Here is a 56,486-nt window from a genome sequence, read left to right on the forward strand (position 1 = left end):
AATTTATTTCGATGCCATTTGTATTTTGATGCTATTTAATATCGGGGAGGGATTAGTGTGAGTATATACGGCACCGCTTGGCAGTCTAATCTATCAGATCCTAATGAGTTGCACCCTTGGCAATCAATTTCTTTAAGCAAAAGTGGTAGCGATATTACTGTTTTGCATATAAAAATGGAATAAAGCATGCCTTAAGAGGGAAGGAGTATATCATAGTTGAAAATGATATTTATGGTGGTGAAAGTCCTCCGATTCCATATCATAATCTAAAAAAACGATTAACCTTTGTTAAATTACATGTTGAAAAAATGGAAAGCTATTTCAACAACAAAAGTAAATTAACGCAATTACTCTTTGTTAAACTAGTGTTCGTATATTTGAGTGTGAGTCATCGATAATGAGAGAAATATAACGCGATAAAATCCCGCTTCGTTTGCATATCAAGCTTATTCAGCCACTCTGTAATATGAGAAAATGAATGTCATATACACTTAAACATCTGCCAGAACGCTATCCCAGACCTAATTCTCTGAATTTCTCTCGTTGGCTTATTGCTCTGGTTGCCATGCTTTCGGTCAGTGTTATCTTAATGCGTATATTTGGGCGTTATGTTGAAAATCTGTACTTTTGGAAATTGGCTTTAGGTTTACCTGTTGCTTTATGGAGTGTCTTGTTTTTTTCTCGTCTGCTTCTTTGGGCTTTACAGGATAGTAAAGCAAACGCTTTTGACAAACAGCGAGAGCAGTGGATCCTCCGGGAAACCCGTAAGGCACGGCGTGTACTACAGGTGCTGAATGTAACATTTATTACCGGCCACTCATCAGTTAATCAGAAAGATGCGGCTATTGCTATGCAAAACAACGATAGTATTATTGTTTCACAGGTCGACCGAGATGGTAATGAAAGCACAAGAATGAGCCAGGTTGCTTCCAGCCCACATGACTTGCCAGAATTCGTGATAACTAATATTTTTTCGCAGTTGATTGCTGGCATTCCTTTTGCACAAATTCCTGAGAAAGTCCCACTGGTTGTTGTTTTTGATATAACAACATCTCTGCCCCTTGAGAATATTCGCCATTACTGGGACGAGGCTTGGCAAAAGAATAATATTCCCCATCCTGTTGAATATGGTGAAGGGAGTGGACTCAGCGTAATTGACCGCTGGTTGAATATACGTATTAAAGATAATGCAATGCTATTGATTGTGGGGCTCCAGTTTAATCCTTCCGATTCTGACAATACAGCTGAGGCCGGTGTAGCACTGCTTCTGGGCAACCGCCTCACACAGAACTCACTCGAACCCGTCGCATTGTTGCACCGGCCAGACGCTGCCCCTCCAGGTGAACTGAGCGAGGGGATGAAGATGGCCGCCTGGAACGTCCCGCTCAAAGGAAACATCGTGAAAAATTTATGGCTTGCCGGGCTGACGGGTGAGCAGCGCGCAGAAGTTATAGGGTGTCAGAATGCGCATCCTGCACAGGCTGTAGAGAACGAATCAGTCATTTCACTCGATATGTCTATGGGACATGCCGGTGCCGCAGCCCCCTGGCTGGCCATCGCGGCCGCCACTGAAATAGCCCGACAGACACAGTCTCCACAGATGATTATCTGCGGTGATACGACACAGAATGTGCTGTGGAGCACGCTTATTACTCCGATTGCTTCCCGACAGGAGATGGATCCGTGAAGCTACCTTTTTCTTTTGCACCAAAGACTACGGAAGGCCGATATCTTTCTGTCGCATTTATTCTCTTTTTAGTTTTTGCCGTAATGATGTTTATAGTCTGGAAGCATCCAGATATGGCAGGGCTTGAAGACGGCAGCCAGCAGCAGATTTACTGGCTTATTGGCGGGGGCTGCACTACCGGATGCATATCTGCCATGCTGGTTTTACTCCTGTTGCAGGCTCTCAGTGGTGGCAAAAAGGAATTTGATGCTCTCATCAACAAAACTAAGGGTGATGACGAGAAGAAACGGGAGAGTGAAAAAGCTCCTGTATCTCCGGCAGTGCTGATGTCTGCCAGGATACGTGCTCATCTTCGTACGCGTATCGGTCTTTACTGGCGTGGCAAAGCCCACCTGTTGTTGATAACCGGCGACGAAGCCGCGATAGAGCAACTGGTTCCCGGCCTGCAGCAAAACCAGTGGCTTGAAGGCAACCGTACCGTTCTGATTTATGGCGGGAGCCTGACGACTGAACCGGACAAGGAAAAATACACCGCGTTGCGTAAGCTGCGTCGTGGACGCCCGCTGGACGCGATTGTCCGCATCATGCCGCCGTCGCTTAACCTGACCCCACAAATCAGTGACAACGATTTACGCGGGCTGGAAAAAATCAGCGAACTTCTCTGTTATTCCGCACCGGTCTGGCTGTGGCAACTCTGCGACAGCAAATGGTCACAGGCCACACGTCCTGAGCAGCCAGTGGGGGCAAGCTTTCCACTGCGCGCAAAAGAAGACGATGTTATCCGCCAGCTTGAGCTGATGCTGCCGGCCCTGCGGGCGCAGGGGATGAGTCAGGTCGCGGAAAACAACCGCCACGACTTCCTGCTGCGTCTGGGCCAGCACCTCAAAGACGGGGGTATCGCCCGCCGGGCTCTGCAACTGGTGCCATGGCTCTCTGTCTCTCAGCAGCGCGTTCCACTGAGGGGCCTGATGTTCAGCCTGCCGGGGAAGCAACCCGCGGAGACGTCAGAGGAAACTGCCGGAACGGAGAAATATATCCCGGAATCACAACGCCATGCCCTGACCCTGCCGGTGACATGGCAGGGTATCGTTGACGACTGCACCCGTGTGCGTGGCGGCCGTGTCGGTATGGCGTGGGAAAGAACGCTCGCCTGGACGCTAATGGCGATGATTGGCGTCTGGGGGGCGGGAACGCTGCTGTCGTTTGCGGTTAACCGGTCACAGATAGTCTCAGTTGCGCAACAAGCCCGTGCCCTGGTGGAACACCCTTCCGTATCGGACTACCAGCTGACGGCACTCCATGACCTGCGAAACGACGCCGGTCGCCTGCTGCATAATGTTGAGGAGGGCACGCCATGGTATCAGCGCTTCGGGCTTGACCATAACCAGCAACTGCTCAGTGCGATGCTGCCCTGGTATGGTGTGGCGAACAACCGCCTGATACGCGACCCGGCGAACGCCGCCCTGGCGCAAAAGCTTACAGCGCTGGTCAGTTCAGCGCCAAACAGCGACCAGCGGGCGCAACTGGCGAAACCGGGCTATGACCAGCTGAAAGCCTGGCTGATGATGGTTCGTCCGGATAAAGCCGACGGTGCATTTTACGCGCAAGCGATGAAAACCGTGCAGCCGACGCGTATGGGCATCTCAACCGGGCTATGGCAGAGTCTGTCGCCGGATTTATGGGCTTTCTACATTAACGAATTGCCAAAGCAGCCACAGTGGAAAATCACCCCGGACGCGCAGTTGGTCAGCCAGAGCCGTCAGGTGCTGTTGCAGCAAATTGGCCACCGCAATGCAGAAAGTACCCTGTATGAGAACATGCTCAAATCCGTACGCCGTAATTTCGCCGATGTGTCTTTGGAGGACATGACCAGCGGTACCGATGCCCGTCGGCTGTTCACCACCGAAGAAGTGGTGCCGGGTATGTTTACCCGACAGGCCTGGGAAGGCGGTATCCAGCAGGCCATTGAGAAGGCGGCAACCTCGCGCAAGGATGAAATTGACTGGGTATTGAGCGATTCCCGCAAAGCCGTATCGGCGGATCTCTCCCCGGAAGCGCTCAAAGCGCGCCTGACAGAGCGTTACTTTACTGACTTTGCCGGCAGCTGGCTGAACTTCCTCAACAGCCTGCGATTAAATCCAACAAACAATATTGCCGATGTCACCGACCAACTGACGCTGATGAGCGATGTCCGCCAGTCGCCGCTGATTGCCCTGATGAATACACTCGCCTGGCAGGGGCAGACCGGCCAGAAAAGCGAAGGCCTCTCAGACTCAATCATTAAATCGGCTAAAGACCTCGTAGGCGGGAAAGACAAACCTGCGATTGACCAGTCAGCGTCAGGCCCACAGGGACCTCTGGATGAAACCTTCGGCCCGCTGCTTCAGCTTCTGGGTAAAAACAACGGCAGTAACGTCATGTCGGCTGACAACTCTCTGAGCCTGCAGACCTATCTGACCCGTATCACCCGCGTGCGCCTGCGCCTGCAGCAGGTGGCCAGCGCCTCAGACCCACAGGAGATGATGCAGACCCTGGCGCAAACCGTATTCCAGGGCAAAAGTGTGGATCTGACCGACACCCAGCAGTACGGCAGCCTCATTTCGGCAAGCCTTGGCGAAGAGTGGAGCGGTTTTGGCAGCACGATGTTTGTGCAGCCTTTGACCCAGGCCTGGGAGACCGTGCTTCAGCCGTCGGCAGCAAGTCTGAATGACAAATGGAGTCGCTCAGTTGTGGCTAACTGGCATACGGCATTTGACGGGCGCTTCCCGTTCGCCGCGAGCAAGAGTGATGCCTCTTTGCCCATGCTGGCCGAATTTATACGTAAGGACAGCGGGCGTATTGAACGCTTCCTGACGACTGAACTCAGCGGTGTGCTGCATAAAGAGGGCAGTCAGTGGGTACCGGATAAGATTAACAGCCAGGGGTTGAGCTTTAACCCAACGTTCCTGCGGGCGATTAATCAACTGAGCGAGCTGTCAGACATTCTGTTTACCGATGGCAGTCAGGGCATTAGCTTCGAGCTGCAGGCGCGCCCGGCACCGCAGGTAGTGGAAACTCAGTTGACCATTGATGGTCAAAAGCTGCACTACTTTAACCAGATGGCCGACTGGCAGTCCTTCCGCTGGCCGGGAGACACATACAAACCAGGAACAATGCTGACCTGGACCTCGGTCAACGCCGGAGCGCGTCTGTTTGGGGATTACAGCGGGACCTGGGGCTTTATTCGCTGGCTGGATCAGGGCAAGCGGCAGCAGCTTGACCGCAGCCAGTGGATGGTAAGTTTCACCGCCCCGGATGGTCGTACTCTGCAATGGGTACTGCGTTCACAGCTGGGCAGCGGGCCGCTGGCATTACTGGCACTGCACGGCTTCACGCTGCCGGATCAGATCTTCAGCGTTGACAGCGCGGCCACGGCTCAGGCGCTGATGGCCAACACGGAAAATAGTGACATGGATGGAATCGAATAATGAGCACTCTTCAGAATCTGGTTGCCGCCTGTCAGGCGGACGAAATTGAACTACGACAGCAGGCGCAGGTACGAACAGAAAGCTGGCGGCCCTGGCTTGCCCCTGTCAGCGACACCAATCCTACAGGGGAAGATCCGGGTTATGACGATGATTTCCAGCGTATCAGAGAGGAGGTGAATAAACTCTCCGGCATCGATACCGGGCTGATTTGTACGCTTGCCGAAAAATTGCTGACCACTACCGCCAAAGATATCCGGATTGCCACCTATTACTGCTGGGCGCGTTTGCACCAGGACGGGGAAACCGGCTTTGCCGAAGGGCTTGAACTGCTGGCAGGATTGCTGCAGCGCTACGGAGTGCAGCTTCATCCGCAGCGGGAGCGAAGCCGTAAACCGGCGCTGGAGTGGCTCGCAGGCTCTCGTCTGCTCGACAGCCTCTCCCTCTGGCCGGAAGTAGTGCGCAGCGATGCTCAGCGCACTGCCGGTGCGCTGTTGCTCATCCGCGACAGTCTGGAGACAGAGCCGGAAACGTCACGGCCAGAACTGAATGCGCTGTTCAGCGCGCTGGAATCCCGCCTGATGAAGGCCGGTGGCGTGGATGCTGTGGTACCGCAGAACGCCGGTCACAGGGCGCAGCCACAGGACTCACACACAGTCGGGACAGACGCGCCGGTGCTGAGCCGCATTTCGTCCGGTCAGGATTTACTGGCCCAGGCCCGGACCCTGACGGGTTATCTGCGTGAGCAGCCCGATGGATGGCTTGCCGCACACCGGCTGATGAAAAGCCTACGTCATGACACGCTGAGCGCTATCCCGGCTCCTGATGCAGAAGGGAAAACGCGCATCGAACCACCGCGGGCTGACCAGCGGGCCATGCTCAAACGTCTGTACCTGCAGCAGAGCTGGCTGGAGATACTGGAGCACGCGGACAGCACTTTCTCCCGTGGCGCCAACCACCTCTGGCTGGATTTGCAGTGGTATATCCACCAGGCCCTGATTAAATTGGGGCAGGATGTACTGGCTGATATCATCGCCGCTGACCTGAAAGGATTGCTACGCCGCCTCACTGGGCTTGAAACGCTGGCCTTTAATGACGGTACGCCGTTTGCTGATGAGGTCACGCTGAACTGGATAAATCAGAGCGTGCTGGACGATATGTCCGGCTGGCGTGATGAGCGAGTCAGTACTGCCGGTGAGACGGACAACGATATTCTGACCCTCGAGCAGGAAGCGCTTGAGAAGGCGGACACGGATGGCCTGGATGCCACACTTCACTGGCTGCAGACTCTCCCAGGCAACGACTCCACGAAAGACAAATGGCTGCTGCGCTTGCTAATGGCCCGCGTGGCGGAGCAGAAGGGCAAAAATGAACTGGCCCTGCATCTGCTGGGGGAACTCGATGGCGCTGCACAGTCCATCACCCTCACGCAGTGGACCCCAGCGCTGCTATTTGAAGTCAAATCGCGCCGTCTCAGACTGCTGCGCATGAAAGCCACCCGCAGCGAAACCGATAAATCTCGGCTTCAGCCCGAGATGGATCAGCTTCTGGCCGGTCTGATTGCGCTTGACCCGGCAGGCAGTGCGGTGCTTTGCGGGTAACCAGGACTGAATTCAGCGAAAAGGAAAACATATGCCAGTAAAAGGCTTTTATCTGGTGCAGGGTGACAAAACAACCTGCGGCGGGAGAATTATCACGGGCGCAGAAGATCACACTCTGTTTGGTAAACCTGTTGCCCGGGAACAGGACGGCGTGACCTGCGGTAAATTTGTAGGAATTTACAAGGTAGCCGGTGGCATTGATAACGATATCATTCACGGCAGACGAATGGCCGGGACTCTCGACAGCTACAGTTCATGCCCCTGTAAGGCAAAGTTTATTCCGTCGATGATGGATGATACGTACGAGAAGAGTTCGGCTGGTGCAATTTCAACTGCAGGAGGCGCTGGAAAGACATCGTTTCTGGCTGGCTCACGGGCTGATACGATGTTTGCTCCTGGCAATGATAGTAGCCAGTCTGGTCAAAATGACCTTGCGGGAGTGTGTATTGCAGAACCGAATGAACTGAGTGATGGCGTTTTCCTCTGGACAGAAACCCAAGGTGCAGGACATGTTTTCGTTTCAATACACATTAATAATATGATCCATGTGTTCACCTATGGAAGATATGATCAGGAAGGATTTAGTCCTGTAGGTGAAGGCGTGTTGATTAAATATTCCGGCGAAAGAGCGGTAGGGTTTTACATAAAAGAACTTTATCGGATGAGGGCGTCAGTTTTTAAAATACTGGACGTCGATGAATCCAACACGCTATCAATATTTAATGCTTTATGGGCATCCAGCAGCGTTCACCCTGATGGAAAAAATACTAGTGCGGAAATAAAAGAAGATGGACGCGTTATTGATAGATATAACCTGGCAGTGAACAACTGTACTACAACGTCAGTAACGGGACTTAAAAAAGCAGGTACAGGAATATTTGACGTGAGACTGCTATACTCTTTGGGTTACAGTGAAGACTTTGCGATTCCATCGTCTTTGAATGCTTATTTGGAGGATTTAGCTGTAAATCCAGCTGATATGCGAATAATTAGAATGACTGAAGAATTTAAGGGCAACTATCATAACGCTTCAGATTATAAGGAAATTGAAGGTGCAGGCAGCGGTAATGAAACTGCCGGGGCAATAGGCAAAGGAAGTGGGCTCACAGGAAAAGGCTCGAGCGGTTATGCCCCCACAACATTCAGCCAATCCCAGGGAATTGAGAATGATTAAGCGTCTACTGCTAGCTTTTGTGCCTGTAGTTTTGTTTTTACTGGTCAGTACAACAATTCTTTCCCTTTCACTCATGGATATCAAATACACTTTTGAAACCGTGTTAATTGGAACAGGTTTGGATTATTTGGTTGACGAAACCTACTCCATGGTTTGGCTGTTTTATGGTTCTTCGAATATTGCTTTTGTTGTTATTTATATTATCTCTCTTATGGTGTTTAAGCGAGTAAGCAAGAAATATTAGTCGATACCATATCAATAAGTTGCAGGCTGTCATGGCTTCCCTTTATTCCTAACACTGTTAAACATTCAATCATATTGGTTATCTATGGACGACTTAACCCTGCGTTACTACGACGCTGAAATGCGCTACTTGCTGGAAGCCGGCGAAGAATTTGCCCGCGCTCACCCCGAGCAGGCAGCAATGCTCAACCTCGATAAAGCTGGCGCGCGCGACCCGTACGTGGAACGCCTTTTTGAGGGCTTTGCCTTCCTGATGGGGCGATTGCGTGAAAAGCTTGATGACGACCTGCCTGAACTGACAGAAGGGCTGGTCAGCCTGCTCTGGCCGCATTACCTGCGCACCATACCGTCGATGTCGGTGGTGGAGTTCACCCCTGAGTGGCGTGAGATGAAAGAGCAGATGCGCATCGTCAAAGGCTTTGAGGTGAACTCAAGGCCGATCGGTGAGAAGGGCACGCGCTGTCGGTATACCACAACCAAAGAGATTACTCTCCAGCCGTTGTCGCTTGAGCACGTCCGCCTGTCGACTGACCCTGACGGGCGTTCGGTTATTAGCCTGCGGTTTAACTGCAGCCATCTCGCCGACTGGAGCCGTATCGATCTCAGCCAGCTCCCGTTCTACTTCAACGCAGACGCACCACTAGCCTGCGCCATGCATGAAGCCTTTACCATGAACACGGCGCGCCTGTGGCTGCGGATGCCGGGTGATATAGACAGAAGACCGCTTGACGGCTATTTCGCCGTGCTGGGATTTGACGATGATGACGACCTTTGGCCGAAGGGGAGCAGTAGTTTTAGCGGCTATCAGCTGCTGCTGGAGTACTTCACCTTCCGTGAGAAATTCATGTTTACCGGCCTGCGTGGGCTGGAGACCTTAGTCTTTCCGGCTGAACTCCCCTGGTTTGAAATCGACGTGGTGCTGGCAGAACGCTGGGAGCATGATTTCAGCTTTACCGAAAAGCATCTGCGCCTGAACTGTGTGCCGGTGATCAACCTGTTCCCGCTGGAATCTGACCCGCTGACGCTCAACTCCCTGCAGACCGAATACATGCTGCGACCGATGCGGGTGCAGGACGGCCATACTGAGATTTACTCTGTGGACTCGGTGATGTCATCCAGCCAGCATACCTACGTGCCATTCTCGAGCTTCCGTCACAAAGGCGGCATGATGCGTCATGAAGCCCCGGAATATTATTATCACACTCGTGTGCGGCGCGGCCCGTCAGGCCTGTACAACACCTGGCTTATTCTGGGCGGCGAAGCGTTTGATAACCACACGGTACCAGAAGATGAAAGCCTGTCCCTGACGCTCACGGGCACAAACGGCCAGCTCCCGCGGCGAGCGCTCCAGAGCACCGTGCTCGATACAGTGATGAAAACGACTTCAGCCAGTATTGCCGTGCATAACCTGTGTGCGCCGACGCTGCCCTGTTATCCCCCGGCGCAGGATCGCTTTCACTGGCGTGTGCTGAGTCATCTTGGCAGCGGCTTCCTGTCGATGATGGACAATGCCGACGTGCTGCGCGGCACGCTGGCGCTGTACGAGTGGACTGACAGCGAGATGAACCGCCGTCGTCTGGAGGCGATTATCGACGTGAAGCACAGTGAAACGGAACGCTTTGAGCAGGGGTACCTGGTGCGCGGGGTGCAGATTGAGGTGACGCTGGACAGCTACGGCTTTGCCGGGCGTGGCGACATCTGTCTCTTCGGTGAGATGCTAAGCCGCTTCTTCGCGCTCTACACCGATATCTATCTGTTTAACCGCCTGATTATCATTCTGCAACCGACTGGAGAACGTCTGGAATGGCAAGAGAAGCACAACCGCCGTATTCCCGGCTGAGCCCACGGCTGGAGGCGGATCTTCACCGCATTAACTTTTACCGTTTCTGTCAACTGCTGGAGAAGCGCAATCCAGGTAAGCCGTTGATGGGCTCGACCAGCCATCCCGCCGATGACCCGGTACGTTTTGCACCGCACTCGGGGATGGGATTCCCATCCAGTGAGCTAAAGGCTGTCGAGTATGCCGAGGATGATGACAGCAGACCACCGCTCATCCGCACAACCTTTATGGGGATGTACGGTGTCGACTCACCTCTGCCGACGGCCTATCTCGATGATATCACTCAGCGTCGTGAAGGGTATGAAGCGCTGCAGGGTTTTCTGGATATCTTCAGCCATCGCATCCTGACGCAGTTTTACCGCATCTGGCGCAAATACTCCTATCCCGCAACGTTTGAGCCGGGGGGAACGGACAGCATTTCACAGTCGCTGCTGGGGCTGGTAGGACTGGGCATACCGGGAACCGCAAACCACATTGCCACCCCGGTGTCCCGCTTTCTGGCGCTACTCGGGGTTCTGCAGCAGCCGGGCAAAACCCAGGAGGGAATGCAGGCCCTGGTGACACTGCTGGCCCCGGATACTCTCGTGAAGGTCAGTCCATACTGCCTTCGACCGGTGGAGGTCAGTCAGCAACTGGGCTTCTACGGTGATGACGATTTTCAACTGGACGGCAATACCCCGCTGGGTGACGAAGCAATGGATGCCAGCAGCCAGTTGCTGGTTGCGCTCGCGACGGAAAACGAACAGGAGGCGCAGGGCTGGAAGCCGGACGGCCAGCTGTATCAGGATTTCCTGGTCATGCTCCGGGTGTACCTGGGCTGGCGGTTCAAGGCCAGAATTACATTGACCACTTCAGTCCGGCTGCTGGCCGTTCCACCGCTGGGCGAAAGCCCTTTCTGGCTGGGAATGAACGGTGTGCTGGGAGTAGAGGGTGATACTCTTTCGGATGAAATACCCGAGACCTTTACGACAGAACTGGGTGATTACCGCGGGCTGGAGCCTGCGAAACCGCAACAAGGAAATCGACGTGTTACCTACAAGTTTAATTAAGACCATGCGCTGGCTTATACCTTTTATAGCGATTAGCCTGACAGGCTGCGGCGTGGCGCAGAGCGTCACCGATGGGACCAAATCGGCGTTTAATTCTGTGTTCTATAAAAAGATTAAAATACTGCATCTGGATTTCACTGCACGTGAGGCGCTGAACATTGATGCCCGAGAAAGTAATCCGCTTTCTGAACCAGTCGTGGTGCGGGTTTACCAGCTTAAAGATCGAAAAATCTTTGATAAGACGGTTTATATGCAACTGCTTCAGGATGATAGCAGCGTTCTGAAAGACGATTTGCTAGCGAGCCGTGATGTCGTGGTAAAACCAGGCGGTGATGCAAGCCTTGATATGCCGATGGAAGAAGCTGCGCAGTTTGTGGCTGTGGTGGGGCTGTTCCGCCATCCGGATGAGGTCAACAGCACCTGGAAGCAGGTTATTAAACGCAGCGACCTGGATCCGGATAAACCGCGTACTCTGGAAGCTGGCGAGAATCATCTGACGCTGCAACCGCTTAAGGACAACTGATGCCCCACGGACATAACACACCTTCGCTCTATGAAATGCTAACCGGAAATTTTTCCGGTGGCCTCAACCTCAACCAGGTGAGTGAAGAAAATCAGGTCATCCTCTCAGTGTTGGATAATATGCAGCGCGTTCTCAACTGTCGCGCCGGCACGCTCGCGCATCTCCCTGACTTCGGCTTGCCCGATATGACGAAAATCCTTCAGGGTATGCCAGGGACGGCCCATGAACTTATGAGCACGCTGTCGACTGTCTTGCTCAAATATGAACCTCGACTGAAGAAGATAGATGTTGTTCTGCTGGACCAAAAAGTTCCAGGCGAACTGCGCTATGCCATTGACGCTGAACTCAAGGGGATTGGCCTGGTGCGCTATGGCACTGAGTTTATGCCCGAAGGACGGGTTCTGTTGAGGCACCTCAGGCAACAGCAGTACCTCGATACCACAGCCCGTATTTAAGGCCAGGAAACACTATGTCAGTAAAATCACAATTCATAAAAAAACTGCAGGCCAGTCAACCTTCACCCGTTCCTCCAGTCAGTAAAACTCAGGCAGATATTGCAGCGTTTCGCCTGCGAATGGAGCAACTTCAGCAGCAGATGGATGAGTGGCTCACAGGTACCGGACTGAATGTGAGCACTGTCTCTGCTTCCGTTTCGGACCTGCTGGTGGAGGGAGGGGCTTTTGAGATTTCCGGTATTGTTCTTCGTTATGACAGTCGGGCGGTAAAGTTTATGCCGATCTTTCTGTATGGACAGGGCGTCGCCGGTTGTGTCGAGGTGACTTTCTGTTCCGGAGAAAATGTTATTTCTCAAGGGCGGCTCTTTATGCGGGTAGGAGGGGGAAGTGACTGGATCTTCGCTCCCCCAGATACACCATCCCGGTCAGGACAATTATTTGATGAAGGTATTTTTTTCGGTCTGATTTTAGCGCTGTTGCCATAGCGATAACATTATTTCATCAACTGACGAAATCAACTGACACGAATATGCAGGCCCTCCAGAATGACTATAGATATAACGTTAAAAACCGGCGGCGACCCGCGCACGCTTCCGGATTATGCCGCCCTTCGCGATGAACTGAGTAAATTAAGCCATCCCGCTCGACCGGACGTGAACTGGGTATACGTTGAAAAACGCTGCCTTTCATTATTCGAGCAAAACGGTGTTGAGTTGCAGACTGCAGCCTGGTACACCCTCGCCCGTACGCAGCAGTCTGGAGTCGCTGGCCTGAATGAGGGGCTGGCGATCCTGGAGGCTCTGATTAGCCACCAGTGGGAGGTTTTCTGGCCGCATTCGCAACACGTGCGAATGGAAATCCTTAGCAGCCTGAGCCAGCGCCTGCAGCAACTCATGCGTATGCTCACTTTGGATGACAGCAATCTGAGTGAGCTATATAACGCTGAAGCGTTGCTTTCCAGGCTGGGGGCGGTGCTCCAGACCCTTGAGCTTAAACACCTTAGCCAGTTCGAGACATTACGAACGGTGATACATTCTAATGCGGCAAGACTGGAAAAAAATCATGGAATAACAGATTCGCATGAGATGAAGCCCGACAGGGAAGCGCCTTTGGAAAAGGATGAACCGATCCAGGCGGTGAAAAGGGTATATGTTGTCCAGCAGAAAAATGAGCCGAACGGTGAGGAACCTGTGATGCCCTCCCGGATTGCCGGGCAGTGGAAGCCCTTTGTCGCCGGGATGTGTTCTATGCTGGTGGTCTGCGTCGCCATAGCGTGGGGTGGGGGCTTTCTCTCCAGACCCGATCCCTTAACGACTCAGGCCATTGCCTCGCTGGCACCATTACCTGAAGCGCTCACACCTGTTCAGCAAAACGCGTTAACGCAGCGAGGAACGTTACCGTCTACGTTTATCTCAGATACGCAGCAGCAGCTTGCACGGCTGGATAAACTGTCTCCTGACTGGAATATTTCCTACAGCCTACAGCTGTTAAAGCAGCTCCAGACATTACGGCCCGAAGAGGCTAAAGCGCTGATAGTACAGTGGCAAAAAAAGTTTAACGCGACGGCGTTGCCTGTAGACGCAATGAACAGCTGGTATCAGGGGATGATGACGCTTCAGCAACTGAGTGATCGGCTGAGTAGTCTGGATGAGCAAAAAGGAAAATATATAACCGTGAGTGAGCTTAAATCCGTGGTTTTTTCGACTATGCAGTCATTTAACCATGCGATACCCGCTGAAGAGCAGCTCAGGCGCCTGTCGCAGTATCCTGCAGGAAGTGCGCTCCCTGAAGCAGAAAAGACCCAACTTGAGCTTCACCTGAAGCAACTGGCAACGCGTTATGCTCAAATAAAGCAGGATGCTTCTGCTCAATGAGTTTTTGCAGCGAACAGACTAATTTGGGTTAAAAACAGAGGAAGATAAAAGTGTCCCCTGCAGGAATCGAACCTGCAACTAGCCCTTAGGAGGGGCTCGTTATATCCATTTAACTAAGGGGACGAGGCGGCACGAGTATAGCGTTATTTACACTTTGCGTTAAGCGCGTTGCCGCCTGACTGCTCAAAGAGTCACCATTCAGGTTGATTTTTTTGCTGCTTTATCCTTTTCTGCCTGCGCCTTAAGCTCGGCTTTGCGTTTATTCGACATGTCGTTACGGATTTGGGCATGGCTTAACAGCGCAAAGATAAACGTTCCACCGCAGATATTCCCCGCCAGCGTCGGAATGGCGAACGGCCAGAAAAAATCGCTCCAGTGAAGCGTGCCATTAAAGACCAGGTAGAGTATCTCAACGGTACCGACCACGATATGCGTGGTATCCGCCAGCGCAATCAGCCAGGTCATCAGTATGATCACCACGATTTTAGCGCTACCGGCAGAAGGGAACATCCACACCATTGTGGCGATAATCCACCCAGAGATGATGGCATTTGAAAACATTTCGACCGGCGTGTTTTTCATCACATCCATACCGATCTTCACAAACGCGTCCCGGGTGGGTTCATCAAATATCGGCATATATTCAAATGCCCAGGCCGCGATGCCCGTGCCGATGATATTTCCCAGCAGAACCACGCTCCAGAGCCTCATCAATAAACCAAAATTGCCGAGGGTGGGGTTTTGCATTACCGGCAGTACGGCGGTCACCGTGTTCTCCGTAAATAGCTGCTGGCGGGCCATGATGACGATAATAAAGCCGAAGGTGTAGCCGAGGTTCTCCAGTAAAAATCCGCCGGGCACGCCCTCCAGCTGCACATGAAATATCCCTTTAGCAAGCAGCGAGGCGCCCATTGACAATCCAGCCGCGATAGCTGACCAGAAGAGGGCCATGGCATCGCGCTCCATCTCCTTTTCCCCGTCCTGGCGTATATGTTCGTGAATTGCCATCGCGCGGGAGGGGAGGCGATCCTCATCAATCTCTATCTCCTCACCGCGCGCTTTCTCCTCGCTTTCAATTTCATGTTCCTCATTACTTTCGCCAATTTTGTCTTCACCCACTTCTTTCATATCTGCTCCCGGAGGTTGATCTTTCTTTTAAGCGTAGCGGCTTTTATCGGGATGCCTGTGGGGATGCTCTTAAATTGGCGGGAATGACAACAAAGGTGATACATCTTGTTCAAAGACATTATAAAATTGCCAGCGAAACGAATTCCAAAAGTCAGGCTATGCTGAGATCAGAGTCACGGTGATTACTGCCCGTAACTGTACTCATAGACATCGGTAAACGTGCTGTTACAATCACTTGCACGTTTTCAGACGGAGCGCCAGATGCTCCGTTACGGATGGCAATCAACGATAGCCATACTGAACAGGGAGATATTTATGAAACTTCGGCTGTCGGCGCTTGCGCTGGGCGCGACGATGCTTGTGGGCTGCGCCAGCTCCGGGGAGCAAACGGGACGCTCCGATCCTCTCGAAGGATTTAACCGCTCTATGTATAGCTTCAACTACAACGTGCTGGACCCGTATGTGGTTCGCCCGGTGGCAGTAGCATGGCGCGATTACGTTCCACAGCCTGCGCGTAACGGGTTAAGCAATTTTACCAGCAACCTCGAAGAGCCTGCGGTGATGGTCAACTATTTCCTGCAGGGCGATCCGTATCAGGGGATGGTGCACTTTACGCGCTTCTTCCTGAACTCCCTGCTGGGTATGGGTGGTTTTATCGATGTTGCAGGTATGGCAAACCCGAAACTGCAGCGTGAACAGCCGCACCGTTTCGGCAGTACGCTGGGGCATTATGGTGTCGGTTACGGTCCTTACGTCCATCTGCCGTTCTATGGCAGCTTCACCGTGCGTGATGATGGCGGCGATATGGTCGATACGCTGTATCCGGTTCTGTCGTGGCTGACCTGGCCGCTGTCGGTGGGTAAATGGACGGTGGAAGGGATTGAAACCCGTGCGCAACTGCTTGATTCAGACGGTCTGCTGCGCCAGTCGTCCGATCCGTACATTATGGTGCGTGAAGCGTACTTCCAGAATCATGACTTTATCGCCAACGGCGGCAAGCTGAAGCCGGAAGATAATCCAAACGCGAAGGCTATTGAAAACGAACTCAAAGATATTGATTCGGAATAAATAAAAAAGGTGAGCAACGCTCACCTTTTTTGATCCCTGCGCGATTAGAACGCGTAGTTGAAGTTAGTACCGAACAGCCAGGCTTTACCTTCAGAGGTAAATTCGTACGGGCCTTCCTTGAAGGTCACTTTCTGGCCATGCATATAAGATACGCCCGCATCGACAGAAGCATTCTCGTTGAACGCGTAGGTTGCACCAGCACTCACCCAGAAGCGGTCCTGATCCGGAATGGAAATGGAGCGCTTATCAGCCGGTACCGGGCTGTCATCGAATGCGATACCGGTACGGAATGTCCAGTTGTCATCCATATAGTAGGTGGTACCCAACGCAATGCGATAGGCGTCGTGGAAGCTCTCGTCCTTATAGAACAGCGTTTGACCGTTGGTGCCGGTCGCTTTCAGCTCCTGGAACTGGCTCCAGCTGGTATAGGCCAGGCTATAGTGAATAGCCCACTGTGGCGCTACGCGGTTGTAACCCGAGACTTCCCACATTTCTGGCAGATGCAGTGACAGTGAGCCAGGGACAGTTTGACCAGAAGTCCCCCACGGGATAGTGGTACCCGCACCAGGGACCAGGCTGTTGACCGGCGTCAGGATGCCGCTCTTGTAATCGCCGTCGAAGTCAATTTTTACTTCGGAACGATAGGTCAGGCCCCAGCGGTTGTTTTTGTCCAGCTCGTACAGAATACCGGCGTTCCAGCCATAGCCCCACTCATCGCCCTTCAGGCTGGCAATTTTGTTGCTGTTTTTCGGCAGGCGAGCCGTTTGTTCACCGGCGTAACGCTCAATTTTTGCATCGGCGTAGACGGCATCAAAGCCCAGACCGAAGCTCCAGCTGTCGTTCAGACGATAAGCACCGCTCAGGTTCAGGTTTAGCGTTGTCAGGTCTGTTTTACCGCCGTATTCGCCTGCCGGGTAGTTGTTGTTGAACTCGGTAGCAAGGCCATAGTTAGACGTGACGGATGCGCCCCAGCCAAATTGTTCATTGATTGGTGCAACGAAGTGCAGGTTAGGTACCCACGCCGTTGGCGCAATGTTATCTGCTTTCAGGCTCGCACCAGAAGGTGACGTGCCGGAAATGTTGACATCAGGATCGATATACACCGCACCAGCAGAGAAGGTCGGGCGATCGAACATCATGATTAATGCAGGGTTACGGCTTGCGTTACCAGCATCATCAGCGATTGCACCTTCCCCTGAATACGCACGGCCAAGGCCAGAGGAAGAAAATTCGTTTAGCTGAAAGCCCGCTGACCAGGCGGAAGTAGAGACGATTGCCACTGCGACTGCCAGCGCAGTCTTGTTGAACAGGGTTTTCTGGCTCATGACCATAACCTCATTGAGTTATTTTTATTCAATAATTGTTACATACCGTAACAGGAGCGCGAAGTGTAGGGTCTGAGGTATGACAGACAAATCAGACCAGTGGCCAGAGTATAGGTCCGACCAGCCTGAATGTTGCAAGTTTGTTTATTAATATTTTCAAACATGTTTCTTGAAACGAGATCTGGTTGGCAAAATTGTGACCATCGCGGCTCACCCAAAAGGGTGGTTTTTGTTTTAGATCATTTTTTAGTGTGATATCGGTCACTTATCCGATTTTGCGCCATTAACGGCTGGAGAGAGCCAGCGCTGGGGCGTAAAATATCAGCATCGTGTTTATCTCGCGCGCTGCGCGAATACAGAGGAAATTGAGCTATGAGTAAATGCAGTGCTGATGAAACCCCGGTTTGCTGCTGTATGGATGTTGGCACCATCATGGACAACACCGATTGCACCGCGTCTTACAGCCGTGTGTTCACCAACCGCGCCGAAGCTGAAGAAACGCTGGCCGCGCTGAGCAAGCGCGCGCGTGATGTGGAGTCCGATCCGTGTGAAATCAAATCTACCTTCACGGAAGTGGACGGCGGCGTGAAGCTGGATATCGACTTTGTGTTTGCCTGCGAAGCTGAAACGCTGATTTTCCAGCTCGGTCTGCGTTAATCCTTTTTGCCCAGCGGCGCTTCACTTGCACGGGCCTAGGATCGTGTAGGCCGGGTAAGGCACCGTCGCCACCCGGCAACAAACCGTACAATTGCCTCTGCCATGCAGGGGCATTTTCTTTTTCTTCTCTGTGTTTTACCTCGCATTTTTAAGCTTCCCCGATTGGCTGAATGTAAAAAAATGGTTAAGACTGTTATCAGGTCAGACCACTTTATAGTCATGTAAAATTTTTCACAGGGGAAGGTTATGAGTCAGGCATTACCGCTAATCACCCGACAAGGTGACCGCATTGCCATTGTCAGCGGTCTGCGTACGCCGTTTGCACGTCAGGCGACGGCGTTTCACGGTATACCGGCTGTCGATCTGGGGAAAATGGTAGTGGGGGAGATGCTGGCTCGCAGCGAAATTCCGCCTGAGGTCATCGAACAGCTGGTCTTCGGCCAGGTGGTGCAGATGCCTGAAGCCCCTAACATTGCGCGGGAGATTGTTCTCGGTACCGGCATGAACGTTCATACCGATGCCTACAGCGTTAGCCGCGCGTGCGCGACCAGCTTCCAGGCGGTAGCAAACGTGGCGGAAAGTCTGATGGCGGGCACCATTCGCGCCGGGATCGCAGGTGGCGCCGATTCTTCCTCCGTACTGCCGATTGGTGTCAGTAAAAAGCTGGGCCGCATTCTGGTGGATGCTAATAAAGCTCGCACCACCGGTGCGAAGCTCAAACTCTTCTCGCGTTTACGCCTGCGCGATCTCATGCCCGTGCCACCTGCCGTCGCGGAATACTCGACTGGCCTGCGAATGGGCGATACCGCCGAGCAGATGGCCAAAACCTACGGCATCACCCGCGAGCAGCAGGATGTGCTGGCGCATCGCTCGCATCAGCTGGCAGCGAAAGCCTGGTCGGAGGGCAAACTCACCGACGAGGTCATGACCGCCTACACGCCTCCCTATCGAGAGCCTCTTACTGAAGACAACAATATTCGTGGTACCTCGACGCTGGCGGATTACGCCAAACTGCGTCCGGCGTTTGACCGCAAGCACGGCACCGTGACGGCGGCCAACAGTACGCCGCTGACCGATGGTGCTGCTGCGGTGATCCTGATGACGGAGTCGCGTGCAAAAGAGCTGGGCATCACGCCGCTGGGCTATTTGCGCAGCTATGCCTTTACCGCCATTGATGTCTGGCAGGACATGCTGTTAGGTCCGGCGTGGTCCACGCCGCTGGCGCTGGATCGTGCGGGGCTAACGCTGGCGGATTTAACCCTGATTGATATGCACGAAGCCTTTGCCGCGCAAACCCTGGCAAACGTGCAGCTGCTGGCAAGCGAGCGTTTTGCACGCGACGTGCTGGGCCGCGCCCATGCCACCGGCGAAGTGGATCAGAGCAAATTCAACGTGCTGGGTGGGTCGATCGCCTACGGCCATCCGTTTGCGGCCACGGGCGCGCGAATGATCACCCAGACACTACACGAACTCCGTCGCCGCGGCGGCGGGTTTGGTCTCGTCACCGCCTGCGCGGCGGGCGGCCTTGGCGCAGCAATGGTTCTGGAGGCTGAATAATGGATATGCCATCTGCATTTAATCTGACGGTTCGCCTCGATAACGTCGCGGTTATCACTATTGATGTGCCTGATGAAAAGATGAATACCCTGAAGGCTGAATTCGGCACTCAGGTTCGCGCCATGCTCAAGCAGATCCGCGAAAATAAAGCGATTCGTGGTCTGGTCTTTATCTCGGCTAAGCCGGATAACTTTATTGCCGGGGCCGATATCAACATGATCGCCCGAGCGAAAAGCGCGCAGGAAGCTGAAGATCTGGCGCGTCAGGGACAGCAGGTGATGGCTGAAATCAACGCTCTGCCGATTCCGGTTATTGCCGCGATCCACGGTGCCTGCCTGGGCGGCGGGCTGGAGCTGGCGCTGGCCTGTCACAGCCGTATCTGCACTGACGATCCGAAAACCGTTTTAGGGTTGCCAGAAGTGCAGTTAGGCCTGCTGCCGGGATCGGGTGGAACACAGCGTTTGCCGCGTCTGGTTGGGGTTAGCACCGCCCTGGAGATGATCTTAACCGGCAAGCAGCTACGCCCCCGTCAGGCACTGAAAGTGGGGTTGGTTGACGACGTCGTTCCGCACACCATTTTACTGGACGCTGCCGTTGAGCTGGCGCTGAAGGGACGTCAGACAAAACGTCCTCTCCCCGTACGCGAGCGCGTGCTGGCAGGGCCACTGGGGCGCGCGCTCCTGTTCAACATGGTAGGCAAAAAAACCGAGCAAAAAACCAAAGGCAACTACCCGGCGGCAAAGCGCATTCTGGAAGTGATGGAAACCGGGTTGTCGCAGGGCAGCAGCAGCGGCTATGCCGCTGAAGCCAAAGCCTTTGGCGAACTGGCGATGACGCCGCAGTTGCAGGCGCTGCGCAGCATCTTCTTCGCCAGTACTGAGGTGAAAAAAGATCCGGGCAGCGAGGCAGAGCCTGCTCCGCTGCGCGCCGTTGGCGTGCTGGGCGGTGGGCTCATGGGCGGCGGAATCGCGTTTGTTACCGCCAGCAAAGGCAAATTGCCCGTGCGTATCAAAGACATCAGCGCAAAGGGCATCAACCACGCGCTGCAGTACAGCTGGCAGAACCTTGATCGGAAGGTCAAACGCCGCCATATCAAGGCAAGCGAACGTGATAAAACCCTGGCGACGATCTCCGGCACGACGGATTACAGCGGTTTTGCGCACCGGGACCTGGTGATTGAAGCCGTATTTGAAGACCTGGCGCTTAAGCAGCAGATGGTGGCTGACGTGGAGCAGCACTGCGCGCCGCACACTATTTTTGCCTCAAACACCTCGTCTTTACCGATTGGCGATATCGCGGCGAAAGCTGCTCGTCCGGAGCAGGTCATTGGTCTGCACTTTTTCAGTCCGGTCGAAAAAATGCCGCTGGTGGAGGTGATCCCGCACGCCACGACCAGCCCGCAGACCATCGCCACCGTGGTGAAGCTGGCGAAAAAACAGGGTAAAACCCCGATTGTGGTCGCGGACAAGGCTGGCTTCTACGTCAACCGTATTCTGGCACCCTATATCAACGAAGCGATGCGGCTGCTGACGGAAGGGGAGAAAATCGAGCACGTCGACGAGGCGCTCGTAAAGTTTGGCTTCCCCGTCGGTCCAATCCAACTTTTGGATGAGGTGGGAATAGACACCGGCACTAAAATTATACCTGTGCTGGAAGCGGCTTATGGCGATCGTTTTACCCCGCCTGCAAACATTGTTTCTGCAATTTTGAAGGACGATCGCAAAGGCAGAAAAAATGAACGCGGTTTCTATCTTTACGGCGCGAAAGGGCGTAAAAGCAAGAAACAGGTCGACCCTTCGGTTTATGGGCTTATTTCGGCCACCGGTCAGGGAAGACTGTCTGCCGTTCAGTGCGCAGAACGTTGCGTCATGATGATGCTCAATGAAGCGGCGCGCTGCTTTGGTGAACAGGTGATCAAGAGCGCACGCGATGGCGACATCGGCGCGGTATTTGGTATTGGTTTCCCGCCGTTCCTTGGCGGCCCGTTCCGTTACATGGATACGCTCGGTGCGGGTGAAGTGGTTGTCATTTTGCAACGTCTGGCCTCGCAATACGGTCCGCGGTTTACACCGTGTGACGAATTATTGCAGATGGCGGAGCGGGGCCAGACATTCTGGCCTGCAAGGGAAACTGATTTCGTAAACTGAAGTCAAAGAAGGGTAAATCCTGAGGTGAATGAACCTGTTCTGGCGATTTTGTAAACAGAGATTGACTATACTTACGCCATTGAGGTAAAAAACAGCGTTTCATTCACCGAATGGATCAGGCACAATGCCCGGCCATCGGGTTTTCTACCTCAGAGCATTAATCGTGGGTAGTTAACGCCGGTGATTCTGGTTAACAAAAGCGGTGCAATATGCAAGTTTTTATCATGCGTCACGGCGACGCGGCACTCGATGCCGCCAGTGACTCAGTACGTCCTTTAACCGTCTGTGGCTGTGACGAATCCCGTCAAATGGCGACGTGGCTTAAAGGTCAAAAAGTGGACATTGAACGTGTTCTGGTGAGTCCGTTCCTGCGTGCAGAACAGACGCTGGACGTGGTAGGGGAGTGTATGAACCTGCCATCCAGCGTGGACGTTCTCCCTGAGCTGACGCCATGCGGCGATGTCGGTCTTGTCAGCGCTTACCTTCAGGCGCTGTGCAATGAAGGTGTCGCTTCCGCACTGGTCATTTCCCACCTGCCGCTGGTCGGCTATCTGGTATCTGAGCTGTGCCCGGGCGAAACGCCGCCAATGTTCACCACTTCCGCCATTGCCAACGTCACTCTCGACGAAACCGGCAAAGGGGTCTTCAACTGGCAAATGAGCCCGTGCAACCTGAAGATGGCAAAAGCCATCTGACGTGACGTGTGACAGGGCGGGGTACTACGTGTTTCCCGCCCTTCTGTCAGGGCAACTCTGGCGGCTGCCACTCCTCAACTTCAATCAACACCAGCAATGCGGCATCGCCGCCGTACTCTTTCGGTGCCTGATGAAACGCCATCACGTGCGGGTGCTGAGCCAGCCACAGCGGCGTCTGTTGCTTCAGAATGTGCTTACCGTGGCCGTGCATCACGCAGGCGCAAAAAACGTGTTCGCGGCGACAGGCGGCAATCAACGCCCCCAGCTCCTGTTTCGCCTGCATCTGCGTTAAGCCGTGCAGATCGAGAAACAGCTCCGGCGAATAATCTCCGCGTCGTAACTTTTTCAGCTCAAAATGGCTGACGTCTTCGCGCACGTACTTCACAGCCCCTTGCGTATTGAGCAGCGGCTGAAATTCATCTGAAAAATAGTGGCTGTTATCCGCCTGCTCCTGGAGCAGCCGTTTGACCGGAACTTCGCTGATTTTTTTACGCTGCGGACGGTGGACAATCGTGTCCTGCGCGATTTTACGCGTCCCGGTCATCAGCTGGCGGAAGAGAGCCTGATCCTCCTCGCTGAGCGATGTTTTCTTTTTCATTCGTCATTCTCATCTCGTATTTCCGATAGTGTACCCGACTAAACGCATTTTTTAACCTCAAGCGGTACGCGTCATTGCTGATTTATCGCCGTCTTCATGGCAAACTAGCCGCCGAAAATTATGCGAGCATGCCCTGGAGGAAAGAGTGGATAAAATATTTGTCGATGAAGCAGTAAACGAGCTGCATACCATACAGGACATGTTGCGCTGGTCGGTTAGCCGCTTCAGCGCCGCTAATATCTGGTACGGTCACGGTACCGATAACCCGTGGGACGAGGCCGTTCAGCTGGTGCTGCCGTCTCTTTACCTGCCGCTGGACATTCCGGAAGACATGCGCACCGCGCGCCTGACCTCCAGCGAAAAACACCGCATCGTTGAGCGCGTGATCCGTCGCGTAAACGAGCGCATTCCGGTCGCCTATCTGACCAACAAAGCCTGGTTCTGCGGCCACGAGTTTTACGTCGATGAACGCGTGCTGGTACCGCGCTCGCCGATTGGTGAGCTGATCAACAATCACTTTGAAGGCCTGATTAACCATCAGCCGCAGCACATTCTCGATATGTGCACCGGCAGCGGCTGCATCGCTATTGCCTGCGCCTACGCTTTCCCTGAAGCGGAAGTGGACGCCGTCGATATCTCCACCGACGCGCTGGCCGTGACCGAACACAACATCGAAGAGCACGGCCTGATCCATCACGTCACGCCAATCCGCTCTGATCTGTTCCGCGACCTGCCGACGCTGCAGTACGATCTGATCGTCACTAACCCGCCGTACGTCGATGCAGAAGACATGTCCGATCTGCCGAACGAATATCGTCACGAGCCGGAGCTGGGCCTGGCGTCAGGCTCGGACGGCCTGAAGCTGACCCGCCGCATTCTGGCCTGCGCGCCGGATTACCTGACCGATGACGGCGTTCTGATTTGTGAAGTGGGCAACAGCATGGTACATCTGATAGAGCAGTACCCGGATGTGCCGTTCACCTGGCTTGAGTTCGACAACGGCGGTGACGGCGTCTTTATGCTGACCAAAGCGCAGTTGCTCGACGCGCGCGAACATTTCAGCATCTATAAAGATTAATCCAGCGGGCTTCGGCCCGTTTCACAACGCTCAAACACAAACAACAACATCGGAGCCGTGATGGCAGGAAACAGTATTGGACAGTTATTCCGCGTGACCACCTTTGGCGAGTCGCACGGGCTGGCGCTGGGCTGTATCGTTGATGGCGTACCGCCAGGCATCGAACTGACCGAAGCAGATTTACAGCACGACCTTGACCGCCGTCGTCCGGGCACCTCTCGCTACACCACGCAGCGTCGCGAGCCGGACCAGGTCAAAATTCTCTCCGGCGTTTTTGAAGGCCGCACCACCGGCACCAGCATTGGTCTGCTGATTGAAAACACCGATCAGCGCTCTCAGGACTACGGTGCTATCAAGGACGTGTTCCGCCCGGGCCATGCCGACTACACCTACGAGCAAAAGTACGGCTTTCGCGACTATCGTGGCGGCGGACGCTCTTCCGCGCGTGAAACCGCGATGCGCGTGGCCGCTGGCGCGATTGCTAAAAAGTATTTGCAGCAGAAATTTGGCATCGTCATTCGCGGCTGTCTGACCCAGATGGGCGACATTCCGCTGGCGATCAAAGACTGGGATCAGGTCGAACAAAACCCGTTCTTCTGCGCCGATGCGGATAAGCTTGACGCCCTGGACGAACTAATGCGCGGCCTGAAAAAAGAGGGCGACTCCATTGGCGCGAAAGTCACCGTGGTGGCAGATGGCGTCCCGGCTGGCTGGGGCGAGCCGGTATTTGACCGTCTCGACGCCGATATCGCCCACGCGCTGATGAGCATCAACGCGGTGAAGGGCGTCGAGATTGGCGACGGCTTCGACGTGGTGGCGCTTCGCGGCAGCCAGAACCGCGACGAAATCACGAAAGCGGGCTTCCAGAGCAACCATGCGGGCGGCATTCTCGGCGGTATCAGCAGTGGACAGCAGATTATTGCCAACATCGCGCTGAAGCCGACCTCAAGCATCACCGTGCCGGGCCACACGATTAACCGCTCAGGCGAAGAAGTTGAGATGATCACCAAAGGTCGTCACGATCCGTGCGTGGGGATCCGCGCGGTGCCGATCGCGGAAGCGATGCTGGCGATCGTGCTGATGGATCACTTCCTGCGCCAGCGCGCGCAGAACGCGGACGTGACGACCACCATTCCACGCTGGTAAACATGAAAAAAACCGCAATTGCTCTGCTGGCGCTGCTGGCCAGTGGAGCCAGTCTGGCCGCCACGCCGTGGCAAAAAATCACCCATCCGGTGGCGGGAAGCGCGCAGTCCATCGGCGCCTTCTCTAACGGCTGTATCGTGGGCGCGCAGGAGCTGCCGCTGCAATCAGATACCTATCAGGTGATGCGTACCGACCAGCGTCGTTACTTCGGCCACCCTGATCTGGTGCTGTTCATTCAGCGACTGGGGAACCAGGTGCATAACCTGGGGCTGGGGACAATGCTGATTGGCGATATGGGGATGCCTGCCGGTGGCCGCTTTAACGGCGGGCACGCCAGCCACCAGACCGGACTGGATGTCGACATCTTCCTGCAGCTGCCGAAAACGCGCTGGACGTCTGCGCAGCTGCTGAAGCCGCAGGCGCTGGATCTGGTGTCGCGCGACGGCAAAAGCGTGGTGCCCTCGCTGTGGACGCGGGAGGTTTCCAGTATGATCAAGCTGGCGGCGGAAGATAACGACGTCACGCGGATTTTCGTCAACCCGGCGATCAAGCAGCAGCTTTGCCTGGATGCGGGGACGGATCGCGACTGGCTGCGCAAAGTGCGCCCGTGGTTCCAGCACCGGGCGCATATGCACGTGCGTCTGCGCTGCCCGGCGAACAGCCTGGAATGTGAAGATCAGCCGCTACCGCCGCCAGGCGATGGCTGTGGTTACGAACTGCAAAGCTGGTTTGAGCCGGCAAAACCTGGAACCTCTAAGCCTGAGAAGAAGACACCGCCTCCGTTGCCGCCTTCCTGCCAGGCGCTACTGGATGAGCATGTACTTTAATGGATAATTTCGTCGATCTGTTTATGGTGTCACCGCTGCTGCTGGTGGTGCTGTTCTTCGTGGCCATGCTGGCCGGTTTTATCGATGCCCTTGCGGGCGGCGGCGGGCTGTTAACCGTGCCCGCGCTGCTGGCGGCAGGCATGAGCCCGGCGCAGGCGCTTGCCACCAATAAGCTGCAGGCCTGCGGCGGCTCGCTTTCGGCGTCGCTCTATTTTATCCGCCGCAAGGTGGTGAATCTCGCCGACCAGAAGCTCAATATCCTGATGACCTTTATCGGCTCAACGTCGGGCGCGCTGCTGGTGCAGCACGTGCAGTCGGATATTTTGCGCCAGATCCTGCCGGTTCTGGTTATCTGCATCGGTCTCTATTTCCTGCTGATGCCTAAGCTCGGTGAGGAAGACCGGGCGCGGCGGCTGCACGGCCTGCCGTTTGCGCTGATTGCCGGTGGCTGCGTCGGCTTTTACGACGGCTTCTTTGGCCCGGGGGCAGGCTCGTTTTACGCGCTGGCGTTCGTGACGCTGGCCGGCTTTAACCTCGCCAAATCCACCGCCCACGCCAAGGTGCTGAATGCGACCTCGAACGTCGGCGGCCTGCTGCTGTTTATCATTGGCGGCAAGGTTATCTGGGCAACCGGGTTTGTGATGATGGCAGGGCAGTTTTTGGGCGCGCGCGCAGGCTCGCGTCTGGTATTAAGCAAAGGGCAAAAACTGATCCGCCCGATGATTGTTGTCGTCTCGGCGGTGATGAGCGCCAAACTTCTTTATGACAGCCATGGACAGGAGATCCTCACCTGGTTGGGGATGAACTAATGAACAGTACGCATAAATACGAACAGCTGATTGAGATCTTCGATAGCTGTTTTGCTGATGATTTTAATACCCGTCTGATTAAAGGCGACGACGAACCGATCTATCTTCCTGCTGATGCAGAGGTTCCGTACAACCGCATCGTCTTTGCCCACGGCTTTTACGCCAGCGGTTTGCACGAGATCTCGCACTGGTGCATCGCGGGGAAAGCGCGTCGCGAGCTGGTGGACTTCGGTTACTGGTACTGTCCGGACGGGCGCGACGCCGCCACCCAGGGCCAGTTTGAAGACGTGGAAGTGAAGCCGCAGGCGCTGGAATGGCTGTTCTGCGTGGCGGCGGGTTTCCCGTTCAACGTGAGCTGTGACAACCTTGAAGGTGACTTTGAGCCAGACCGTATCGTCTTCCAGCGCCGCGTGCATGCGCAGGTGATGGAGTATCTTGAGAAAGGCATCCCGGAACGTCCGGCGCGCCTGATCGAGGCTTTACAGAATTATTACCACACGCCGGAGATCACGGCGGAATGCTTCCCTTGGCCGGAAGATCTTTAACAGAGGAAAGAAGATGATCGCAGAATTTGAATCACGCATTCTGGCGTTAATTGATGACATGGTGGAACACGCCAGTGATGATGAGCTGTTCGCCAGCGGTTATCTGCGTGGTCACCTGACGCTGGCGGTAGCCGAGCTGGAGGCAGGTGACGATCACTCTGCCGACGCCGTTCACGCTGAAGTCACGCGCAGCCTGGAAAAAGCCATTCTGGCCGGGGAGCTCTCTCCGCGCGACCAGTCTCTGGTGCTGGGGATGTGGGACAATTTATTCCAGCAGGCTAAACGCTAAGTAAATGCGTCATCTCCCTCTCCCTGTGGGAGAGGGCCGGGGTGAGGGCACCAGACCGCACCCTACTTAACCATTTTCCCCTTCAGCAGTTTCCGTACCCACAGTCGATTCGGGTTCAGCCCCGCAAGCGTGGTTCTGTCCAGCGGAACAGGCTCATTACTCATTTGCGCGGCTAACGTTTCAGCCAGCAGCGGCGCGGAGCACAATCCTCGCGATCCTAATCCGCCCAGCATGAACAGTTCCGGATAAACCGGGGCACTTACCGCCGTTTCCTTGTTTTCTGCCAGATCCTGATAGAGTTCAAGCGTGGCTTCATAGTCCGGCACGTTTCCCGCCATCGGCAGATGATCGCGGGTCGCGCAGCGCACGCCGCAGCGCGCTTCGCCCTCGCTCACGTCAACCTCTTTCGCCCACGCCGCGTCCGGGAAGCAGTCAATCAGGCGCTGGCGGTTTTGCTGCTGATCCGCTTCGCTGTAGCGCATATCCGCTTCGCCACGATGGTAGCTGGCGCCGATGCAGTGATGTCCGTTAGACGGATTTTGTGGCGTCAGATAGCCGTCATAGCACAGCACCTGGCGCAGCTTGCTCAGTTCGGGCGCGGTTGGGATATGGCTTACCTGGCCGCCGACCGGATAAACCGGCAACGTCTCGGTCTGGATAAACTGGCTGATGTTATGTCCGTTTGCCAGCACAACGCTGGCATGGTGTGCCGCTTTGCCATCAGCAAAATGCAGAGTCCACCGTTCTGACCGGCTAAGCGATTCAACCTTATGAGAATAATGCACCCTCAGCCCGCGTGACTGCGCCAGGCTAATCGCCGCCGCGGTCAGTTCAGCCGGGCACAGCCAGCCGCCGAGCGGATATTGAATGCCGCCACAGCCGGCTTCCACGCCCGCGGTGTCTGCCACCTCTTGCGCACTGACCGCGCGGGCAATCTCCTCCGGCAGACCCAGCGACAGCATCTGGGCGGTTTTTTGCTGGCTCTTTTCATCCCAGCCGAGCTGCGTCACGCCACACCAGTCGTGGTCGAATGCCACTGGCAGCGCGTCGTACAGGCGACGGGCGAAGGTAAAGGCCGCGGGGAAAAACTGGAACAGGGCCGGATCGTGCGAGCTTAAAAGCGGGTAAAGCGCGCCCTGGCGGTTGCCGGACGCGCCGCTGGCTGGTGCCTCGTCAGCGCAGTAGAGCGTCACCTGCCAGCCCCGGTGCAGCAGCGCGAGAGAGAGCAGGGCGCTGGCGATCCCTCCGCCAACGATCGCCACTTCGCGCGATGCGCTGGCGCTGCGCGCAAACCAGGGAGCACGAGCGGGAATGTCCAGCGCCCGTTCCATCGTGCCGACCAGCATGTCGCGCTTGCGGCCAAAGCCTTTGGTCTTCTGCATGGTAAAGCCCGCGTCCTGCAGGCCGCGGCGAACAAAGCCGGCCGAGGTAAAGGTGGCGAGCGTTGCACCGGGACGCGCCAGCCGGGCCATCGCGCTAAACAGATGCTGGCTCCACATGTCCGGGTTCTTGGCGGGCGCAAAGCCGTCAAGGAACCACGCGTCCACCGTCTGGTTCATCGCGTCGTCGAGCGTATCGGTCAGGTCGTTAATATCGCCCAGCCATAAATCCAGCGTCACTCGTCCGCCGTCCAGAATCAGACGGTGGCAGCCGCCGATATGCGGCGGCCACTGCGCCTGAAGCTGCTCCGCCCAGGCTGCAAGCTCCGGCCAGCGCTGGTGGGCGAGCCGCAGATCGTGCGCGGTAAGCGGAAATTTTTCAAAACTGATGAAATGTAATCTTTGTAGCGTAGCCTCGGGGTGTGCAGCGCGAAATCGATCGAACGCCTGCCAGAGAGTCAGAAAATTCAGTCCGGTTCCGAAGCCGCTTTCCGCAACAACGAACAGACTGCGCGGGTGCGCAGGGAAGCGGGCGCTGAGCTGGTTTCCCTCGAAGAAAACATAGCGGGTTTCTTCGAGTCCGTTATCATTAGAAAAGTAGACGTCATCAAAATCTCGGGAAACAGGTGTACCCTCAGCGTTGAATTCGAGGTTGGCGGGTTGTATAGCGTTTTGTTTCACGTAAGTTACTCGTCTGACAGGCAGTGGCACGATCTTAACGATGTGAGTCCATCGGTGCAAATTTCCGCAGAAAATGTCTGATCGGACTTGTTCGGCGTACAAGTGTACGCTATTGTGCGACTCGAAACTTTTTATAGTGCGACTTACAGAGGTATTGAATGAAACGTGCAGTGATTACTGGCCTGGGCATTGTTTCCAGCATCGGTAATAACCAGCAGGAAGTCCTGGCATCTCTGCGTGAAGGACGCTCCGGGATCACTTTCTCTGAAGAGTTTAAAGATTCAGGTATGCGTAGCCACGTATGGGGTAACGTCAAACTGGACACCACCGGTTTGATTGACCGTAAAGTGGTTCGTTTCATGAACGATGCCTCTATTTATGCTTATCTCTCCATGCAGGAAGCGATCAAAGATTCCGGCCTGAGCGAAGAGGTTTATCAGAACAACCCGCGCGTGGGCCTGATTGCCGGCTCCGGCGGTTCCTCTAAAGCGCAGGTATTCGGTGCTGACGCCATGCGCAGCCCGCGTGGTCTGAAAGCGGTAGGTCCGTACGTGGTGACTAAAGCCATGGGTTCTGCGGTTTCCGCGTGCCTGGCGACCCCGTTCAAAATCCACGGTGTGAACTACTCCATCAGCTCCGCGTGTGCGACTTCCGCACACTGTATCGGCAACGCGGTTGAGCAGATCCAGCTGGGTAAACAGGACATCGTATTTGCTGGCGGCGGCGAAGAGCTGGGCTGGGAAATGGCCTGTGAGTTCGACGCGATGGGCGCACTGTCCACCAAGTACAACGAAACCCCAGACAAAGCCTCCCGTACCTATGACGCGCACCGTGACGGTTTCGTCATCGCGGGCGGCGGCGGTATGGTTGTGGTTGAAGAGCTGGAGCACGCGCTGGCGCGCGGCGCGCACATCTACGCTGAGATCGTGGGCTACGGCGCAACGTCCGACGGCGCCGACATGGTTGCGCCATCCGGCGAAGGCGCGGTGCGCTGCATGAAGATGGCGATGCACGGTGTTGATACCCCAATCGACTACCTGAACTCCCACGGTACCTCTACTCCGGTAGGTGACGTGAAAGAGCTGGGGGCGATCCGCGAAGTGTTCGGCGACAACAGCCCGGCTATTTCTGCCACCAAAGCCATGACCGGTCACTCTCTGGGTGCGGCGGGCGTGCAGGAAGCGATCTACTCTCTGCTGATGCTGGAAAACGGCTTTATCGCCCCAAGCATCAACATCGACGAGATGGACGAGCAGGCGGCTGGCCTGAACATCGTGACCAAACCAACGGAAGCGACGCTGACCACCGTGATGTCCAACAGCTTCGGCTTCGGCGGCACCAACGCCACGCTGGTTATGCGCAAGCTGAAAGCATAAGCGTTTGAATGTATAATAGAAGGGAGCCGGAAGGCTCCCTTTTTTTATGCCTGAACACGGAGTTATGCATGAAGGCTGTTACCCCCGAGAAGGGCACTCCTTCCGGGAACCTTTCTCTTTTCCGCATCGCCTTTGCGGTATTCCTGACCTACATGACCGTTGGCCTGCCGCTGCCGGTGATCCCACTGTTCGTTCATCAGGAACTCGGCTATGGCAACACTATGGTCGGCATTGCTGTGGGCATTCAGTTTTTAGCCACGGTATTAACCCGCGGCTACGCAGGACGGCTGGCCGATCAGCACGGTGCAAAACGCTCGGCGCTGCAGGGCATGTTTGCCTGCGGTCTGGCGGGGGGCGCGTGGCTGCTGGCCGCTCTCCTGCCGGTCGACGCCGCGTATAAATTTGCGCTGCTGGTGGTGGGCCGTTTAATCCTTGGCTTCGGTGAAAGCCAGCTGCTGACCGGTACCCTGACCTGGGGGATGGGGCTGGTGGGGCCTGCGCGCTCCGGCAAAGTGATGTCATGGAACGGGATGGCGATTTATGGCGCACTGGCTGCAGGCGCGCCGCTGGGTTTGCTGATCCACAGCCAGTTTGGTTTTGCGGTACTGGCAGCAACCACCATAGTTTTACCGCTGCTGGCGTGGGCTTTTAACGGTTCGGTACGCAAGGTGCCCGCCCATAAAGGCGAACGTCCTTCGCTGTGGAGTGTGGTGGGGCAAATCTGGCAGCCAGGTCTCGGGCTGGCGCTTCAGGGCGTGGGGTTTGCGGTGATTGGCACCTTCGTCTCTCTCTATTTCATGAGCCGCGGCTGGGCAATGGCGGGCTTTACGCTGACGGCCTTTGGCGGCGCGTTTGTCCTGATGCGTGTCCTGTTCGGCTGGATGCCGGATCGCTTTGGCGGCGTGAAGGTGGCGGTGGCGTCGCTGGTGATTGAAACCGTTGGGCTGGTGTTGCTCTGGCAGGCGCCGGTCGCCTCCGTTGCGCTGCTTGGTGCGGCGTTAACCGGCTGCGGCTGCTCGCTGATCTTCCCGGCGCTGGGCGTTGAGGTGGTGAAGCGCGTGGCGCCGCAGGTCCGCGGTACGGCGCTGGGCGGCTATGCGGCGTTTCAGGATATCTCATACGGCGTAACCGGGCCGCTGGCGGGTCTGTTAGCCACTTCGTTTGGCTACCCGTCCGTCTTCCTGGCGGGCGCGGTTTCTGCGGTGGTGGGGATCGTGGTGACGCTGGTGGCGTTTCGCAGAAATTAACTGTTGTCGCCGGGTGGCGGCTGCGCCTTACCCGGCCTACGGTTCGAGCCGTTGTAGGCCCGGTATGCGTAGCGCCACCGGGCAAATCCTCAGGCAACCAGCCAGAAAATCGCCAGCGCAATCAATAATGCAATCAACATTAATCCCGGGCGGGCAGAGAGCGTTCTGAACGTCTCCACAACGGGCGCAAACAGCGGGCTGTAGATCGGCTGAACGTTTCTTACCTCCGGCACGCCGCCTTCCCGCTCGGCGCGGCGAACAAAGATCTGATTCAGCACATCCTGCACCTGCGCGGTGGTCAGTACCGTTTGCGGCGTGGCCTGCCAGTTCTGCTGGGCGTAATCCCGAATCACCTCGAACTCGTGCGGTTCCAGCGGCTGTTTAAGCGCCGCCTGAACGGTATGCAGGGTAGGGGCGCTCTGGGTGCTGAGCGTCTGGCGCGCCTGGAGCCAGGTCACCAGATGGGTAAACTGTTTGGCCGGAATCAGCTCGCCCGCCTTCACGCCGGACAGTTCCAGCATGGATTGCCAGATAAGCTTCGTCGACTCGCCGGTGGCGGCGGCCAGTTTGGTCACCATCTGGTTCAGCGTGTTGTGCTCGGCAGGCTGCAGCGGGCGCTCGGTTGAGGGGCGCACCTGAGGCTGCGGAATAGACAACTGATTGTTCTGCAACAGCGTCAGCACGGTTTTAAGCTGGTCTGGCGTCAGCTGGCTCAGGGCGGTCTGGCCATACTGCTGACGGATAAAGTCACTGACAGCCTGACGGTTATTTCCCTGGCCCAGCAGCTCGGTCAACTGCGTGACAATCTGACGCGTGGTGTGGTTCTGCTGCGCGGTCGTAATACGCTGGTTGAGATTTTGCTCGGCGGCAGGGAAATGGCGCGACTGCAGCGGTGCGTCGTTCCTCACGCCTAAATCATGCTTTACCCCGGCCCAGACTTCCGCGTTTTGCTGCGAAGTCAGCGCTATCAGGCGCGTGATCAGTCGCTCCAGCACGGTGCGCTGTTGCGTGGATAGTGGCTGTTCACCGGCAACGTTTGGCGTGACAGGGCCTTCACCCGGAGGGCGTGGCGGCGTACCTGAAATGGGCTGCATCGTCAAAAATCCTTAAAGTCAAAACTCAGCGTAAACCCGGCATACGTATATGCCTGGCGGCCAGATTATGGCACACTTGGCAGGTTTTCTTCCTCTCAAACAGGTACTCAGACGTGAAAATCCTCGTTGATGAAAATATGCCTTACGCCCGCGAGCTGTTTAGCCGCCTCGGCGACGTTAAGGCTGTCCCTGGTCGCCCGATCCCGGTTAACGAACTGGATGACGCAGACGCGCTGATGGTGCGCTCGGTGACCAAAGTAAATGAGGCGTTGCTTGCCGGTAAAGCGATTAAGTTTGTCGGAACCGCAACGGCAGGGACCGATCATGTGGATGATCAGTGGCTGAAGCAGGCCGGAATCGGTTTTTCCGCCGCGCCGGGCTGTAACGCCATTGCCGTCGTGGAATACGTTTTCTCCTCGCTGCTGATGCTGGCCGAGCGCGATGGTTTTGCGCTGAAAGACCGCACCGTGGGAATTGTCGGCGTGGGTAACGTCGGCGGACGTCTGCAAAAGCGCCTTGAAGCGTTAGGTATCCGTACGCTGCTGTGCGATCCGCCGCGTAAAGACAACGGTGACGACGAGGATTTCCGCGCGCTGGATGAGCTGGTTGAACAGTGCGATGTGCTGACGTTCCACACGCCGCTGTTTAAAGAGGGGCCGTATAAGTCCCTGCATCTGGCGGACGAGGCGCTGATTCGCCGTCTGAAGGCTGGCACTATTCTGATTAATGCCTGCCGTGGCCCGGTGGTGGATAATGCCGCGCTGCTGAAATGTCTGAATGAAGGACACGATCTCAGCGTGGTGCTGGACGTCTGGGAGCCGGAGCCGGATCTCAACGTTGAGCTGCTGAACAAGGTTGACGTTGCCACCGCGCATATTGCGGGCTATACGCTTGAAGGCAAAGCGCGCGGCACGACGCAGGTGTTTGAAGCCTACAGCGCCTTTATCGGCCATCCGCAGCAGGTGGCGCTTGATACTTTACTCCCCGCGCCTGAATTTGGCCGCATTACCCTGCATGGCCCGCTCGATCAGGCAACGCTGAAAAGGCTGGTGCATTTGGTGTATGATGTGCGCCGCGACGATGCGCTGCTGCGTAAGGTGGCGGGGATCCCGGGTGAATTTGATAAGCTGCGCAAGAACTACGTTGAGCGCCGCGAGTGGTCTTCCCTGTATGTGATGTGCGACGACGCAGCGGCTGCGACGTTGCTCAAGAAACTGGGTTTTAACGCCGTTCATCACCCGGCGCATTAATGTCTTCTTAATGCTCCCTGTCGGATACGCCGACAGGGACGCTTTTTTATTTCTGGAGTAAACCACCATGTCTGAAGGCTGGAACATTGCCATTTTAGGTGCCACGGGTGCCGTGGGCGAAGCCCTGCTCGAAACTCTTGCCGAGCGTCAGTTCCCGGTGGGAGATATCTATGCGCTGGCGCGCACCGACAGCGCGGGCGAACATCTGCGCTTTGGCGGTAAATCCGTGATGGTTCAGGATGCGGCCGCGTTTGACTGGACCCAGGCGCAGTTGGCGTTTTTTGCCGCAGGTGCTGAAGCCACGGCGTCTTATATTGAAGAGGCGACCAATTCGGGCTGTCTGGTGATCGACCTGAGCGGTCTGTTCTCCCTGGAGCCGGACGTGCCGCTGGTGGTCCCGGACGTCAATCCGTTTGTGCTGGCTGACTACCGCAACCGTAACGTTATCGCGGTACCGAACAGCCTGACCAGCCAGCTGTTGACTGCCCTGAAACCGCTGATTGACGACGGCGGCCTGTCGCGCATTACCGTCACCAGTCTGCTGTCCGCGTCGGCGAACGGTAAAAAGGCCGTTGACGCGCTGGCCGGGCAGAGTGCGAAGCTGCTGAATGGCATCCCGATCGACGAAGATGATTTCTTTGGCCGCCAGTTGGCGTTCAACATGCTGCCGCTGCTGCCGGATCGTGAAGGTTCCGTGCGCGAAGAGCGTCGTCTCGTCGACGAAGCGCGCAAGATTCTGCAGGACGAGGGGCTGATGATTTCCGCCAGCGTCGTACAGTCCCCGGTCTTCTACGGCCACGCGCAGATGGTCGGTTTTGAAGCCCTGCGCCCGCTGGCGGCAGAGGAAGCGCGCGACGCGTTTGGCCGCGGTGAAGATATCGTCCTTTCTGAAGAGAGCGAGTTCCCGACCCAGGTGGGCGACGCCACCGGCAGCGCGCATCTTTCCGTTGGCTGTGTGCGTAACGACTACGGTATGCCGGAGCAGGTTCAGTTCTGGTCCGTTGCCGATAACGTTCGCTTTGGCGGCGCGCTGATGGCGGTCAAGATCGCCGAGAAGCTGGTGCAGGAGTATCTGTACTGATGTCCGAAGTGGATCAAAAGCCGGTTCATAAAATTGCCCTCGGTATTGAGTACGATGGCAGTAAATATTATGGCTGGCAGCGTCAGAATGAGGTGCGCAGTGTTCAGGAAAAGCTGGAGAAAGCGCTCTCTCAAGTGGCAAACGAGCCGATAAACGTCCTGTGCGCGGGGCGTACGGACGCGGGTGTTCATGGCACGGGGCAGGTGGTTCACTTTGAAACCACCGCCGTGCGTAAGGATGCCGCCTGGACGCTGGGTGTAAATGCGAATTTACCTGGTGACATCGCGGTGCGTTGGGTGAAAGCTGTGCCGGATGATTTTCACGCGCGCTTTAGCGCAACGGCGCGTCGCTATCGCTATGTCATCTACAACCAGCGTCTGCGCCCGGCGGTGTTAAGCCAGGGTGTGACGCATTTTTATGAACCGCTCGATGCAGAACGTATGCATCGCGCGGCGCAGTGTCTGATTGGTGAAAATGACTTTACGTCGTTTCGTGCGGTGCAGTGTCAGTCCCGTACGCCGTGGCGTAACGTCATGCACATTAACGTCAGTCGTTATGGCGCGTATGTGGTGGTGGATATCAAAGCCAATGCCTTTGTACATCATATGGTGCGGAATATTGTAGGCAGCCTGATGGAAGTGGGCGCCGGACACCAGCCGGAGAGCTGGATTGCAGAACTGCTGGCAGCGAAGGACAGAACGCTTGCGGCAGCAACGGCGAAAGCGGAAGGGCTTTATCTGGTCTCGGTAGACTATCCGGATCGGTTTGACCTGCCAAAACCGCCAATGGGCCCGCTGTTTTTAGCGGACTAAACAAAGGTGCAATTAAGGCTTAGACAATATGGACGTAATACGTTTTCTGATTGATTTCATTCTGCATATTGATGTTCACCTGGCGGAGCTGGTCGCGCAGTACGGCGTCTGGGTTTACGCCATTCTGTTCCTGATTCTGTTCTGTGAAACCGGTCTGGTCGTTACCCCGTTCCTGCCGGGAGACTCGCTGCTGTTTGTGGCCGGTGCGTTGTCGGCGCTGCCCACCAATGATTTGAACGTGCATCTGATGGTGGTGTTGATGGTGATTGCCGCGATTGTCGGGGATGCGGTCAACTATACGATTGGCCGAGTGTTCGGTGAGCGGTTGTTCAGTAATCCGGACTCGAAAATTTTCCGCCGCAGCTATTTAGACAAGACCCATGCCTTCTATGAACGTCATGGCGGAAAAACCATTATCCTTGCGCGTTTTGTGCCTATTGTGCGCACATTTGCGCCGTTTGTGGCGGGAATGGGCCATATGTCCTATCGTCATTTTGCAATGTATAACGTGGTGGGCGCACTGCTTTGGGTGTTGCTCTTTACCTATGCAGGCTATCTGTTTGGCGACTTGCCAGTGGTTCAGGAAAACCTTAAGTTACTGATTGTAGCGATTATTGTGCTTTCCGTTCTGCCGGGTGTTATCGAAATCATTCGTCACAAACGCGCGGCAGCAAAGCAAGCGAAGTAAATGCACGCTGGCGGTTCGACCACTTTTTTATCCAAAGTTTCGGGCTGTTATGTTTTAATGTGCAACATTCATGGTCTGTTGGAGGCAAAAATGGCATTATTCGCCTCTTATAGCAAAACTGGCATACGACCAGGTTCAGGCAGAAAGGTTATCAATGAGCTGGATTGAACGAATTAAAAGCAACATTACCCCGACGCGCAAAGCGAGCATTCCTGAAGGGGTATGGACGAAGTGTGATAGCTGCGGCCAGGTTCTGTATCGCGCAGAGCTGGAACGCAATCTCGAGGTGTGTCCGAAGTGTGACCACCACATGCGTATGTCGGCGCGCAACCGCCTGCATAGCCTGCTGGACGAAGGTTCTCTGGTAGAACTGGGCAGCGAGCTTGAGCCAAAAGACGTGCTGAAGTTCCGCGATTCCAAAAAATACAAAGATCGTCTGGCCTCTGCACAGAAAGAGACCGGCGAGAAAGACGCGCTGATCGTCATGAAGGGCACCCTGCACGAGATGCCGGTGGTTGCCGCTGCGTTTGAGTTCTCCTTTATGGGCGGCTCAATGGGCTCCGTGGTCGGCGCGCGTTTCGTGCGTGCCGTAGAGCAGGCGCTGGAAGACAACTGCCCGCTGATCTGCTTCTCCGCCTCCGGTGGTGCGCGTATGCAGGAAGCGCTGATGTCTCTGATGCAGATGGCGAAAACCTCTGCAGCGCTGGCGAAAATGCAGGAGCGCGGTCTGCCGTACATCTCCGTGCTGACCGACCCAACCATGGGTGGCGTCTCCGCAAGCTTCGCGATGCTGGGTGACCTGAACATCGCTGAGCCAAAAGCGCTGATCGGCTTTGCCGGTCCTCGCGTCATCGAGCAGACCGTTCGTGAAAAACTGCCGCCGGGCTTCCAGCGCAGTGAGTTCCTCATTGAGAAAGGCGCTATCGATATGATCGTCCGCCGTCCGGAAATGCGCCTGAAACTGGCCAGCATTCTGGCGAAGCTGATGAATCTGCCAGCGCCTAACCCGGATGAGCCGCGCGAAGGCGTGGTGGTACCGGATCAGGAACCCGAGGCCTGATAACTGAAAAGGGCAGGGCCAGATGGCGCTGCCCTTTTGCTTTATAACCTGTTAATGACAACCGGGCATTATGGAAAATAAAAGCATTCCCCAAGCCACGTCGCCCCTGGCCGCGTGGCTTTCTTATCTGGAAAACCTGCACAGTAAAACCATCGATATGGGCCTTGAGCGCGTAAGCCAGGTTGCCGCGCGTCTCGACGTGCTGAAACCGGCTCCGTTCGTGTTCACCGTTGCAGGTACTAACGGTAAAGGGACGACCTGCCGCACACTGGAGTCAGTCCTGATGGCGGCGGGGTACAAGGTTGGCGTTTACAGCTCACCGCATCTGGTGCGCTATACCGAGCGCGTGCGGGTGCAGAACACCGAGCTGGCGGAATCTGCCCATACGGCGTCGTTCGCGGCTATCGAAGCGGCGCGCGGGGAAACCTCATTAACCTATTTTGAATACGGCACCCTGTCGGCGCTGTGGCTGTTCAAACAGGCGCAGCTGGACGTGGTGATCCTGGAAGTGGGGCTGGGCGGGCGTCTGGATGCCACCAATATGGTGGATGCGGACGTGGCGGTGGTCACCAGCATCGCGCTGGATCATACCGACTGGCTGGGCCCGGACCGTGAAAGCATTGGCCGCGAAAAGGCCGGTATTTTCCGGGCGAATAAGCCCGCCGTGGTGGGCGAGCCGGACATGCCGCATACCATTGCCGACGTGGCGAAAGAGAAGGGCGCACATCTGTTGCGCCGAGGCGTTGACTGGCAGTATGAGGTGCAGGGCAACGGCTGGCGCTTCAGCGATGCGCAGGGCGTGCTGGAGAATCTGCCGCTGCCGCAGGTGCCACAGCCTAACGCGGCAACCGCGCTGGCGGCACTGCGCGCCAGCGGATTAGCTGTAAGTGAGCAGGCGATCCGTGACGGCATTCAGAATGCGCTGCTGCCGGGTCGTTTCCAGATAGTCAGCGAGTCACCGCGTCTGATTCTGGATGTGGCGCACAACCCGCATGCGGCGGCGTATCTCGCAGGACGTCTCAAATCGTTACCAAAAACCGGGCGCGTGCTGGCGGTTATCGGTATGCTTCATGATAAAGATATCGGCGGCACGCTGGCCTGCATGGAGAGTGTGGTCGATAGCTGGTATTGTGCTCCTCTGGAGGGGCCGCGCGGTGCGACTGCTGAGCAGTTGATGGAACATCTCGGCAAAGGTGCAATCTACAGTAGCGTGGCGCAGGCCTGGCATGCCGCGATGGCGGATGCTAAACCAGAAGATACCGTGCTGGTGTGTGGCTCTTTCCACACGGTGGCACATGTCATGGAAGTGATGGACGCGGGGAGAACCGGTGGCGAGTAAGTTTCAGAACCGTTTAACAGGAACCATTGTGCTGGTCGCGCTCGGGGTGATTATTCTTCCCGGGCTGCTCGACGGGCAGAAAAAACATTATCAGGACGAGTTTGCAGCCATTCCGCTGGTGCCGAAGCCGGGCGACCGCGATGAGCCGGATATGCTGCCTGCGGCGACCCAGGCGCTGCCTGCTCAGCCGCCTGAAGGGGCGGCGGAAGAAGTTCGCGCGGGCGATGCCGCTGCACCGTCACTCGACCCGTCGCGTCTGGCGGCGAATAACAACATCGAGATCGATCCGGTACCGGTAGAGAAGCCTAAGCCTGTTGAAAAACCGAAGCCGGTAGAGAAACCGCAGCCGAAGCCTCAGCAACAGCGAGATAAAGCAGCAGAGCAGCTGGCTGCAGCGTCTGAAACTCCACCACCTGCGAAGCAAGACGCAGCGCCGACCGGCAAAGCCTACGTTGTGCAGCTGGGGGCGCTGAAAAACGCCGATAAAGTCAACGAGGTTGTGGGTAAACTGCGCAGCGCGGGCTATCGCGTTTACACTTCACCTTCCACGCCGGTACAGGGTAAAATTACCCGTATCCTCGTGGGGCCGGAGGCGTCGAAAGACAAGCTGAAAGGGTCGCTGGGCGAGCTGAAGCAGATCTCCGGGCTGAGTGGTGTGGTGATGAGCTACAGCGCGAACTAAGTACGACCTGCTCCTTTAGAGAGAGGCGATAAGCCACGGCGTTGAACATTTTTTCAGCGCCTTTTTTATTTACGCGCGGGAAGGAAATCCCTACGCAAACGTTTTCTTTTTCTGTTAGAATTCGCCCCGAACTGGATGACAGGGCGTTTAATCGTGGGACACATATGGTCTGGATTGATTACGCCATCATTGCGGTGATTGGTTTTTCCTGTCTGGTTAGCCTGATCCGTGGCTTTGTTCGTGAAGCGTTATCGCTGGTAACCTGGGGTTGTGCTTTCTTTGTTGCCAGTCATTACTACACTTACCTGTCTGTCTGGTTCACGGGCTTTGAAGATGAACTGGTCCGAAATGGAATCGCCATCGCGGTGCTGTTTATCGCGACGCTGATTGTTGGCGCTATCGTGAATTATGTGATAGGTCAGCTGGTCGAGAAAACCGGTCTGTCAGGAACGGACAGGGTACTCGGGATCTGTTTCGGGGCATTACGAGGCGTGCTGATTGTGGCCGCGATCCTGTTCTTCCTGGATACCTTCACCGGGTTCTCCAAAAGCGAAGACTGGCAAAAATCGCAGCTCATTCCAGAGTTCAGCTTCATCATCAGATGGTTCTTTGACTATCTGCAAAGCTCGTCGAGTTTTTTGCCCAGGGCATAAACCCTGAGATGTGGCTTAACGAGGAAAAGACGAATGTGCGGTATTGTCGGTATCGCCGGTTTCATGCCGGTAAACCAGTCGATTTATGACGCGTTAACGGTGCTTCAGCACCGTGGGCAGGATGCTGCGGGTATCATCACCATTGATGCAAACAACTGCTTCCGTTTACGTAAGGCCAATGGCCTGGTAAACGATGTGTTTGAAGCCCGCCATATGCAGCGTCTGCAAGGTAATATGGGGATCGGTCACGTTCGTTATCCTACTGCTGGCAGTTCCAGCGCCTCTGAGGCACAGCCTTTCTACGTCAACTCACCGTATGGCATCACGCTTGCCCATAACGGCAACCTGACCAACGCTCATGAGCTGCGTAAGAAGCTGTTCGAAGAGAAACGTCGCCACATTAACACCACCTCTGATTCAGAAATCCTGCTCAATGTGTTCGCCAGCGAGCTGGATAACTTCCGTCACTACCCGCTGGAAGCAGACAATATCTTCGCTGCCATTGCCGCGACCAACCGCCAGATCCGCGGTGCGTACGCCTGCGTGGCGATGATCATCGGTCACGGCATGGTCGCCTTCCGCGATCCAAACGGCATTCGTCCGCTGGTGCTGGGCAAGCGCGACCTCGGCGATGGCCGTACCGAATATATGGTTGCCTCTGAGAGCGTGGCGCTGGATACCCTGGGCTTCGAATTCCTGCGCGACGTTGCGCCGGGCGAAGCGGTGTATATCACCGAGAAGGGCCAGCTGTTCACCCGTCAGTGTGCCGACAACCCGGTCAGCAACCCGTGCCTGTTTGAATACGTCTATTTTGCCCGTCCGGATTCGTTCATCGACAAGATCTCCGTCTACAGCGCGCGCGTCAATATGGGCACGAAGCTTGGCGAGAAGATTGCCCGCGAGTGGGACGATCTCGACATCGACGTGGTGATTCCTATCCCGGAAACCTCCTGCGATATCGCCCTGGAGATCGCCCGCATTCTGGACAAGCCGTACCGTCAGGGCTTCGTGAAGAACCGCTACGTTGGCCGCACGTTTATCATGCCGGGCCAGCACCTGCGCCGTAAGTCCGTGCGCCGCAAGCTGAACGCCAACCGCGCGGAATTCCGCGACAAGAACGTTCTGCTGGTGGATGACTCCATCGTTCGCGGCACCACCTCTGAGCAGATTATCGAGATGGCGCGCGAAGCGGGTGCGAAGAAAGTCTACCTGGCGTCTGCCGCGCCGGAGATTCGCTTCCCGAACGTGTACGGCATTGATATGCCAACCGCCAACGAGCTGATTGCTCACGGCCGTGAAGTGGATGAGATTCGCCAGATTATCGGTGCCGACGGCCTTATTTTCCAGGATCTGAACGATCTCATCGACGCGGTGCGCGCCGAGAATCCGGAGATTCAGCAGTTCGAATGCTCCGTGTTCAATGGCGTCTACGTGACGAAAGACGTTGACCAGCAGTACCTCGACTACCTTGATTCGCTGCGCAACGACGATGCGAAAGCCGTTCAGCTGCAAAACGATCTCGAAAGCTTAGAGATGCACAACGAAGGTTAATCTCTCCGCAGGTGAGGGCGCTCGCCCTCACTTGCAACTCCCCGCAAAATCCTGCACAGTCAGCCCAGAATTCAGCAAGGGCGAAATCATGAAACGACTCATAATAGGCATCAGCGGTGCCAGCGGCGCGATTTACGGCGTACGCCTGCTACAGGTTTTGCGTAACGTGGCAGAAGTGGAAATGCATCTGGTGATGAGCCAGGCGGCGCGGCAAACCCTCTCCCTTGAAACGGATCTCTCCCTGCGCGATGTCCAGGCGATGGCGGACGTGGTTCACGATGCCCGCGATATCGCCGCCAGCATCTCCTCAGGCTCGTTTAAAACCGCCGGTATGGTGATCCTGCCCTGTTCAATCAAAACGCTCTCCGGGATTGTGAACAGCTATACCGACACGCTGGTAACGCGCGCGGCGGACGTGGTGCTGAAGGAGCGCCGCCCGCTGGTGCTCTGCGTGCGGGAAACGCCGCTGCACCTGGGCCATCTGCGCCTCATGACCCAGGCCGCCGAGCTGGGCGCGGTGATCATGCCGCCGGTGCCGGCGTTCTATCACCGGCCGCAGTCGCTGGACGATGTGATTAATCAGACCGTCAATCGCGTGCTGGATCAGTTTGACATCGACCTGCCCGAAGACCTCTTCACCCGCTGGCAGGGAGCCTGATTCTGTGCACAAATGCTGTGCATGAAAAAAGACGTTGCCCTGTTTCAGGGCAATTATGCAACGGCGATCATATCCTCGACATTTAATTCGCTTTTTCCCTTTTTCTCTTTCCGGTTCGTTCGGCAGACCTGCTATCTTTCACCATTAAGGCAATATCGCAACGTTTTATTAACATATTTAACGTCGAAGTTTTGACCAGACGGCAATGTGGCATAAGACCTGCAAGAGAAGCCTGCAACACAACACACAACACAATACATAATAAAATCACGGTACTTGAGGGTAAATGTATGAAGAAGACGGTTCTGGCTCTGTCTTTGCTGGTGGGGCTAAGTGCGGCGGCAGGTAGCTACGCAGCGCTTCCACAGACGGTTCGTATCGGTACAGACGCAACCTACGCGCCATTCTCTTCCAAGGATGCGAAAGGCGATTTCGTGGGGTTTGATATCGATCTGGGAAATGAAATGTGCAAACGTATGGAAGTGAAATGCACATGGGTGGGCAGCGACTTCGACGCGTTAATCCCGTCGCTGAAGGCAAAGAAAATCGACGCCATTATCTCTTCTCTCTCCATCACCGAAAAACGCCAGCAGGAGATTGCCTTCTCTGACAAGCTCTACGCTGCGGATTCGCGTCTGATTGCCGCGAAAGGTTCCCCGATCCAGCCGACCATCGACTCGCTGAAAGGCAAGCATGTGGGCGTGCTCCAGGGCTCGACCCAGGAAGGTTACGCGAATGCCAACTGGCGCGAGAAGGGCGTCGACGTGGTGGCTTACCAGAACCAGGATCTGATCTACTCTGACCTGGCGGCAGGCCGTCTGGATGCCGCGTTCCAGGATGAAGTCGCGGCGAGCGAAGGCTTCCTGAAGCAGCCGGCCGGTAAAGATTACGCCTTTGCGGGCCCGTCCGTGAAAGACAAAAAATACTTTGGTGACGGCACCGGCATCGGCCTGCGTAAGGACGATAAAGAGCTGAAAGCCGCCTTTGACAAAGCATTCACGGAGCTGCGCAAAGACGGTACCTACGACAAACTGGCGAAGAAATACTTCGACTTCAACGTCTACGGTGACTAACGCACCAGCGTGGTGCGTCGCGGGTGTGGATGATTCAATGTGGTGCAATTTGTGCACCATATTGGGTCACTACGTGCATACTTAAGCATTTATAATGCAAAAATTCCCGTCTGAAAGGCATTATTCTTTGCCTGACAGCGTGGATTAATGGCACATTAACCCCACCCCGTCGTCGTAAAAAAAACGTATGAAGACAGTTTGTTGAGGACAAATATGAAAAAACTCGTGTTGTCATTATCTCTGGTACTGGCCTTTTCCAGCGCCACCGCGGCCTTCGCAGCCATTCCGCAGAAAATTCGTATTGGCACCGATCCCACCTACGCGCCGTTTGAATCGAAGAATTCAAAGGGTGAACTGGTGGGTTTTGACATCGATCTGGCCAATGAGCTGTGCAAACGCATCAAAGCACAGTGTACTTATGTAGAGAACCCGCTGGATGCGCTGATCCCTTCACTGAAAGCAAAAAAAATAGACGTGATTATGTCCTCGCTTTCCATCACCGAGAAACGTCAGCAGGAGATTGCCTTCACCGACAAGCTCTATGCGGCCGATTCACGTCTGGTAGTGGCTAAGTCTTCTGACATTCAACCGACCCTCGAGTCGCTGAAGGGGAAACGCGTGGGCGTGCTGCAGGGCACCACGCAGGAAACTTACGGTAACGAACACTGGGCGCCGAAGGGGATCGAAATCGTCTCCTATCAGGGCCAGGAAAATATTTACGCAGACCTGACGGCAGGCCGTATTGATGCGGCATTCCAGGATGAAGTCGCGGCAAGCGAAGGTTTCCTGAAGCAGCCGGTAGGCAAAGATTACAAGTTCGGCGGTCCGTCCATTAAGGATGAGAAGCTCTTTGGCGTGGGCACCGGTATGGGCCTGCGTAAGGAAGACAACGAACTGCGTGAGGCGCTGAACAAAGCGTTTGCTGAAATGCGCGCTGACGGCACCTACGACAAGCTGGCGAAAAAGTACTTCGATTTCAATGTATACGGCGGCTAATCGCTCCGTCAAATAACGTGCGGCCCCTCCCGCTGGGGGAGGGGATAAGACACGGTTTACCACTCACGATACGACAGGGCTCGCGGTATGCTGTACGGATTTTCTGGCGTTATTTTACAGGGCGCGCTTGTCACCCTTGAGCTGGCTATCAGCTCCGTGGTGCTGGCGGTGCTGATAGGTCTGGCGGGCGCAGGGGCGAAGCTTTCGGCTAACAAACCGCTGGCGCTCATTTTCGAAGGCTATACCACGCTCATTCGCGGCGTACCCGATCTGGTGCTGATGCTGCTTATTTTTTACGGCCTGCAGATTGCCCTGAACAGCGTGACGGATGCGATGGGCATGGGACAAATTGATATCGACCCGATGGTGGCCGGTATTATCACCCTCGGTTTTATCTACGGTGCCTACTTCACGGAAACCTTCCGTGGCGCTTATATGGCGGTTCCCAGAGGACACATTGAAGCGGCAACCGCATTTGGTTTTACCTCTTCACAAACGTTTCGCCGGATTATGTTCCCGGCCATGATGCGCTATGCGCTGCCGGGCATCGGTAATAACTGGCAGGTTATCCTCAAAGCGACGGCGCTGGTCTCGCTGCTCGGTCTGGAAGACGTCGTGAAAGCGACTCAGCTGGCGGGCAAGAGCACCTGGGAGCCATTCTACTTTGCGGTGGTCTGCGGCGCGATCTATCTGGTCTTTACGACCGTCTCCAATGGTGTGCTGCTTCTGCTCGAGCGTCGCTACTCCGTGGGTGTGAAGAGGGCTGACCTGTGATTGAGATTATTCAGGAATACTGGAAATCCCTGCTGTGGACGGATGGCTACCGCTTTACCGGCGTGGCGATCACGCTCTGGCTGCTGATTTCTTCCGTGGTGATGGGTGGCATTCTGGCGGTGTTTCTCGCCATCGGTCGCGTGTCGAACAATAAATTTATTCAGTTCCCGATTTGGCTGTTTACCTATGTGTTTCGCGGCACGCCGCTGTACGTGCAGCTGCTGGTGTTCTATTCGGGGATGTATACGCTGGAGATCGTAAAAGGCACGGAAATGCTGAATGCGTTCTTCCGCAGTGGCCTGAATTGTACGGTGCTGGCGCTAACGCTCAACACCTGCGCCTATACCACCGAGATTTTCGCCGGGGCCATTCGTTCCGTGCCGCACGGTGAGATCGAGGCGGCGCGCGCGTACGGCTTCTCGTCGGTGAAGCTTTACCGCTGCATTATTCTGCCGTCGGCGCTGCGCATTGCGCTACCGGCCTACAGCAACGAAGTGATTTTGATGCTGCACTCCACCGCGCTCGCCTTTACCGCCACGGTGCCGGACCTGCTCAAAATCGCGCGCGATATCAACTCCGCGACCTATCAGCCTTTTACCGCGTTTGGCATTGCGGCGGTGCTCTATTTAATTATCTCTTATGTTCTGATTAGCCTGTTCCGTAAGGCTGAAAAACGCTGGTTGCAGCATATAAAACCTTCTTCGACGCACTGAGAAAGATGATGGCTGAGAACAAATTAAACGTTATTGATTTGCACAAACGCTACGGCGAACATGAAGTGCTGAAAGGGGTGTCGCTGCAGGCTAACGCGGGCGACGTGATCAGTATCATCGGTTCATCCGGCTCGGGTAAAAGTACCTTCCTGCGCTGCATTAACTTCCTCGAAAAGCCGAGCGAAGGCTCGATTGTGGTGAGCGGGCAGAACATCAACCTGGTGCGTGACAAAGACGGCCAGCTGAAGGTGGCGGATAAGCATCAGCTGCGCCTGCTGCGTACGCGCCTGACGATGGTGTTCCAGCATTTCAACCTCTGGAGCCACATGACGGTGCTGGAGAACGTGATGGAAGCGCCGGTTCAGGTGCTCGGCTTAAGCAAGCAGGAAGCCCGGGAACGCGCGGTGAAATACCTGGCGAAAGTGGGTATCGACGAGCGCCAGCAGATGAAGTATCCGGTACACCTTTCCGGCGGCCAGCAGCAGCGTGTCTCCATCGCCCGCGCGCTGGCGATGGAGCCTGAAGTGCTGCTGTTCGACGAACCGACCTCCGCGCTGGACCCGGAACTCGTCGGCGAAGTGCTGCGCATCATGCAGAAGCTGGCCGAAGAGGGCAAAACGATGGTGGTGGTGACGCACGAGATGGGCTTCGCCCGTAACGTCTCGAACCACGTGATTTTCCTGCATCAGGGGAAAATTGAAGAGCAGGGGCACCCTGACGAGGTGCTGGCAAACCCGCAGAGCCCGCGTTTGCAGCAGTTCCTTAAAGGATCTCTGAAATAAAGAGGGCATCAGCCCGCAGTGCAGCCCAATCGCCCGGTGACGCTTCGCTTACCGGGCCTACAAAACCCCAGGCCGGGCAAACGCAGTGCCGCACGGCATTCAGGCCGCACCACACTCCAGGCGATACACCCAGTCGTCATACCGCACGCCGTCAATCTCATACGCCTTTTCAAGCACCTGCGTGCGCACAAACCCGGCTTTCTCAAGCACCCGCACAGACCCGCCGTTGTCTGCCAGCACGTACGCGTTAATCGCCTTCACGCCGGTCTGGTTAAACGCGTAGTCACATACCGCGCGCAGCGCCTCGCTGGCGATGCCTTTTCCCTGCGCGGCAGGCACAACCGTGTAGCCAATGTCCGCCTCTTCACGATTCTCAGGGCTGATTTGCAGGCCGATATCGCCGAGTGGCGTATCTTCATTCAGAAAGCGGATCACGAAGACATGCTCCGCCATCAGGCGTGCGGCAAACACGCGTCGGGTCTCTTTCTCAGGCGCAATCGCGGCCATATAGCGCATGATGTCGCGGTTTTCGCGCAGCGAGCGGAAGAAGGCCCAGTCAGAGGGTTCGAAAGGGGTGAGATGAAGCCGGGGAGTGGTGATGGTTGCCATTGTTACGCCATTTCATCGGAACATGGCGTATCACTGTAACATATTCAGCGTACCACATCCCCCAGCGCCTCTTCTAAGTCATACCAGCGAAACGCAAACCCCGCCGCTTCCAGCCGTTTTGGCAGCGCGCGCTGACCGCCCAGCACCAGCACGGACGCTTCGCCCATCAACAGGCGAATTGCCGTCGCAGGCACGCGTAATATCGCCGGGCGATGCAGGGCATGCCCCAGCGCGTGGGCAAACTGTTCATTTCGCACCGGATACGGCGCAACCATGTTAAACGGCCCGCGCAGATCGTTATCCAGCAGCCAGATAATGCCGTTCACCATATCGTCGATATGGATCCAGGCCAGGTACTGTCGCCCGTTGCCGATCGGCCCGCCGAGCCCCAGCCTGAAGGGCGGAAGCATTTTACCCAGAATGCCGCCTTTCGGCGCAAGCACCACGCCGGTACGCAGCAGGCAGACGCGGGTATTATCGCTTTGCGCCGCGCAGGCGATACGCTCCCACTGGGCGCAGAGTTTATGGGTGAACTCGTTGTGGGGCGGCTCTTCCTCGGTCACCACCACTTCGCCGAGATCGCCGTAATAGCCCGTCGCAGAGCCTGAAATCAGCACCGACGGCGGGGTCTGGCTGTTGCGAATCAGCTCAACCAGCTTCTCGGTGATGTTCCAGCGGCTGCTGCACAACCGCTGTTTCTGCTCTTCGGTCCAGCGCTTATCGGCGATGGGTTCGCCCGCAAGGTTGATGACGGCGTCGAAGCCGTCCAGATTCTGCCGATCGGCCAGCCCTTTCCAGATATCGACTCCCGCGCCCAGCACCTGGCGCGCTTTCTCCGGGCTGCGGGTCACTACGGTAATGTCGTGATGCAGCGCCTGCAAACGCGCAATGAGATGGCGCCCAATCAGGCCTGTACCGCCGGTCAGCAGAATCTTCATACAACCTCCAGGTTTACGCCTGGCGTCGCCAGCTTAACGTCATGGAGACGGAGTCGGCATAGCGCAGGGCGTGAAGTTTATCGATCTCTACTTCAGCATAAGTGACCCAGTGATGATCGCGTGCGATATCGAGCACATCCTGAGTTAATTTCTCCAGCAGCGAGAAGCGGTTGTTTTCCACGTACTGGATGATGTTTTTGGTTATCGTGCGATAGTTCAGCGCGTCATTGATGTCTTCACTGGCCCGCGCTTTGTCTGCCGGGTAGTGAATCACCACATTAATGACAATATCCTGACGGTTGGCAATCTCTTCCTCTTTGATACCAATGAACGTGCGCAAGCGTAAATTTTTTATACGAATAATAGCGTCTGGCTGTGACATTGCAGGTCTTCTCCGTGTCAGTATTTCCCGCCCATAATACATGAGTGCCTCTCAGCCACCCAGCCTCATAGGTGATTAAACCTGCTGGATTTTTTGCATTGCGCGTTCGGTGGCCGGGCGGGTCCGGATACGCTCAAACCAGTTGTTCACCGCCGGGTAAGACGCTAAGTCAATCCGGTGTTTATCATGCGTATTTACCCACGGCCAGCAGGCGATATCTGCAATGCTGTAATGGTCGCCCCCGAGCCACGGCGTTTTCTCCAGCCGCTGGTTCAGAACGCCGTAAAGACGCTGGGTTTCAACCTGATATCGCTCAATGGCGTAAGGAATGGTCTGCGGCGCGAAGGCGGTGAAGTGGTGGTTCTGCCCCAGCATCGGCCCAAAGCCGCTTGACTGCCAGAAAAGCCACTGCAGAGTGTGGTGACGCTCGCGCAGTTCACCGCTCAGCAGCTTGCCGGTTTTCTCTGCCAGATAAAGCAAAATTTCACCGGATTCAAACAGGCTTAACGGCCTGCCTCCGTCCGCCGGCTGGCTATCAATAATGGCCGGAATTTTATTGTTGGGCGAAATAGCCAAAAACACAGGGTTGAACTGTTCGCCTTTGCTGATATCCACGCGGATGATTCTGTAATCCAGTTCGGCTTCTTCGAGAAAGAGGGTGATCTTGTGGCCGTTTGGGGTAGGGGCGTAATAAAGGTCAATCATTCTCAACTCCTGTCCATGCGAATAGTGGTGCCATGACAAATGAGTATAGGTGCTTGTTGTAAATCGTGAGTTTTCATCAAGTGACAGCGAAGCAAAGAGATTATATGTTGAGTAAAAACCGATCAGCCGATGAGGATGTTATGAACCAGCCCGTAATTACGTTGTGGTCCGATGCAAATTTCTTTTCTCCCTATGTTATGAGCGTTTACGTCGCGCTGGCCGAAAAGGGGCTCTCTTTTACACTGAAGACCGTCGATCTCGACGGTGGTGAACACCTCAAACCCCAGTGGCAGGGTTACGACCTGACGCGACGCGTGCCGGTGCTGGAACTGGATGGTTTTGCACTGAGCGAATCCTCGGCGATCGATGAATATCTGGAAGATCGTTTTGCGCCGCCGGAGTGGGAGCGCATCTATCCTCACGATCTGCAAAAGCGCGCCCGCGCCCGGCAGATCCAGGCGTGGCTGCGTAGCGACCTGGTGCCGATTCGCGTCGAGCGCTCCACGGATGTCGTGTTTGCCGGTGTGAAAAAGCCAGCGCTCAGCGCAGAAGGCGTCGACAGCGCGCAAAAGCTGATTGAAACTGCAGCCTCGCTGCTCGCTCACGGCAACCCGAACCTGTTCGGTGAATGGTGTATTGCCGATACCGATCTGGCGCTGATGCTGAACCGTTTGATCCTCAACGGCGATGAGGTCCCTCAACTGCTGGTGGACTATGCGGCGTTCCAGTGGCAGCGAGCCTCCGTACAGCGCTATGTGGCACTCTCCGCTAAGCGCGCGGGCTGATAAGCCCTGACGCTTCAGGTATGATAAGGGGAGTTTTTTTACCAGGGAGTGACGGATGAAACTGATGTTTGCGTCAGATATCCATGGATCGCTGCCCGCGACCGAGCGAGTGCTTTCTCTGTTTTCGCAAAGCGGGGCCCAATGGCTGGTGATTCTGGGGGATGTGTTAAATCATGGTCCGCGTAATGCGCTGCCGGAAGGCTATGCCCCGGCGCAGGTGGCGGAAAAGCTTAACCCGTTTGCCTCGCGCATTATCGCCGTTCGCGGTAATTGCGACAGCGAAGTCGACCAGATGCTGCTGCATTTTCCCCTTACCGCGCCATGGCAACAGGTTCTGCTGGAAAACAGCCGCCTGTTTCTTACCCACGGACACCTTTTCGGCCCGGATAATCTCCCGGCGCTCGCGGCTGGCGATGTCCTGGTTTACGGCCATACTCATATTCCGGTGGCTGAAAAACGCGGTGAGATTTATCACTTTAATCCGGGGTCGGTCAGCATCCCGAAAGGCGGATATCCTGCGAGCTATGGCCTGCTCGATGGAAATACCCTGAGCGTTATCGCACTTAATGATCAGCAAGTTATTGCGCAGGTAGCGATTAATCCGTAAGTTACACCACAACTGCAAACGCGCCGAAAGAGCGCTTAGACGAGAAGGTTTCCCGATGGTGGAGCAGAATCATTTGGCAAGTACTGAATGGGTTGACATTGTCAGCGAAGAAAATGAAGTGATCGCGCAGGCGAGCCGCGAACAAATGCGTGCAGAGCGACTGCGTCACCGTGCAACGTACATCGTTGTGCATGACGGCATGGGCAAGATTCTGGTCCAGCGCCGCACGGACACCAAAGATTTTCTTCCGGGCATGCTTGATGCCACCGCAGGCGGCGTCGTGCAGGCCGATGAAGTGCTGCTGGATTCCGCACGCCGTGAAGCGGAAGAAGAGTTAGGTATCGCCGGGGTGCCGTTTGCCGAGCACGGGCAGTTCTATTTCGAAGACGAACATTGCCGCGTCTGGGGTGGACTGTTTAGCTGCGTTTCCCATGGGCCTTTCGCCCTGCAGGAAGAGGAAGTGAGCGAAGTCTGCTGGATGACGCCGGAAGAGATTACCGCCCGCTGCGACGAGTTCACGCCGGATTCGTTAAAAGCGCTGGCGCTGTGGATGACCCGCAACGCCAAAAACGAATCCGCTAAGCCGGAAAACAAAGCGGAAAAAGAGGAAGAGGCTGAGTAAGCCTTAACAGCTTTCCCGCAGGCACAGGCTGGACGCGATGGGTTTTTGGTCGCGCCAGTCTCCGTCATTCAGACGTTCCAGTAGCGCTTTACCTGCCTCAATCCCAATCTTTCGATGCGGTACCGCCATCGTCGTCAGCGGCGGCTGGCAGACGCGGCTCACATCGCTATCGCCAAAGCCCACGACAGCCAGATCGTCCGGCACTTTAATGCGTCGACGCTGACACTCATACAGCGCGCCGCAGGCCAGCTCGTCTGATACGCACACCAGCGCATCCAGCTCCGGCCACGCCAGCAAGAACTCTGGCAGCTGTGCCGCGCCAGTCGAGAAGCTCGGCGGCATCGCCGCGTTAATCACCCGGTTTGGCGACAGATGATGGCGCAGCATCGCCTTGTACCAGCCCTGCAAATGCTGCTGGAAAATCCACTGCTCCTGGTTGGCGCACAGCAGGCCGATATTCTGGTAGCCGCGCCTAATCACCATTTCCGTCAGCTCGTACATGGCCGCCACGTTATCGATCCCGATATTCATATCGATCGGATCGGCGCGCATCGCACCCATCTCCATTACCGGAATCGAGGCGTTTTTCAGCCAGTGGCGAACAGTGTCGGTGTGCTCGACGCTGAGCAAAATCGCGGCGGCGATATTTGACGCCAGCAGGGTCTCAAGCAGCTTCTCTTCCTGCTCAAGCCGATGCTGGGACTCTGCCAGCATGATCTGGTATCCGGCGGGCTGCAGCACCTGCTGTAGGCCCGCAAACATTTCAGAGCAACCGGCTTCGGAAAGGTTGGGAACAACCATCGCAATCGTCCATGAGGACGCGGATGCCAGTGCGCTGGCGGCGAGATTGGGCATATAACCCAGCTCCTGCACCGCAGCTTCAATTTTTTCACGCAGTTTATCGGAAACCTGTTCGGGCGTGCGGAGCGCACGGGAGACGGTCATCGTGCCGACTCCGGCAAGCTGCGCGACATCAGCGAGCGTGACTTTTCCGGTACTGCGCCGTTTTCGGGTTAAAGACATACACCTTCCTGCTGACCAGACGCGTTCTTTTTTCCTTCATTTCAGGTGACAGGCAGTATACGCCTTAAATCCCTTTTTTTGCTGTGATTTCACACCATGATTACATTTTGATAGCGCTATCACATTTCTGCATGTTGGTAATTGGTAGCGCTATCTTTGTGATCGCGATCGCAGTCAATGATTGATGGGTTGAATAAAGTTTGCCCATCTTTAGCGTTTGGCGGGAGGGAAAATGCTCAAAAAGTGGATATATGATACAACCATCACGCTGCAGGATAGCGTGGAAAGCTGGCCACAGGCGCTGGAGATATGCGCGAAACCGCTGCTGGATCTGCAGGTGATTGCACCGGAGTACGTGACGGCAATCATTCAGCAGCACCATACGTTAGGACCCTATTATGTGCTGGCACCAGGGCTAGCCATGCCGCATGCGCGGCCGGAGGAAGGCGCCAAAGGACTGGGCTTGTCATTACTAAAACTAAAACAGGGCGTCTCTTTTGGTGCCGGAGAGTTTGACCCTGTCGATCTGATTATTATGCTTGCGGCACCGGATAAACATAGCCATATCGAAATGATATCCGCGCTCGCTGAATTATTTTCCAGCGACGAAGATATGGAGAAATTACATCAGGCGAATACCCTGGAGGACATTAAAACCATTATTGACCGCTTCTGATTTAATTTTTTAATCCGATTATTCACAACATTACGCGCCAGCGTGATGGGGCGTGCTCTACTCAAAATAAGGGGACAACAATGAAAATCATGGCTATTTGCGGTTCTGGCCTGGGCAGCAGTTTTATGGTCGAAATGAACATTAAAAAAGTGCTTAAAAAGCTGGACATTGAGGCCGAGGTTGAACACTCCGATCTCTCCTCCGCCACGCCGGGCGCGGCGGACCTGTTCGTGATGGCGAAAGACATTGCGGCCAGCGCCAGCGTGCCGGAAAGCCAGCTGGTGGTGATCAACAACATCATTGATATCAACGAACTCGAAGCGCAGCTGCGCGCCTGGTTCGACAGACAATAACCCTGATAAGGCGAGGTGGATATGTTTATCCTTGAAACGCTGAATTTCGTTGTCGATATTTTAAAAGTCCCTTCGGTGCTGGTGGGTTTAATTGCGTTAATTGGTCTGGTCGCGCAGAAAAAAGCGTTTTCTGATGTCGTAAAAGGCACAATTAAAACGATTCTCGGCTTTATTGTACTGGGCGGTGGCGCCACGGTGCTGGTGGGGTCGTTAAACCCGTTAGGCGGCATGTTTGAGCACGCTTTTAATATCCAGGGCATTATTCCAAACAATGAAGCGATTGTGTCGATCGCGCTGGAAAAATACGGCGCCTCGACCGCGCTGATCATGGCCTTCGGCATGGTGGCGAACATTGTCGTCGCGCGCTTTACCCGCCTGAAGTACATCTTCCTGACCGGGCACCACACCTTCTACATGGCGTGCATGATCGGCGTGATCCTGACGGTCGCAGGCTTCGAGGGAGTAGGGCTGGTCTTTACCGGTTCATTGATCCTCGGCCTGATTATGGCCTTCTTCCCGGCGATTGCGCAGCGCTATATGAAGCGTATTACCGGCAACGATGAGATCGCCTTCGGTCATTTCGGTACGCTGGGCTACGTGCTGTCCGGCTGGATTGGCAGCAGGGTCGGTAAAGGCTCGCGCTCCACCGAAGAGATGAACCTGCCGAAGAACCTCAGCTTCCTGCGCGACAGTTCGATCTCCATCTCCCTGACCATGATGATTATCTACCTGATCATGGCGGTGAGCGCCGGGCGTGAGTACGTCGAGGCCACCTTCAGCGGCGGGCAAAACTACCTGGTCTACGCCATCATCATGGCGATCACCTTCGCGGCGGGCGTGTTCATCATCCTGCAGGGCGTGCGCCTGATTCTGGCGGAAATCGTCCCGGCCTTTACCGGCTTCTCGGAAAAACTGGTGCCGAACGCGCGTCCGGCGCTGGACTGCCCGGTGGTCTACCCGTATGCGCCAAACGCGGTGCTGATTGGCTTCCTGTTCAGCTTCCTCGGGGGAATTGTGGGGTTGTTGATCTGCGGTCAGTTTAGCTGGGTGCTGATCCTGCCGGGCGTAGTGCCGCACTTCTTCACCGGCGCAACGGCGGGCGTGTTCGGTAACGCCACCGGTGGACGCCGCGGGGCAATGATAGGCGCCTTTGCTAACGGCCTGCTGATTACTTTCCTCCCGGTCCTGCTGCTGCCGGTACTGGGTGCGATTGGCTTTGCTAACACCACCTTCTCGGACGCCGACTTCGGCGCGGTCGGGATTGTGCTGGGCAACCTGGCGCGCTTCCTGTCACCGCTTGCCATCACCGGGCTGGTTGTGGCGCTGTTCGCGCTGCTGGTGGCCTACAACATCTTCGCGAAAAACAAACCTGCGGGTAGTAACGCGCAGGAAAATACCGGAGCCAAATCATGAATGAGAACGAGATAACCGAACTGGCGCGTCAGATCCGTCTTGAAACCCTCAAATCCCTGACGCAGCTGGGCTTTGGGCACTACGGCGGCAGCATGTCGGTGGTGGAAACCCTGGCGGTGCTGTACGGCGCCGTGATGAAGATCGACCCGGCGGATCCGGACTGGCCTGAGCGCGATTACTTTGTGCTGTCGAAAGGTCATGCAGGCCCGGCGCTCTACAGCACCCTGGCGATTAAGGGCTACTTCCCGGTTGAAGAGCTGAGCACGCTGAACCAGAACGGAACGCGTCTGCCCAGCCACCCGGACCGCCTGAAAACGCGCGGCGTGGATGCCACCACCGGCTCGCTGGGGCAGGGGATCTCCATTGCGGGCGGTATGGCACTCTCGCACAGGCTGGCCGGGCGACCGAATCGGGTCTTCTGCATCGTTGGCGACGGCGAGCTGAACGAAGGCCAGTGCTGGGAAGCGTTCCAGTTTATCGCTCACCATCGTCTGAACAACCTGACCGTGTTCGTGGACTGGAACAAACAGCAGCTCGACGGCGAACTGGACGAGATCATCTGCGCGTTCGACCTGGAAGGCAAATTCCGCGCCTTTGGCTTTGACGTGGTGACGGTCAAAGGGGACGACATTCCGGCACTGCTGAAGGTGACTTCAAGGGTACCGGAGGCCGATGCGCGTCCGCGGGTGGTGATCCTCGACAGCA

Annotated in this window: 56 protein-coding genes and 1 tRNA gene (1 of these 57 running past the window's edge); 46 read left to right on the plus strand and 11 right to left on the minus strand. The window is 55.7% G+C overall.

The window, feature by feature from the left end:
- Nucleotides 1-478: 478 nt before the first annotated feature.
- The 11 genes from IM284_RS10590 (at nt 479) to IM284_RS10640 (ending at nt 13,910) form a co-directional block, all read left to right on the plus strand.
- On the plus strand, nt 479-1,687 hold the full coding sequence (locus tag IM284_RS10590) for a hypothetical protein (protein ID WP_193055803.1): 1,209 nt from the start codon (nt 479-481) through the stop codon (nt 1,685-1,687).
- Complete coding sequence (locus IM284_RS10595; protein ID WP_193055804.1) at nt 1,684-5,154, plus strand: ImcF-related family protein; 3,471 nt, start codon at nt 1,684-1,686, stop codon at nt 5,152-5,154. The genes IM284_RS10590 and IM284_RS10595 overlap by 4 nt, the downstream gene beginning before the upstream one ends.
- Entirely contained in the window at nt 5,154-6,752 is a 1,599-nt protein-coding gene (gene tssA, locus IM284_RS10600; protein ID WP_193055805.1) for a type VI secretion system protein TssA, read from the plus strand. The genes IM284_RS10595 and tssA overlap by 1 nt, the downstream gene beginning before the upstream one ends.
- Before the next feature lie 31 nt (nt 6,753-6,783).
- Entirely contained in the window at nt 6,784-7,926 is a 1,143-nt protein-coding gene (locus IM284_RS23360; RefSeq protein WP_226838688.1) for a PAAR domain-containing protein, read from the plus strand.
- Nucleotides 7,919-8,170, plus strand: coding sequence for a hypothetical protein (locus IM284_RS10610; protein WP_049137239.1), 252 nt, complete (start codon nt 7,919-7,921; stop codon nt 8,168-8,170). The genes IM284_RS23360 and IM284_RS10610 overlap by 8 nt, the downstream gene beginning before the upstream one ends.
- An 84-nt stretch (nt 8,171-8,254) precedes the next feature.
- On the plus strand, nt 8,255-10,009 hold the full coding sequence (gene tssF / locus IM284_RS10615) for a type VI secretion system baseplate subunit TssF (protein ID WP_193055806.1): 1,755 nt from the start codon (nt 8,255-8,257) through the stop codon (nt 10,007-10,009).
- Nucleotides 9,973-11,058 carry a type VI secretion system baseplate subunit TssG gene (gene tssG / locus IM284_RS10620; RefSeq protein WP_063943378.1) on the plus strand — a complete coding sequence of 362 codons (1,086 nt, stop codon included), beginning with the start codon at nt 9,973-9,975 and terminating at the stop codon, nt 11,056-11,058. The genes tssF and tssG overlap by 37 nt, the downstream gene beginning before the upstream one ends.
- A complete protein-coding gene (gene tssJ, locus IM284_RS10625; RefSeq protein WP_193055807.1) occupies nt 11,036-11,581 on the plus strand; it encodes a type VI secretion system lipoprotein TssJ in 546 nt (181 codons plus the stop codon). Before tssG ends, tssJ begins: the two co-directional genes overlap by 23 nt.
- A complete protein-coding gene (gene tssE / locus IM284_RS10630; protein ID WP_041908863.1) occupies nt 11,581-12,036 on the plus strand; it encodes a type VI secretion system baseplate subunit TssE in 456 nt (151 codons plus the stop codon). Before tssJ ends, tssE begins: the two co-directional genes overlap by 1 nt.
- Before the next feature lie 14 nt (nt 12,037-12,050).
- Nucleotides 12,051-12,521: a hypothetical protein gene (locus tag IM284_RS10635; protein WP_100169922.1), complete on the plus strand. Its 471-nt coding sequence runs from the start codon at nt 12,051-12,053 to the stop codon at nt 12,519-12,521.
- 60 nt (nt 12,522-12,581) lie between these two features.
- Entirely contained in the window at nt 12,582-13,910 is a 1,329-nt protein-coding gene (locus tag IM284_RS10640) for a VasL domain-containing protein (protein ID WP_193055808.1), read from the plus strand.
- Between the two features lie 51 nt (nt 13,911-13,961).
- Here IM284_RS10640 and IM284_RS10645 read toward each other — a convergent pair.
- Together IM284_RS10645 and IM284_RS10650 are read right to left on the minus strand one after the other, a co-directional pair.
- Nucleotides 13,962-14,033, minus strand: a tRNA-Arg gene (locus IM284_RS10645).
- A gap of 75 nt (nt 14,034-14,108) precedes the next feature.
- Nucleotides 14,109-15,038: a formate/nitrite transporter family protein gene (locus tag IM284_RS10650; protein WP_041908869.1), complete on the minus strand. Its 930-nt coding sequence runs from the start codon at nt 15,036-15,038 to the stop codon at nt 14,109-14,111.
- A 315-nt stretch (nt 15,039-15,353) separates the two neighbouring features.
- Here IM284_RS10650 and mlaA point away from each other — a divergent pair, with 315 nt between their 5' ends.
- Nucleotides 15,354-16,106: a phospholipid-binding lipoprotein MlaA gene (mlaA, locus tag IM284_RS10655; RefSeq protein WP_041908870.1), complete on the plus strand. Its 753-nt coding sequence runs from the start codon at nt 15,354-15,356 to the stop codon at nt 16,104-16,106.
- A gap of 44 nt (nt 16,107-16,150) precedes the next feature.
- Here the strand turns inward: mlaA and fadL are convergent, their stop codons facing one another.
- Complete coding sequence (gene fadL, locus IM284_RS10660) at nt 16,151-17,431, minus strand: long-chain fatty acid transporter FadL (RefSeq protein WP_041908871.1); 1,281 nt, start codon at nt 17,429-17,431, stop codon at nt 16,151-16,153.
- A gap of 372 nt (nt 17,432-17,803) precedes the next feature.
- On the opposite strand from fadL, the gene IM284_RS10665 reads away from it, so the two are divergent.
- The 4 genes from IM284_RS10665 (at nt 17,804) to sixA (ending at nt 22,487) form a co-directional block, all read left to right on the plus strand.
- Nucleotides 17,804-18,088: a YfcZ/YiiS family protein gene (locus IM284_RS10665; RefSeq protein WP_028013973.1), complete on the plus strand. Its 285-nt coding sequence runs from the start codon at nt 17,804-17,806 to the stop codon at nt 18,086-18,088.
- Between the two features lie 246 nt (nt 18,089-18,334).
- Nucleotides 18,335-19,645 (plus strand): acetyl-CoA C-acyltransferase FadI, encoded by a 1,311-nt coding sequence (fadI, locus tag IM284_RS10670; RefSeq protein ID WP_047368002.1) that lies wholly within the window; start codon nt 18,335-18,337, stop codon nt 19,643-19,645.
- Entirely contained in the window at nt 19,645-21,792 is a 2,148-nt protein-coding gene (gene fadJ / locus IM284_RS10675; protein WP_193055809.1) for a fatty acid oxidation complex subunit alpha FadJ, read from the plus strand. The genes fadI and fadJ overlap by 1 nt, the downstream gene beginning before the upstream one ends.
- 209 nt (nt 21,793-22,001) lie before the next feature.
- Nucleotides 22,002-22,487 carry a phosphohistidine phosphatase SixA gene (gene sixA, locus IM284_RS10680; RefSeq protein ID WP_003861375.1) on the plus strand — a complete coding sequence of 162 codons (486 nt, stop codon included), beginning with the start codon at nt 22,002-22,004 and terminating at the stop codon, nt 22,485-22,487.
- Between the two features lie 46 nt (nt 22,488-22,533).
- Here sixA and smrB read toward each other — a convergent pair whose 3' ends face one another.
- Complete coding sequence (smrB, locus tag IM284_RS10685) at nt 22,534-23,085, minus strand: endonuclease SmrB (RefSeq protein ID WP_008502613.1); 552 nt, start codon at nt 23,083-23,085, stop codon at nt 22,534-22,536.
- Between the two features lie 145 nt (nt 23,086-23,230).
- Between smrB and prmB the strand changes: the two genes are divergently transcribed.
- From prmB to IM284_RS10715, 6 genes are read left to right on the plus strand one after another with little or no spacing between them, the layout of a single operon-like run.
- Nucleotides 23,231-24,163, plus strand: a complete 933-nt coding sequence (prmB, locus tag IM284_RS10690) for a 50S ribosomal protein L3 N(5)-glutamine methyltransferase (protein ID WP_023312578.1) — start codon at nt 23,231-23,233, stop codon at nt 24,161-24,163.
- Between the two features lie 60 nt (nt 24,164-24,223).
- Entirely contained in the window at nt 24,224-25,309 is a 1,086-nt protein-coding gene (gene aroC / locus IM284_RS10695; RefSeq protein WP_028013970.1) for a chorismate synthase, read from the plus strand.
- Nucleotides 25,310-25,311: 2 nt separating this feature from the next.
- Nucleotides 25,312-26,136 carry a penicillin-insensitive murein endopeptidase gene (gene mepA / locus IM284_RS10700; protein ID WP_060571938.1) on the plus strand — a complete coding sequence of 275 codons (825 nt, stop codon included), beginning with the start codon at nt 25,312-25,314 and terminating at the stop codon, nt 26,134-26,136.
- Nucleotides 26,136-26,945 (plus strand): sulfite exporter TauE/SafE family protein, encoded by an 810-nt coding sequence (locus IM284_RS10705; RefSeq protein WP_028013968.1) that lies wholly within the window; start codon nt 26,136-26,138, stop codon nt 26,943-26,945. Before mepA ends, IM284_RS10705 begins: the two co-directional genes overlap by 1 nt.
- Entirely contained in the window at nt 26,945-27,490 is a 546-nt protein-coding gene (locus tag IM284_RS10710) for an elongation factor P hydroxylase (RefSeq protein WP_045259677.1), read from the plus strand. The genes IM284_RS10705 and IM284_RS10710 overlap by 1 nt, the downstream gene beginning before the upstream one ends.
- 13 nt (nt 27,491-27,503) lie before the next feature.
- The gene (locus tag IM284_RS10715; protein WP_028013966.1) at nt 27,504-27,779 is read left to right on the plus strand and encodes a YfcL family protein; all 276 of its coding nucleotides are present in this window, start codon (nt 27,504-27,506) and stop codon (nt 27,777-27,779) included.
- A 62-nt stretch (nt 27,780-27,841) separates the two neighbouring features.
- On the opposite strand, the gene mnmC is transcribed toward IM284_RS10715, so the two are convergent.
- Complete coding sequence (mnmC, locus tag IM284_RS10720) at nt 27,842-29,839, minus strand: bifunctional tRNA (5-methylaminomethyl-2-thiouridine)(34)-methyltransferase MnmD/FAD-dependent 5-carboxymethylaminomethyl-2-thiouridine(34) oxidoreductase MnmC (RefSeq protein WP_193055810.1); 1,998 nt, start codon at nt 29,837-29,839, stop codon at nt 27,842-27,844.
- Between the two features lie 158 nt (nt 29,840-29,997).
- Between mnmC and fabB the strand changes: the two genes are divergently transcribed.
- Both fabB and IM284_RS10730 read left to right on the plus strand, forming a co-directional pair.
- Complete coding sequence (fabB, locus tag IM284_RS10725; RefSeq protein ID WP_023336433.1) at nt 29,998-31,215, plus strand: beta-ketoacyl-ACP synthase I; 1,218 nt, start codon at nt 29,998-30,000, stop codon at nt 31,213-31,215.
- 68 nt (nt 31,216-31,283) lie between these two features.
- A complete protein-coding gene (locus IM284_RS10730; RefSeq protein ID WP_047367999.1) occupies nt 31,284-32,462 on the plus strand; it encodes an MFS transporter in 1,179 nt (392 codons plus the stop codon).
- An 89-nt stretch (nt 32,463-32,551) separates the two neighbouring features.
- Here IM284_RS10730 and flk read toward each other — a convergent pair whose 3' ends face one another.
- Nucleotides 32,552-33,556 carry a flagella biosynthesis regulator Flk gene (flk, locus tag IM284_RS10735; RefSeq protein WP_028013964.1) on the minus strand — a complete coding sequence of 335 codons (1,005 nt, stop codon included), beginning with the start codon at nt 33,554-33,556 and terminating at the stop codon, nt 32,552-32,554.
- 113 nt (nt 33,557-33,669) lie between these two features.
- Between flk and pdxB the strand changes: the two genes are divergently transcribed.
- The 15 genes from pdxB (at nt 33,670) to hisP (ending at nt 47,668) form a co-directional block, all read left to right on the plus strand.
- Nucleotides 33,670-34,806 carry a 4-phosphoerythronate dehydrogenase PdxB gene (gene pdxB / locus IM284_RS10740; protein ID WP_045631484.1) on the plus strand — a complete coding sequence of 379 codons (1,137 nt, stop codon included), beginning with the start codon at nt 33,670-33,672 and terminating at the stop codon, nt 34,804-34,806.
- A gap of 67 nt (nt 34,807-34,873) precedes the next feature.
- Nucleotides 34,874-35,887, plus strand: coding sequence for an aspartate-semialdehyde dehydrogenase (locus IM284_RS10745; protein WP_028013962.1), 1,014 nt, complete (start codon nt 34,874-34,876; stop codon nt 35,885-35,887).
- Complete coding sequence (gene truA, locus IM284_RS10750; protein WP_028013961.1) at nt 35,887-36,699, plus strand: tRNA pseudouridine(38-40) synthase TruA; 813 nt, start codon at nt 35,887-35,889, stop codon at nt 36,697-36,699. The genes IM284_RS10745 and truA overlap by 1 nt, the downstream gene beginning before the upstream one ends.
- A gap of 28 nt (nt 36,700-36,727) precedes the next feature.
- Nucleotides 36,728-37,387, plus strand: coding sequence for a DedA family protein (locus IM284_RS10755; protein ID WP_008502599.1), 660 nt, complete (start codon nt 36,728-36,730; stop codon nt 37,385-37,387).
- A gap of 154 nt (nt 37,388-37,541) precedes the next feature.
- Nucleotides 37,542-38,447: an acetyl-CoA carboxylase, carboxyltransferase subunit beta gene (accD, locus tag IM284_RS10760; protein WP_003861408.1), complete on the plus strand. Its 906-nt coding sequence runs from the start codon at nt 37,542-37,544 to the stop codon at nt 38,445-38,447.
- Between the two features lie 70 nt (nt 38,448-38,517).
- Nucleotides 38,518-39,786, plus strand: coding sequence for a bifunctional tetrahydrofolate synthase/dihydrofolate synthase (gene folC / locus IM284_RS10765; RefSeq protein WP_028013959.1), 1,269 nt, complete (start codon nt 38,518-38,520; stop codon nt 39,784-39,786).
- Nucleotides 39,776-40,468 (plus strand): cell division protein DedD, encoded by a 693-nt coding sequence (gene dedD, locus IM284_RS10770; RefSeq protein ID WP_045259684.1) that lies wholly within the window; start codon nt 39,776-39,778, stop codon nt 40,466-40,468. Before folC ends, dedD begins: the two co-directional genes overlap by 11 nt.
- A 164-nt stretch (nt 40,469-40,632) precedes the next feature.
- Nucleotides 40,633-41,121 (plus strand): colicin V production protein, encoded by a 489-nt coding sequence (cvpA, locus tag IM284_RS10775; RefSeq protein ID WP_000262116.1) that lies wholly within the window; start codon nt 40,633-40,635, stop codon nt 41,119-41,121.
- A 33-nt stretch (nt 41,122-41,154) separates the two neighbouring features.
- Nucleotides 41,155-42,672, plus strand: coding sequence for an amidophosphoribosyltransferase (gene purF / locus IM284_RS10780; RefSeq protein WP_014884664.1), 1,518 nt, complete (start codon nt 41,155-41,157; stop codon nt 42,670-42,672).
- Nucleotides 42,673-42,760: 88 nt separating this feature from the next.
- Nucleotides 42,761-43,330: a UbiX family flavin prenyltransferase gene (locus IM284_RS10785; protein ID WP_047367998.1), complete on the plus strand. Its 570-nt coding sequence runs from the start codon at nt 42,761-42,763 to the stop codon at nt 43,328-43,330.
- 290 nt (nt 43,331-43,620) lie between these two features.
- A complete protein-coding gene (argT, locus tag IM284_RS10790; RefSeq protein WP_028013956.1) occupies nt 43,621-44,403 on the plus strand; it encodes a lysine/arginine/ornithine ABC transporter substrate-binding protein ArgT in 783 nt (260 codons plus the stop codon).
- Between the two features lie 213 nt (nt 44,404-44,616).
- A complete protein-coding gene (gene hisJ, locus IM284_RS10795; protein WP_047367997.1) occupies nt 44,617-45,399 on the plus strand; it encodes a histidine ABC transporter substrate-binding protein HisJ in 783 nt (260 codons plus the stop codon).
- A gap of 87 nt (nt 45,400-45,486) precedes the next feature.
- Nucleotides 45,487-46,173: a histidine ABC transporter permease HisQ gene (locus tag IM284_RS10800; protein ID WP_028013954.1), complete on the plus strand. Its 687-nt coding sequence runs from the start codon at nt 45,487-45,489 to the stop codon at nt 46,171-46,173.
- Nucleotides 46,170-46,886: an ABC transporter permease gene (locus IM284_RS10805; protein WP_028013953.1), complete on the plus strand. Its 717-nt coding sequence runs from the start codon at nt 46,170-46,172 to the stop codon at nt 46,884-46,886. Before IM284_RS10800 ends, IM284_RS10805 begins: the two co-directional genes overlap by 4 nt.
- 8 nt (nt 46,887-46,894) lie before the next feature.
- On the plus strand, nt 46,895-47,668 hold the full coding sequence (gene hisP, locus IM284_RS10810; protein ID WP_010433274.1) for a histidine ABC transporter ATP-binding protein HisP: 774 nt from the start codon (nt 46,895-46,897) through the stop codon (nt 47,666-47,668).
- Between the two features lie 99 nt (nt 47,669-47,767).
- Here hisP and IM284_RS10815 read toward each other — a convergent pair whose 3' ends face one another.
- From IM284_RS10815 to yfcG, 4 genes are all read right to left on the minus strand, one after another.
- The gene (locus IM284_RS10815; RefSeq protein WP_047367996.1) at nt 47,768-48,277 is read right to left on the minus strand and encodes a GNAT family N-acetyltransferase; all 510 of its coding nucleotides are present in this window, start codon (nt 48,275-48,277) and stop codon (nt 47,768-47,770) included.
- Nucleotides 48,278-48,321: 44 nt separating this feature from the next.
- Nucleotides 48,322-49,215, minus strand: a complete 894-nt coding sequence (locus tag IM284_RS10820) for a TIGR01777 family oxidoreductase (protein WP_047367995.1) — start codon at nt 49,213-49,215, stop codon at nt 48,322-48,324.
- 13 nt (nt 49,216-49,228) lie between these two features.
- Nucleotides 49,229-49,597 carry a dihydroneopterin triphosphate 2'-epimerase gene (gene folX / locus IM284_RS10825; RefSeq protein ID WP_028013950.1) on the minus strand — a complete coding sequence of 123 codons (369 nt, stop codon included), beginning with the start codon at nt 49,595-49,597 and terminating at the stop codon, nt 49,229-49,231.
- A gap of 75 nt (nt 49,598-49,672) precedes the next feature.
- The gene (gene yfcG / locus IM284_RS10830; RefSeq protein WP_028013949.1) at nt 49,673-50,302 is read right to left on the minus strand and encodes a GSH-dependent disulfide bond oxidoreductase; all 630 of its coding nucleotides are present in this window, start codon (nt 50,300-50,302) and stop codon (nt 49,673-49,675) included.
- Between the two features lie 140 nt (nt 50,303-50,442).
- On the opposite strand from yfcG, the gene yfcF reads away from it, so the two are divergent.
- Genes yfcF through yfcD form a run of 3 tightly spaced genes read left to right on the plus strand, consistent with a single transcriptional unit; the run spans nt 50,443 to nt 52,316 of the window.
- Nucleotides 50,443-51,087: a glutathione transferase gene (gene yfcF / locus IM284_RS10835; RefSeq protein ID WP_047367994.1), complete on the plus strand. Its 645-nt coding sequence runs from the start codon at nt 50,443-50,445 to the stop codon at nt 51,085-51,087.
- Nucleotides 51,088-51,142: 55 nt separating this feature from the next.
- Complete coding sequence (yfcE, locus tag IM284_RS10840) at nt 51,143-51,694, plus strand: phosphodiesterase (protein ID WP_028013947.1); 552 nt, start codon at nt 51,143-51,145, stop codon at nt 51,692-51,694.
- 55 nt (nt 51,695-51,749) lie between these two features.
- Complete coding sequence (gene yfcD / locus IM284_RS10845) at nt 51,750-52,316, plus strand: NUDIX hydrolase YfcD (RefSeq protein WP_006811396.1); 567 nt, start codon at nt 51,750-51,752, stop codon at nt 52,314-52,316.
- Nucleotides 52,317-52,319: 3 nt separating this feature from the next.
- Here the strand turns inward: yfcD and IM284_RS10850 are convergent, their stop codons facing one another.
- Nucleotides 52,320-53,339 carry a LacI family DNA-binding transcriptional regulator gene (locus IM284_RS10850; protein ID WP_041908911.1) on the minus strand — a complete coding sequence of 340 codons (1,020 nt, stop codon included), beginning with the start codon at nt 53,337-53,339 and terminating at the stop codon, nt 52,320-52,322.
- 232 nt (nt 53,340-53,571) lie between these two features.
- On the opposite strand from IM284_RS10850, the gene IM284_RS10855 reads away from it, so the two are divergent.
- From IM284_RS10855 to IM284_RS10870, 4 genes are all read left to right on the plus strand, one after another.
- Nucleotides 53,572-54,015: a PTS sugar transporter subunit IIA gene (locus IM284_RS10855; protein WP_047367993.1), complete on the plus strand. Its 444-nt coding sequence runs from the start codon at nt 53,572-53,574 to the stop codon at nt 54,013-54,015.
- An 80-nt stretch (nt 54,016-54,095) separates the two neighbouring features.
- Nucleotides 54,096-54,368, plus strand: coding sequence for a PTS sugar transporter subunit IIB (locus IM284_RS10860; protein WP_041908914.1), 273 nt, complete (start codon nt 54,096-54,098; stop codon nt 54,366-54,368).
- A 21-nt stretch (nt 54,369-54,389) separates the two neighbouring features.
- Nucleotides 54,390-55,781: a PTS ascorbate transporter subunit IIC gene (locus IM284_RS10865; protein ID WP_045259690.1), complete on the plus strand. Its 1,392-nt coding sequence runs from the start codon at nt 54,390-54,392 to the stop codon at nt 55,779-55,781.
- A protein-coding gene (locus tag IM284_RS10870; protein ID WP_028013942.1) for a transketolase crosses the window boundary here: on the plus strand, nt 55,778-56,486 show its 5' portion. It continues 122 nt past the right edge of the window; only the first 709 of its 831 coding nucleotides appear in the window; the start codon lies at nt 55,778-55,780; its stop codon lies off the right edge, out of view. The genes IM284_RS10865 and IM284_RS10870 overlap by 4 nt, the downstream gene beginning before the upstream one ends.

It is taken from the genome of Enterobacter cloacae complex sp. P12RS, assembly GCF_014895875.1.
Lineage (GTDB): Bacteria > Pseudomonadota > Gammaproteobacteria > Enterobacterales > Enterobacteriaceae > Enterobacter > Enterobacter bugandensis.

What these genes read in the sequence shown, in the direction of transcription:
- IM284_RS10590 (WP_193055803.1), top strand. Translation starts at nt 479, where the DNA reads ATGTCATATACACTTAAACATCTGCCAGAACGCTATCCCAGACCTAAT.
- tssA (WP_193055805.1), top strand. Translation starts at nt 5,154, where the DNA reads ATGAGCACTCTTCAGAATCTGGTTGCCGCCTGTCAGGCGGACGAAATT.
- IM284_RS23360 (WP_226838688.1), top strand. Translation starts at nt 6,784, where the DNA reads ATGCCAGTAAAAGGCTTTTATCTGGTGCAGGGTGACAAAACAACCTGC.
- IM284_RS10610 (WP_049137239.1), top strand. Translation starts at nt 7,919, where the DNA reads ATGATTAAGCGTCTACTGCTAGCTTTTGTGCCTGTAGTTTTGTTTTTA.
- tssF (WP_193055806.1), top strand. Translation starts at nt 8,255, where the DNA reads ATGGACGACTTAACCCTGCGTTACTACGACGCTGAAATGCGCTACTTG.
- tssG (WP_063943378.1), top strand. Translation starts at nt 9,973, where the DNA reads ATGGCAAGAGAAGCACAACCGCCGTATTCCCGGCTGAGCCCACGGCTG.
- tssE (WP_041908863.1), top strand. Translation starts at nt 11,581, where the DNA reads ATGCCCCACGGACATAACACACCTTCGCTCTATGAAATGCTAACCGGA.
- IM284_RS10635 (WP_100169922.1), top strand. Translation starts at nt 12,051, where the DNA reads ATGTCAGTAAAATCACAATTCATAAAAAAACTGCAGGCCAGTCAACCT.
- IM284_RS10640 (WP_193055808.1), top strand. Translation starts at nt 12,582, where the DNA reads ATGACTATAGATATAACGTTAAAAACCGGCGGCGACCCGCGCACGCTT.
- IM284_RS10650 (WP_041908869.1), bottom strand. Translation starts at nt 15,038, where the DNA reads ATGAAAGAAGTGGGTGAAGACAAAATTGGCGAAAGTAATGAGGAACAT.
- mlaA (WP_041908870.1), top strand. Translation starts at nt 15,354, where the DNA reads ATGAAACTTCGGCTGTCGGCGCTTGCGCTGGGCGCGACGATGCTTGTG.
- fadL (WP_041908871.1), bottom strand. Translation starts at nt 17,431, where the DNA reads ATGAGCCAGAAAACCCTGTTCAACAAGACTGCGCTGGCAGTCGCAGTG.
- IM284_RS10665 (WP_028013973.1), top strand. Translation starts at nt 17,804, where the DNA reads ATGAGTAAATGCAGTGCTGATGAAACCCCGGTTTGCTGCTGTATGGAT.
- fadI (WP_047368002.1), top strand. Translation starts at nt 18,335, where the DNA reads ATGAGTCAGGCATTACCGCTAATCACCCGACAAGGTGACCGCATTGCC.
- fadJ (WP_193055809.1), top strand. Translation starts at nt 19,645, where the DNA reads ATGGATATGCCATCTGCATTTAATCTGACGGTTCGCCTCGATAACGTC.
- sixA (WP_003861375.1), top strand. Translation starts at nt 22,002, where the DNA reads ATGCAAGTTTTTATCATGCGTCACGGCGACGCGGCACTCGATGCCGCC.
- smrB (WP_008502613.1), bottom strand. Translation starts at nt 23,085, where the DNA reads ATGAAAAAGAAAACATCGCTCAGCGAGGAGGATCAGGCTCTCTTCCGC.
- aroC (WP_028013970.1), top strand. Translation starts at nt 24,224, where the DNA reads ATGGCAGGAAACAGTATTGGACAGTTATTCCGCGTGACCACCTTTGGC.
- mepA (WP_060571938.1), top strand. Translation starts at nt 25,312, where the DNA reads ATGAAAAAAACCGCAATTGCTCTGCTGGCGCTGCTGGCCAGTGGAGCC.
- IM284_RS10705 (WP_028013968.1), top strand. Translation starts at nt 26,136, where the DNA reads ATGGATAATTTCGTCGATCTGTTTATGGTGTCACCGCTGCTGCTGGTG.
- IM284_RS10710 (WP_045259677.1), top strand. Translation starts at nt 26,945, where the DNA reads ATGAACAGTACGCATAAATACGAACAGCTGATTGAGATCTTCGATAGC.
- IM284_RS10715 (WP_028013966.1), top strand. Translation starts at nt 27,504, where the DNA reads ATGATCGCAGAATTTGAATCACGCATTCTGGCGTTAATTGATGACATG.
- fabB (WP_023336433.1), top strand. Translation starts at nt 29,998, where the DNA reads ATGAAACGTGCAGTGATTACTGGCCTGGGCATTGTTTCCAGCATCGGT.
- IM284_RS10730 (WP_047367999.1), top strand. Translation starts at nt 31,284, where the DNA reads ATGAAGGCTGTTACCCCCGAGAAGGGCACTCCTTCCGGGAACCTTTCT.
- flk (WP_028013964.1), bottom strand. Translation starts at nt 33,556, where the DNA reads ATGCAGCCCATTTCAGGTACGCCGCCACGCCCTCCGGGTGAAGGCCCT.
- IM284_RS10745 (WP_028013962.1), top strand. Translation starts at nt 34,874, where the DNA reads ATGTCTGAAGGCTGGAACATTGCCATTTTAGGTGCCACGGGTGCCGTG.
- truA (WP_028013961.1), top strand. Translation starts at nt 35,887, where the DNA reads ATGTCCGAAGTGGATCAAAAGCCGGTTCATAAAATTGCCCTCGGTATT.
- IM284_RS10755 (WP_008502599.1), top strand. Translation starts at nt 36,728, where the DNA reads ATGGACGTAATACGTTTTCTGATTGATTTCATTCTGCATATTGATGTT.
- accD (WP_003861408.1), top strand. Translation starts at nt 37,542, where the DNA reads ATGAGCTGGATTGAACGAATTAAAAGCAACATTACCCCGACGCGCAAA.
- folC (WP_028013959.1), top strand. Translation starts at nt 38,518, where the DNA reads ATGGAAAATAAAAGCATTCCCCAAGCCACGTCGCCCCTGGCCGCGTGG.
- cvpA (WP_000262116.1), top strand. Translation starts at nt 40,633, where the DNA reads ATGGTCTGGATTGATTACGCCATCATTGCGGTGATTGGTTTTTCCTGT.
- purF (WP_014884664.1), top strand. Translation starts at nt 41,155, where the DNA reads ATGTGCGGTATTGTCGGTATCGCCGGTTTCATGCCGGTAAACCAGTCG.
- IM284_RS10785 (WP_047367998.1), top strand. Translation starts at nt 42,761, where the DNA reads ATGAAACGACTCATAATAGGCATCAGCGGTGCCAGCGGCGCGATTTAC.
- argT (WP_028013956.1), top strand. Translation starts at nt 43,621, where the DNA reads ATGAAGAAGACGGTTCTGGCTCTGTCTTTGCTGGTGGGGCTAAGTGCG.
- hisJ (WP_047367997.1), top strand. Translation starts at nt 44,617, where the DNA reads ATGAAAAAACTCGTGTTGTCATTATCTCTGGTACTGGCCTTTTCCAGC.
- IM284_RS10800 (WP_028013954.1), top strand. Translation starts at nt 45,487, where the DNA reads ATGCTGTACGGATTTTCTGGCGTTATTTTACAGGGCGCGCTTGTCACC.
- hisP (WP_010433274.1), top strand. Translation starts at nt 46,895, where the DNA reads ATGGCTGAGAACAAATTAAACGTTATTGATTTGCACAAACGCTACGGC.
- IM284_RS10815 (WP_047367996.1), bottom strand. Translation starts at nt 48,277, where the DNA reads ATGGCAACCATCACCACTCCCCGGCTTCATCTCACCCCTTTCGAACCC.
- IM284_RS10820 (WP_047367995.1), bottom strand. Translation starts at nt 49,215, where the DNA reads ATGAAGATTCTGCTGACCGGCGGTACAGGCCTGATTGGGCGCCATCTC.
- folX (WP_028013950.1), bottom strand. Translation starts at nt 49,597, where the DNA reads ATGTCACAGCCAGACGCTATTATTCGTATAAAAAATTTACGCTTGCGC.
- yfcG (WP_028013949.1), bottom strand. Translation starts at nt 50,302, where the DNA reads ATGATTGACCTTTATTACGCCCCTACCCCAAACGGCCACAAGATCACC.
- yfcF (WP_047367994.1), top strand. Translation starts at nt 50,443, where the DNA reads ATGAACCAGCCCGTAATTACGTTGTGGTCCGATGCAAATTTCTTTTCT.
- yfcE (WP_028013947.1), top strand. Translation starts at nt 51,143, where the DNA reads ATGAAACTGATGTTTGCGTCAGATATCCATGGATCGCTGCCCGCGACC.
- yfcD (WP_006811396.1), top strand. Translation starts at nt 51,750, where the DNA reads ATGGTGGAGCAGAATCATTTGGCAAGTACTGAATGGGTTGACATTGTC.
- IM284_RS10850 (WP_041908911.1), bottom strand. Translation starts at nt 53,339, where the DNA reads ATGTCTTTAACCCGAAAACGGCGCAGTACCGGAAAAGTCACGCTCGCT.
- IM284_RS10855 (WP_047367993.1), top strand. Translation starts at nt 53,572, where the DNA reads ATGCTCAAAAAGTGGATATATGATACAACCATCACGCTGCAGGATAGC.
- IM284_RS10860 (WP_041908914.1), top strand. Translation starts at nt 54,096, where the DNA reads ATGAAAATCATGGCTATTTGCGGTTCTGGCCTGGGCAGCAGTTTTATG.
- IM284_RS10865 (WP_045259690.1), top strand. Translation starts at nt 54,390, where the DNA reads ATGTTTATCCTTGAAACGCTGAATTTCGTTGTCGATATTTTAAAAGTC.